52 protein-coding genes (1 of these 52 running past the window's edge) are annotated in these 56,501 nt (G+C 62.3%); 33 read left to right on the forward strand and 19 right to left on the reverse strand.

From position 1 onward, the window contains the following. Positions 1-18 precede the first annotated feature (18 nt). The 7 genes from nosR (at position 19) to F8N96_RS03350 (ending at position 8,682) form a co-directional block, all read left to right on the forward strand. Positions 19-2,268: a transcriptional regulator NosR gene (nosR, locus tag F8N96_RS03320; RefSeq protein WP_412071800.1), complete on the forward strand. Its 2,250-nt coding sequence runs from the start codon at positions 19-21 to the stop codon at positions 2,266-2,268. Next, complete coding sequence (nosZ, locus tag F8N96_RS03325; protein ID WP_150796553.1) at positions 2,265-4,184, forward strand: TAT-dependent nitrous-oxide reductase; 1,920 nt, start codon at positions 2,265-2,267, stop codon at positions 4,182-4,184. The genes nosR and nosZ overlap by 4 nt, the downstream gene beginning before the upstream one ends. 27 nt (positions 4,185-4,211) lie before the next feature. After that, positions 4,212-5,504, forward strand: coding sequence for a nitrous oxide reductase family maturation protein NosD (locus F8N96_RS03330; protein WP_412071798.1), 1,293 nt, complete (start codon positions 4,212-4,214; stop codon positions 5,502-5,504). After that, positions 5,501-6,424, forward strand: coding sequence for an ABC transporter ATP-binding protein (locus tag F8N96_RS03335; RefSeq protein WP_150796554.1), 924 nt, complete (start codon positions 5,501-5,503; stop codon positions 6,422-6,424). Before F8N96_RS03330 ends, F8N96_RS03335 begins: the two co-directional genes overlap by 4 nt. Beyond that, positions 6,421-7,251 (forward strand): ABC transporter permease, encoded by an 831-nt coding sequence (locus tag F8N96_RS03340; protein WP_150796555.1) that lies wholly within the window; start codon positions 6,421-6,423, stop codon positions 7,249-7,251. Before F8N96_RS03335 ends, F8N96_RS03340 begins: the two co-directional genes overlap by 4 nt. A gap of 31 nt (positions 7,252-7,282) precedes the next feature. After that, on the forward strand, positions 7,283-7,810 hold the full coding sequence (locus F8N96_RS03345; RefSeq protein ID WP_150796556.1) for a nitrous oxide reductase accessory protein NosL: 528 nt from the start codon (positions 7,283-7,285) through the stop codon (positions 7,808-7,810). 128 nt (positions 7,811-7,938) lie between these two features. After that, entirely contained in the window at positions 7,939-8,682 is a 744-nt protein-coding gene (locus F8N96_RS03350; RefSeq protein ID WP_150796557.1) for an SDR family NAD(P)-dependent oxidoreductase, read from the forward strand. A gap of 529 nt (positions 8,683-9,211) precedes the next feature. Here F8N96_RS03350 and F8N96_RS03355 read toward each other — a convergent pair. The 11 genes from F8N96_RS03355 to F8N96_RS03405 form a co-directional block, all read right to left on the reverse strand. Beyond that, the gene (locus tag F8N96_RS03355) at positions 9,212-10,705 is read right to left on the reverse strand and encodes a nitrite reductase (RefSeq protein WP_150796558.1); all 1,494 of its coding nucleotides are present in this window, start codon (positions 10,703-10,705) and stop codon (positions 9,212-9,214) included. Next, positions 10,702-11,541, reverse strand: coding sequence for a uroporphyrinogen-III C-methyltransferase (gene cobA, locus F8N96_RS03360; protein WP_150796559.1), 840 nt, complete (start codon positions 11,539-11,541; stop codon positions 10,702-10,704). The genes F8N96_RS03355 and cobA overlap by 4 nt, the downstream gene beginning before the upstream one ends. Positions 11,542-11,611: 70 nt before the next feature. After that, positions 11,612-12,790 (reverse strand): heme d1 biosynthesis radical SAM protein NirJ, encoded by a 1,179-nt coding sequence (gene nirJ, locus F8N96_RS03365; protein WP_150796560.1) that lies wholly within the window; start codon positions 12,788-12,790, stop codon positions 11,612-11,614. A gap of 26 nt (positions 12,791-12,816) precedes the next feature. Then, positions 12,817-13,320 carry an Lrp/AsnC family transcriptional regulator gene (locus F8N96_RS03370; RefSeq protein ID WP_150796561.1) on the reverse strand — a complete coding sequence of 168 codons (504 nt, stop codon included), beginning with the start codon at positions 13,318-13,320 and terminating at the stop codon, positions 12,817-12,819. Beyond that, entirely contained in the window at positions 13,295-13,738 is a 444-nt protein-coding gene (locus tag F8N96_RS03375; protein ID WP_150796562.1) for an Lrp/AsnC family transcriptional regulator, read from the reverse strand. The genes F8N96_RS03370 and F8N96_RS03375 overlap by 26 nt, the downstream gene beginning before the upstream one ends. Next, entirely contained in the window at positions 13,731-14,246 is a 516-nt protein-coding gene (locus F8N96_RS03380) for an Lrp/AsnC family transcriptional regulator (RefSeq protein WP_150796563.1), read from the reverse strand. The genes F8N96_RS03375 and F8N96_RS03380 overlap by 8 nt, the downstream gene beginning before the upstream one ends. After that, positions 14,243-14,701 (reverse strand): Lrp/AsnC family transcriptional regulator, encoded by a 459-nt coding sequence (locus F8N96_RS03385; RefSeq protein WP_150796564.1) that lies wholly within the window; start codon positions 14,699-14,701, stop codon positions 14,243-14,245. The genes F8N96_RS03380 and F8N96_RS03385 overlap by 4 nt, the downstream gene beginning before the upstream one ends. Before the next feature lies 1 nt (position 14,702). Beyond that, complete coding sequence (locus tag F8N96_RS03390) at positions 14,703-15,881, reverse strand: cytochrome D1 domain-containing protein (RefSeq protein WP_150796565.1); 1,179 nt, start codon at positions 15,879-15,881, stop codon at positions 14,703-14,705. Next, on the reverse strand, positions 15,878-16,204 hold the full coding sequence (locus F8N96_RS03395) for a c-type cytochrome (protein ID WP_150796566.1): 327 nt from the start codon (positions 16,202-16,204) through the stop codon (positions 15,878-15,880). Before F8N96_RS03395 ends, F8N96_RS03390 begins: the two co-directional genes overlap by 4 nt. A 16-nt stretch (positions 16,205-16,220) precedes the next feature. Then, positions 16,221-16,538, reverse strand: coding sequence for a c-type cytochrome (locus F8N96_RS03400; RefSeq protein WP_150796567.1), 318 nt, complete (start codon positions 16,536-16,538; stop codon positions 16,221-16,223). A 24-nt stretch (positions 16,539-16,562) separates the two neighbouring features. Beyond that, complete coding sequence (locus tag F8N96_RS03405; RefSeq protein ID WP_150796568.1) at positions 16,563-18,251, reverse strand: nitrite reductase; 1,689 nt, start codon at positions 18,249-18,251, stop codon at positions 16,563-16,565. A gap of 198 nt (positions 18,252-18,449) precedes the next feature. Here F8N96_RS03405 and F8N96_RS03410 point away from each other — a divergent pair, with 198 nt between their 5' ends. The 6 genes from F8N96_RS03410 to F8N96_RS03435 all read left to right on the forward strand — a co-directional run bounded on the left by F8N96_RS03410 (position 18,450) and on the right by F8N96_RS03435 (position 24,116). Beyond that, the gene (locus tag F8N96_RS03410) at positions 18,450-19,253 is read left to right on the forward strand and encodes a CbbQ/NirQ/NorQ/GpvN family protein (protein WP_150796569.1); all 804 of its coding nucleotides are present in this window, start codon (positions 18,450-18,452) and stop codon (positions 19,251-19,253) included. Then, positions 19,237-19,824, forward strand: a complete 588-nt coding sequence (locus F8N96_RS03415; RefSeq protein ID WP_150796570.1) for a cytochrome c oxidase subunit 3 — start codon at positions 19,237-19,239, stop codon at positions 19,822-19,824. Before F8N96_RS03410 ends, F8N96_RS03415 begins: the two co-directional genes overlap by 17 nt. 10 nt (positions 19,825-19,834) lie before the next feature. Then, positions 19,835-20,092: a cytochrome C oxidase subunit IV family protein gene (locus F8N96_RS03420; RefSeq protein WP_150796571.1), complete on the forward strand. Its 258-nt coding sequence runs from the start codon at positions 19,835-19,837 to the stop codon at positions 20,090-20,092. A 230-nt stretch (positions 20,093-20,322) separates the two neighbouring features. Next, positions 20,323-20,763 (forward strand): c-type cytochrome, encoded by a 441-nt coding sequence (locus F8N96_RS03425; protein ID WP_064678126.1) that lies wholly within the window; start codon positions 20,323-20,325, stop codon positions 20,761-20,763. Positions 20,764-20,766: 3 nt separating this feature from the next. Then, entirely contained in the window at positions 20,767-22,197 is a 1,431-nt protein-coding gene (locus F8N96_RS03430) for a cbb3-type cytochrome c oxidase subunit I (protein ID WP_150766210.1), read from the forward strand. A 77-nt stretch (positions 22,198-22,274) separates the two neighbouring features. Then, positions 22,275-24,116, forward strand: coding sequence for a nitric oxide reductase activation protein NorD (locus F8N96_RS03435; RefSeq protein ID WP_150796572.1), 1,842 nt, complete (start codon positions 22,275-22,277; stop codon positions 24,114-24,116). Positions 24,117-24,139: 23 nt separating this feature from the next. Here F8N96_RS03435 and F8N96_RS03440 read toward each other — a convergent pair whose 3' ends face one another. Together F8N96_RS03440 and F8N96_RS03445 are read right to left on the reverse strand one after the other, a co-directional pair. Then, positions 24,140-24,331, reverse strand: a complete 192-nt coding sequence (locus tag F8N96_RS03440; protein ID WP_150796869.1) for a protein DnrP — start codon at positions 24,329-24,331, stop codon at positions 24,140-24,142. A 5-nt stretch (positions 24,332-24,336) separates the two neighbouring features. After that, positions 24,337-25,020, reverse strand: a complete 684-nt coding sequence (locus tag F8N96_RS03445; protein ID WP_150796573.1) for a Crp/Fnr family transcriptional regulator — start codon at positions 25,018-25,020, stop codon at positions 24,337-24,339. A 467-nt stretch (positions 25,021-25,487) separates the two neighbouring features. Here F8N96_RS03445 and F8N96_RS03450 point away from each other — a divergent pair, with 467 nt between their 5' ends. Both F8N96_RS03450 and F8N96_RS03455 read left to right on the forward strand, forming a co-directional pair. Further along, positions 25,488-26,678: an NnrS family protein gene (locus F8N96_RS03450; protein WP_150796574.1), complete on the forward strand. Its 1,191-nt coding sequence runs from the start codon at positions 25,488-25,490 to the stop codon at positions 26,676-26,678. A gap of 28 nt (positions 26,679-26,706) precedes the next feature. Continuing rightward, complete coding sequence (locus F8N96_RS03455) at positions 26,707-27,144, forward strand: CopD family copper resistance protein (protein ID WP_150796575.1); 438 nt, start codon at positions 26,707-26,709, stop codon at positions 27,142-27,144. Between the two features lie 193 nt (positions 27,145-27,337). Here F8N96_RS03455 and ytfE read toward each other — a convergent pair whose 3' ends face one another. Then, positions 27,338-28,012 carry an iron-sulfur cluster repair protein YtfE gene (ytfE, locus tag F8N96_RS03460; RefSeq protein WP_150796576.1) on the reverse strand — a complete coding sequence of 225 codons (675 nt, stop codon included), beginning with the start codon at positions 28,010-28,012 and terminating at the stop codon, positions 27,338-27,340. Positions 28,013-28,167: 155 nt separating this feature from the next. Here ytfE and norR point away from each other — a divergent pair, with 155 nt between their 5' ends. The 7 genes from norR (at position 28,168) to ubiT (ending at position 34,929) form a co-directional block, all read left to right on the forward strand. Beyond that, on the forward strand, positions 28,168-29,697 hold the full coding sequence (norR, locus tag F8N96_RS03465; RefSeq protein ID WP_150796577.1) for a nitric oxide reductase transcriptional regulator NorR: 1,530 nt from the start codon (positions 28,168-28,170) through the stop codon (positions 29,695-29,697). 78 nt (positions 29,698-29,775) lie between these two features. Beyond that, entirely contained in the window at positions 29,776-30,423 is a 648-nt protein-coding gene (gene pdxH, locus F8N96_RS03470; protein WP_150796870.1) for a pyridoxamine 5'-phosphate oxidase, read from the forward strand. 236 nt (positions 30,424-30,659) lie between these two features. After that, positions 30,660-31,214 carry a molybdenum cofactor biosynthesis protein B gene (gene moaB / locus F8N96_RS03475; protein ID WP_150796578.1) on the forward strand — a complete coding sequence of 185 codons (555 nt, stop codon included), beginning with the start codon at positions 30,660-30,662 and terminating at the stop codon, positions 31,212-31,214. Next, the gene (glp, locus tag F8N96_RS03480; RefSeq protein ID WP_150796579.1) at positions 31,211-32,446 is read left to right on the forward strand and encodes a gephyrin-like molybdotransferase Glp; all 1,236 of its coding nucleotides are present in this window, start codon (positions 31,211-31,213) and stop codon (positions 32,444-32,446) included. Before moaB ends, glp begins: the two co-directional genes overlap by 4 nt. 122 nt (positions 32,447-32,568) lie before the next feature. Then, positions 32,569-33,564 carry a ubiquinone anaerobic biosynthesis protein UbiU gene (ubiU, locus tag F8N96_RS03485; RefSeq protein WP_150796580.1) on the forward strand — a complete coding sequence of 332 codons (996 nt, stop codon included), beginning with the start codon at positions 32,569-32,571 and terminating at the stop codon, positions 33,562-33,564. Positions 33,565-33,574: 10 nt separating this feature from the next. After that, positions 33,575-34,465, forward strand: coding sequence for a U32 family peptidase (locus F8N96_RS03490; RefSeq protein ID WP_150796581.1), 891 nt, complete (start codon positions 33,575-33,577; stop codon positions 34,463-34,465). After that, positions 34,459-34,929 carry a ubiquinone anaerobic biosynthesis accessory factor UbiT gene (gene ubiT / locus F8N96_RS03495; protein ID WP_150796582.1) on the forward strand — a complete coding sequence of 157 codons (471 nt, stop codon included), beginning with the start codon at positions 34,459-34,461 and terminating at the stop codon, positions 34,927-34,929. The genes F8N96_RS03490 and ubiT overlap by 7 nt, the downstream gene beginning before the upstream one ends. Positions 34,930-36,941: 2,012 nt before the next feature. On the opposite strand, the gene F8N96_RS03505 is transcribed toward ubiT, so the two are convergent. The 4 genes from F8N96_RS03505 to F8N96_RS03520 form a co-directional block, all read right to left on the reverse strand. Then, positions 36,942-37,340 (reverse strand): putative zinc-binding protein, encoded by a 399-nt coding sequence (locus tag F8N96_RS03505; RefSeq protein ID WP_150796583.1) that lies wholly within the window; start codon positions 37,338-37,340, stop codon positions 36,942-36,944. 75 nt (positions 37,341-37,415) lie between these two features. Next, positions 37,416-38,090, reverse strand: coding sequence for a Crp/Fnr family transcriptional regulator (locus F8N96_RS03510; protein ID WP_150796584.1), 675 nt, complete (start codon positions 38,088-38,090; stop codon positions 37,416-37,418). Positions 38,091-38,176: 86 nt separating this feature from the next. Then, positions 38,177-38,824 (reverse strand): two-component system response regulator NarL, encoded by a 648-nt coding sequence (gene narL / locus F8N96_RS03515; protein ID WP_150796585.1) that lies wholly within the window; start codon positions 38,822-38,824, stop codon positions 38,177-38,179. Beyond that, the gene (locus F8N96_RS03520; protein WP_150796586.1) at positions 38,821-40,623 is read right to left on the reverse strand and encodes a HAMP domain-containing protein; all 1,803 of its coding nucleotides are present in this window, start codon (positions 40,621-40,623) and stop codon (positions 38,821-38,823) included. The genes narL and F8N96_RS03520 overlap by 4 nt, the downstream gene beginning before the upstream one ends. 303 nt (positions 40,624-40,926) lie before the next feature. Between F8N96_RS03520 and F8N96_RS03525 the strand changes: the two genes are divergently transcribed. The 11 genes from F8N96_RS03525 (at position 40,927) to F8N96_RS03575 (ending at position 55,731) form a co-directional block, all read left to right on the forward strand. Further along, positions 40,927-42,231, forward strand: coding sequence for an MFS transporter (locus F8N96_RS03525; protein ID WP_150796587.1), 1,305 nt, complete (start codon positions 40,927-40,929; stop codon positions 42,229-42,231). Then, positions 42,209-43,606, forward strand: coding sequence for a NarK family nitrate/nitrite MFS transporter (locus F8N96_RS03530; RefSeq protein ID WP_150796588.1), 1,398 nt, complete (start codon positions 42,209-42,211; stop codon positions 43,604-43,606). Before F8N96_RS03525 ends, F8N96_RS03530 begins: the two co-directional genes overlap by 23 nt. Before the next feature lie 69 nt (positions 43,607-43,675). Next, positions 43,676-47,449 (forward strand): nitrate reductase subunit alpha, encoded by a 3,774-nt coding sequence (locus tag F8N96_RS03535; protein WP_150796589.1) that lies wholly within the window; start codon positions 43,676-43,678, stop codon positions 47,447-47,449. Between the two features lies 1 nt (position 47,450). After that, on the forward strand, positions 47,451-48,989 hold the full coding sequence (narH, locus tag F8N96_RS03540; RefSeq protein ID WP_150766228.1) for a nitrate reductase subunit beta: 1,539 nt from the start codon (positions 47,451-47,453) through the stop codon (positions 48,987-48,989). A 2-nt stretch (positions 48,990-48,991) separates the two neighbouring features. Continuing rightward, positions 48,992-49,747 carry a nitrate reductase molybdenum cofactor assembly chaperone gene (gene narJ, locus F8N96_RS03545; RefSeq protein WP_150796590.1) on the forward strand — a complete coding sequence of 252 codons (756 nt, stop codon included), beginning with the start codon at positions 48,992-48,994 and terminating at the stop codon, positions 49,745-49,747. After that, positions 49,740-50,420, forward strand: a complete 681-nt coding sequence (gene narI, locus F8N96_RS03550) for a respiratory nitrate reductase subunit gamma (protein ID WP_150796591.1) — start codon at positions 49,740-49,742, stop codon at positions 50,418-50,420. Before narJ ends, narI begins: the two co-directional genes overlap by 8 nt. A gap of 10 nt (positions 50,421-50,430) precedes the next feature. Further along, a complete protein-coding gene (locus F8N96_RS03555) occupies positions 50,431-51,390 on the forward strand; it encodes a peptidylprolyl isomerase (protein ID WP_150796592.1) in 960 nt (319 codons plus the stop codon). Between the two features lie 23 nt (positions 51,391-51,413). Beyond that, positions 51,414-52,406, forward strand: a complete 993-nt coding sequence (moaA, locus tag F8N96_RS03560) for a GTP 3',8-cyclase MoaA (protein WP_150796593.1) — start codon at positions 51,414-51,416, stop codon at positions 52,404-52,406. Between the two features lie 292 nt (positions 52,407-52,698). Then, positions 52,699-54,714: a ribonucleoside triphosphate reductase gene (locus F8N96_RS03565; protein ID WP_150796594.1), complete on the forward strand. Its 2,016-nt coding sequence runs from the start codon at positions 52,699-52,701 to the stop codon at positions 54,712-54,714. A 157-nt stretch (positions 54,715-54,871) separates the two neighbouring features. After that, positions 54,872-55,039, forward strand: a complete 168-nt coding sequence (gene nrdD, locus F8N96_RS03570; RefSeq protein WP_017338867.1) for an anaerobic ribonucleoside-triphosphate reductase — start codon at positions 54,872-54,874, stop codon at positions 55,037-55,039. Then, positions 55,036-55,731, forward strand: coding sequence for an anaerobic ribonucleoside-triphosphate reductase activating protein (locus F8N96_RS03575; RefSeq protein WP_191635326.1), 696 nt, complete (start codon positions 55,036-55,038; stop codon positions 55,729-55,731). The genes nrdD and F8N96_RS03575 overlap by 4 nt, the downstream gene beginning before the upstream one ends. A 17-nt stretch (positions 55,732-55,748) precedes the next feature. Here F8N96_RS03575 and F8N96_RS03580 read toward each other — a convergent pair whose 3' ends face one another. Further along, a protein-coding gene (locus F8N96_RS03580) for a 4Fe-4S binding protein (RefSeq protein ID WP_150796595.1) crosses the window boundary here: on the reverse strand, positions 55,749-56,501 show its 3' portion. The gene runs 627 nt beyond the window's last position; only the last 753 of its 1,380 coding nucleotides appear in the window; the start codon falls outside the window, past its right edge; its stop codon occupies positions 55,749-55,751.

Genomic DNA, 56,501 nt, shown 5'->3' on the forward strand with positions numbered 1-56,501 from the left:
CTTGATTTCGGCCAGACCATGACCCTCCATCAGCCATCGATCCATCGCCACCTGCGCAGCCTGCGCGAGTGGCGCGTCGGGCTGATGCTCGCCCTGATGCTCGTACTGCCAGGCGCCCCCTTCGGCGCGGTGCAGGCCAAAGAATACGGCGACATTGAGCAGCAGCGCATCGAAAAGACCTTCCCCCAGACCGACTCGGTGTCCGCCCCTGAAGGCAAATTCAAGGTGCGCACGCTGTCAACGGCCGGCAAAATCACCGGTTACGTGTTCCAAAGCCTGGACGTGGTCGATATTCCGGCCTACTCGGGCAAACCGATCAACACCCAGGTGATCCTCGACCCGGCGGGGGTGATCAAGGACGCCTATGTCCTCGAGCACCATGAACCGATCCTGCTGATCGGGATTCCCGAAGCAAAACTCCACGCCTTCAGCGCCAAGTACAAGGACATCAACGTCAGCCAGCGGGTGGTCGTCGGCCACTCCAGCGACCCGAACGCCGTCACCGTGGATGCCATCGCCGGCGCGACCGTCACGGCGATGGTGGTCAACGAGGTGATCATGCGCGCGGCCCACGAGGTGGCCGTATCGCTCAAACTGGTCGATGACAAGAGCGGCCAGGCGCAGAAACCCGCCACGGTACGCCAGGACTTCTACGAGCCCGCCACCTGGGAACAACTGACCGGCAACGGCGCGATCCGCCGCCTGAACCTGACCCGGGGCCAGGTTGATGCCGCCTTCAAGGGCACCGAAGCCGAAGGCATCGACAACGCCAGTGCCGAACAGGTCGATGACACTTTCATCGAACTCTACGTCGCCGACCTGAACGCGCCGACCATCGGCCGCAACCTGCTGGGCGACAATCAGTACCGTTTTCTCATGCAGGAACTCAAGCCGGGCGAGCAGGCCATCGCCGTGCTGGGCCGTGGGCTGTTCTCCTACAAGGGTTCGGGTTATGTGCGCGGCGGGATCTTCGACCGGGTGCAACTGCGCCAGTTCGGCAACGTCATCAGCTTTCGCGACATGGACCATCAACGGCTCGACGACGTCTTCGCCAAGGGCATCCCCGAGTTCGATGAAATGTCGATTTTCATTGTGCGTGAACCGGCCAGGTTTGACCCGGGAGCCGCCTGGACCTTGGAACTGCTGGTGCGCCGTCAGACCGGTCCGGTCAGCGGCACCTTCAGCAGCTTCGAACTGCCTTACCAGATGCCCGAGCCTTACCTGGAACGGCCATTGCCCAGCGCCGAAGAGTTGGCGGCCATCGAGGAAGCCGGCCGGCCGATGTGGGTGACCATCTGGTATCAGAAACAGTTCCAGATCATGGTCCTCGGCGCGGCGTTGCTGTTGCTCACGACGATTCTGTTCCTGCAGGACACCTTCACCCGCCGGCCGCACTTTCTTCATTGGCTGCGCCGCGGCTACCTGGTGTTCACCGTGGTGTTCATCGGCTGGTACGCCCTGGGGCAACTGTCGGTGGTCAACGTGCTGACCTTCGTCCATGCCCTGTTCGAAAACTTCCGCTGGGAACTGTTTCTCACCGATCCGCTGATCTTCATGCTCTGGGTGTTCACCGCCGCGAGCATCCTGTTGTGGGGCCGTGGCGTGTTCTGCGGCTGGCTGTGCCCGTTCGGCGCCTTGCAGGAGTTGATCAACGAAGCCGCCCGCAAGCTGAAGATTCCCCAATATGAACTGCCGTTCGCGGTCCATGAGCGGCTGTGGGCGATCAAGTACATCATCCTGCTGGCGCTGTTCGGCGTCTCCCTGGAGTCGATGACCACGGCCGAACTGTTCGCTGAAGTGGAACCCTTCAAGACCGCCATTACCTTAAGGTTCGACCGCCAGTGGTGGTTCGTGCTCTACGCGGTGGCGCTGCTGGTCATCAATATTTTCACGCGCAAGGTCTATTGCCGCTACATCTGCCCGTTGGGCGCTGCGCTGGCGATCCCCACCAAACTGCGGCTGTTCGACTGGCTCAAGCGCCGCAAGGACTGCGGCGACCCTTGCCAACTCTGCGCCAAGGAATGCGAGATCCAGGCAATCCATCCCGATGGCCGGATCAATGCCAACGAGTGCCACTACTGCCTCGATTGCCAGATGACCTGGAACAACGATCACAAATGCCCGCCGCTGATCAACAAGCGCAAGAAACAACGCGGCAAGGCCGCACCGGTGAACGCGCAACTCATACCTGTCGTGGAAGTGACGGCTGAACCCGGCGAGCTCACGTCCCCAGTGACTGTTTTTATTCCTTCAAGGAGCACCTCATGAACGACACAGAATCCACAAAACCAGCCGAGGTTACGGAACCGACCGGCCTGAGCCGGCGTGGTTTCCTCGGCACCAGCGCGGTGACCGGTGCGGTGCTGGCCGGTGCCACGGCCATCGGCGGCGCGGTATTCACCCGGGAATCCTTTGCCGCGGCGGCCAAGGAGTCGAAATCGAAGATCCACGTAGGGCCAGGGGATCTGGACGAATACTACGGTTTCTGGAGCGGCGGTCACCAGGGTGAAGTGCGGATCATGGGCATTCCATCGATGCGCGAGTTGTTGCGCATCCCGGTGTTCAACGTCGATTCCGCCACGGGCTGGGGCCTGACCAACGAAAGCAAGCGGATCATGGGCGACAGCGCCCACTTCCAGAATGGCGACTGCCACCACCCGCATTTGTCGATGACCGACGGCAAGTACGATGGCAAGTACCTGTTCATCAATGACAAGGCCAACAGCCGGGTCGCGCGCATCCGCCTGGATGTCATGAAGTGCGACAAGATGCTCACCGTACCGAACGTGCAGGCCGTGCACGGTCTGCGTCTGCAGAAAATGCCCCACACCAGGTACGTGTTCGCCAATGCCGAGTTCGTGATTCCGCATCCCAATGACGGCAGCACCTTCGACCTGCAGGACAAGAACAGCTACACGATGTTCAACGCCATCGATGCCGAGAAGATGGAGATGGCGTTCCAGGTGATCGTCGACGGCAACCTGGATAACACTGATGCCGACTACACCGGCAAGTACGCGGCCTCGACCTGCTACAACTCGGAGAAGGCCTACGACCTGGGCGGCATGATGCGCAACGAGCGCGACTGGGTGGTGGTGTTCAACATCCAGCGCATCGAGGCGGCGATCAAGGCCGGCAAGTTCATCACCCTGGGCGATTCGAAAGTGCCGGTGGTCGACGGTCGTAAAGCCGAGGGCAAGGACAGCGAATTCACCCGCTATATCCCGGTGCCGAAGAACCCGCATGGCATCAACATGACGCCCGACGGCAAGTATTTCATCGCTGCCGGCAAGCTTTCGCCGACCTGCACCATCATCGCCACCGCCAAGCTCGACGATCTGTTCAATGACAAGTTCAAGGACCCTCGCGAGGTGGTGGTCGGCGAGCCTGAACTGGGCCTGGGCCCGCTGCACACCACCTACGACGGTCGCGGTAATGCCTACACCACCCTGTTCATCGACAGCCAGGTGGTGAAGTGGAATGTGGAAGAAGCCGTTCGCGCCTACACCGGCGAGAAGGTCAACTACATCAAGCAGAAGCTCGATGTGCAGTACCAGCCGGGGCACAACCATGCGTCGCTGACCGAAACCAGCGAGGCCGACGGCAAATGGCTGATGGTCCTGAGCAAATTCTCCAAGGACCGCTTCCTGCCGACCGGCCCGCTGCACCCGGAAAACGATCAGTTGATCGATATCTCCGGCGACGAGATGAAACTGGTGCACGACGGTCCGGCGTTCGCCGAACCCCACGATTGCATCATGGCCCGACGCGACCAGATCAAGACCAAGAAGATCTGGGACCGCAACGACCCGTTTTTCGCCGAAACCGTGGCCATCGCCACCAAGGACGGGATCAAGCTGGAGACCGACAACAAGGTCATCCGCGACGGCAAGAAAGTCCGGGTCTACATGACCTCGATGGCCCCGGCCTACGGCTTGCCGGAGTTCACCGTCAAGCAGGGTGACGAGGTCACCGTGACCATCACCAACATCGACCAGATCGAAGACGTGACCCACGGTTTCGTCATGACCAACCATGGCGTGAGCATGGAGATCAGCCCGCAGCAGACGTCGTCCATCACCTTCACCGCCGACAAGCCCGGCCTGCACTGGTTCTACTGCAGCTGGTTCTGCCATGCGCTGCACATGGAAATGGTCGGCCGCATGCTGGTCGAGAAGGCCTGACGGTTGCCCATCGACAGGAGCGGGCCAATGACCGGTTTCAAGCAAAGATTCATGAAGGTCATTGCGCTGGCGCTCCTGTCGCTGGGCACCAGCGCCCTGGCGGCGGTGCAGCCCGTCACCCGCTTGCCGTTGACGCAGGACGCCGGGCAACGCTGGCACCTGCCGGCGGGGGAGTACCGCGGCTCGTTCAGCGTCGATCAATCGATGCAGATTGTCTGTGAGCCGGGCGCGGTGTTCCAGGGCGAGGGGCAGGGCAACGGCTTGATCATCAGCGCCCCGGATGTCGGGATCGAGGGCTGCACCTTTCTCGCCTGGGGGCACGACCTCACGGCCATGAACGCCGGGCTGTTCATCCAGCCCAAGGCCCGAGGCGCCGTGATCAAGGGCAATCGCCTGCAAGGCCGGGGTTTCGGTATCTGGGTCGATGGCACGGCGGATGTGAGCCTGGTCGACAACCGCATCCAGGGTGATCCGACGATGCGCTCCCAGGACCGCGGCAACGGCATCCATCTGTATGCGGTGCACGGGGCCAGGGTCATTGGTAACCAGGTGCGCGACACCCGCGACGGCATCTACATCGATACCTCCAACGGCAACCTCCTGCAGGGCAACACCCTGGAAGACCTGCGCTACGGCGTGCATTACATGTTCGCCAACGATAACCGGCTGATCGGCAACACCACCCGCCGCACCCGCACCGGCTACGCACTGATGCAAAGCCGCAAGCTGACGGTGATCGGCAATCGCTCCGAGCAGGATCAGAACTACGGCATCCTGATGAACTACATCACCTATTCAACCTTGCGCGACAACATTGTCACCGACGTGCGCGACGGGTCGACCGGCGACAGCATGATCAGCGGCGCCGAGGGCAAGGCGTTGTTCATCTACAACTCGCTGTTCAACAGCATCGAACACAATCGCTTCGAGCACAGCGCCGTGGGCATTCACCTCACCGCCGGTTCCGAAGACAACCGCATCGCCGACAACGCTTTTGTCGGCAACCAGCGCCAGGTCAAGTACGTGGCCACCCGCTTGCAGGAGTGGTCGGCGCAGGGCCGGGGCAACTTCTGGAGCGATTACCTGGGCTGGGACCGCAACAATGACGGCCTGGGCGATATCGCCTACGAACCCAACGACAACGTCGACCGCCTGCTGTGGCTGTACCCGCAAGTGCGGCTGCTGATGAACAGCCCGGGTATCGAATTGCTGCGTTGGGTACAACGGGCCTTTCCGGTGATGAAGTCGCCGGGTGTGCAGGACAGCCATCCGCTGATGAAGTCACCCATTCAATCCCTGACCCAGGAGCCTGCCGCATGAACGTCATCGACATCGAAGGTGTCAGCCAGCGCTACGGGCACAGCACCGTGCTGCATCAGCTGAACCTGAGCCTGGCCGAAGGGGAAGTGCTGGGCTTGTTCGGCCACAACGGCGCGGGCAAGACCACCTGCATGAAGCTGGTGCTGGGATTGCTCCAGGCCAGCGCAGGGCAGGTGAGGGTGTTCGGTCGATTGCCCAGTGATCCCCACGTTCGACGCCTGCTGGGCTATTTGCCGGAGAACGTGACCTTTTATCCGCAGCTCAGTGGGCTGGAGACCTTGCGGCATTTCGCCCGACTCAAAGGTGCAGCGTTCACCCAGGTGGACGGGCTGCTCGAGGAAGTCGGTTTGGCGGGCGTGGCGCATCGGCGGGTCAAGACGTATTCCAAGGGTATGCGTCAACGCCTGGGGCTGGCGCAAGCCTTGCTCGGGGCGCCGCGCTTGTTGCTGCTCGACGAGCCGACCGTAGGCCTCGATCCGATCGCCACCCGGGATCTGTATCGATTGCTCGATCGCCTGCGCAGCCAGGGCACCAGCGTCATTCTGTGTTCCCACGTGTTGCCCGGGGTCGAGGCGCATATCAACCGCGCGGCGATTCTGACCCAGGGCCGTCTGCTGGCCCTGGGCAGTCTGCACAGCCTGCGGGAGGAAGCCGGGCTGCCGACGCTGATTCGCGCCCACGGGCTCAAGCATGCCGGGCCCTTGCAGCAGCGTTGGAACAATGCCGGGCATGTCACCCAGCGCTGGGGCACGGAAGGTCTGGAAGTGGCCGCGCTCAATGGCAGCAAGCTCGGCCTGTTGCGCCAACTGCTCAATGACGATGAACCGGCTGACGTGGAAATCGCCCCGCCGTCGCTGGAAGATATCTACCGCTTCTACATGGGCCGCGCGGCTGCAACCGCAACCGGGGAGGCCGTATGAACCCGATCTGGAACATGGCTCGCAAGGAGTTCAACGACGGTTTGCGCAACCGCTGGCTGTTGGCGATCAGCCTGTTGTTCGCGGTGCTGGCGACCGGTATTGCCTGGTTGGGCGCTGCGGCGTCCGGGCAAGTGGGCTTTACCTCGGTGCCCGCCACCATCGCCAGCCTGGCCAGCCTGGCGACCTTCCTGATGCCGCTGATTGCCCTGCTGCTGGCCTATGACGCCATCGTCGGCGAGGACGAGAGCGGTACCTTGCTACTGCTACTGACGTATCCGCTGGGGCGTGGGCATATCCTGCTCGGCAAGTTCGTCGGCCACGGGCTGATCCTGGCGCTGGCGACGCTGATCGGCTTCGGCTGCGCGATGCTGGCGATTGCGCTGCTGGTCGAAGAGGTCGAACTGAGCCTGCTGCTCTGGGCCTTTGGCCGCTTCATGCTGTCGTCGACCTTGCTGGGCTGGGGCTTTCTCGGCCTGGCCTATGGGCTGAGCAGCGTGTCTGCGGAAAAATCCACCGCCGCCGGGCTGGCGCTGGGGGTGTGGTTTTTCTTCGTGCTGGTGTTCGACCTGGCCCTGCTGGCGCTGCTGGTGCTCAGCGAAGGGCAGTTCAACCCGAAGATCCTGCCCTGGTTGCTGTTGCTCAATCCCGCCGACATCTATCGCCTGATCAACCTCTCCGGTTTTGAACCCGGGGCCAATACCGCCGGGGTGCTGACCCTGGGCAGCGATTTGCCGATGCCGGGCGCGATGCTGTGGCTGTGTCTGTCGCTGTGGGTAGCGGCGCCCCTGGCCGGGGCCTGGCTGCTGTTCCGCCGGCGGGCGACTTGATTTTCACTTTGAAATTCTGGAGTAGTTGAAGATGAATGCGTTTTATCTGACGACGGTACGTGCCATGGCGGGCCTGATGGTCTGCCTGCTGCTGGCGGCCTGTGACATGCCCGCACAAGCGTCCTTGAATGATGCCGCTGTAGCCTTTCATCCCAGTGATGAATGCCATGTCTGCGGGATGATCATCAATGGCTTCCCCGGGCCCAAGGGTGAAGTGGTCGAACCCGGCGGGATCAGGAAATTCTGCTCCACGGCGGAAATGATCGGCTGGTGGTTGCAACCGGAAAACCAGCATCGCAATGCCCGTTTGTATGTCCACGATATGGGTCGCAGCCCGTGGAACGCGCCGGATGACGCCCACCTGATCGATGCCAGGGACGCCTTTTACGTGGCTGGCACCTCGCTCAAGGGCGCGATGGGCGTGGTGTTGGCGTCCTTCTCCAGCCGCCAGGCTGCTGACAAGTTGGTGGCGGAACAGGGCGGGCGTGTGCTGCGCTTCAGCGAGATCGATCAGGCGCTGCTGCAGCAACAGTCCCCATCGACGCACTCGAGCCATTGACCCGCTGCATCGCCTGGTTTCCCTCAAGGAAATCTGATCGCCGTCAAGTCGAAATTGCTGCGCTTGTTCAAAGATAGAGGCTGGCTACGTCCCCAGTGCTTGGCATCCGCGATGCCCAGGAGAACATGATGCAAACCGAGTTTCAGGATCGTCTGGCGGTGATCACCGGCGCCAGTTCCGGGATTGGCCTGGCGTTGTGCGGCGCGCTGTTGGCCCGTGGCGCCAAGGTACTGACGATGTCGCGTACCGCCGGTGAATTGCCGGCCTTGAAAGAGATATACGGTGAGCGATTGCAATGGTGCGCCGGGGACGTCACCTGCCAGGACGACCTGCAGCAGCTGGCCCGACGCGCCGCGATCCTGGGCCCGGTAGCCTATCTGGTGCCTTGCGCGGGTATTGCGGAAATGGCCGACAGCCTGGACATGCCGGCCTTCCAGCGCCAGTGGGCGGTCAACGGTGCCGGGGCGTTGAACACCCTGGCGGCGTTGCGCGGTGAACTGGCGAGCCCGGCTTCGGTGGTGTTTGTCGGCAGTTTCCTCACCGGCTCGAGCTTTCCCGGCCTGGCGGCCTACATTGCCGGCAAGGCCGCGCTGGCGGCGCATGCGCGCACCTTGGCGGTGGAGTTCGCTCGGTATGAGGTGCGCATCAACCTGGTCTCCCCGGGACCGACCGCAACCTCGATGTGGGACCACCTGGGCTTGAGTGAAAGGGAGCTCGACGACGTCGCCGACACCCTCGGCAAACGTCTGCTGCCCGGGCATTTTCTCGATGCGTCGGCGGTGGCCAATGTGATTATCTTCCAGCTGTCCCAAGGCGCCCGGGGTGTTTATGGTCAGGACTGGAAGGTCGACAATGGCTACACCTTGAGCTGAACGTCGCAGGCGGCGTGTCAGCCAACATCCATGCCGTATATCAGACCGTCTTCGCCGGCAAGCCGGCTCCTACAGTTAATCGGGGTGTACACGAATAGTGTGCTCGACCTGCAACCCTGTAGGAGCTGGCTTGCCAGCGAAGGCGGCGTGTCAGCCAACATCAATGCCGGATGTCAGACCGCCTTCGCCGGCAAGCCGGCTCCTACAGTTAATCGGGGTGTACACGAATAGTGTGCTCGACCTGCAACCCTGTAGGAGCTGGCTTGCCAGCGAAGGCGGCGTGTCAGCCAACATCAATGTCGACTATCAGACCGCCTTCGCCGGCAAGCCGGCTCCTACAGTTAATCGGGGTGTACACGAATAGTGTGCTCGACCTGCAACCCTGTAGGAGCTGGCTTGCCAGCGAAGGCGGCGTGTCAGCCAACATCAATGTCGACTATCAGACCGCCTTCGCCGGCAAGCCGGCTCCTACAGGTAATCGGGGTGTACGCGAATAGTGTGCCCGACACAGAACCCTGTAGGCGCTGGCTTAATGCGACGTCCCTTCCGCAAACTCGATCTTGTTGCCCACGTTGTACTTACCCGACGGCTTGTTCATCGGGATGCGTTTGATCTCCGCGAGGGTGTTGCTGTCATACACGATCAGCGCGCCGTCGGTGGCCCAGATGCTCAGCAACAGATAGCGGCCGTCGCGGGTGAACTCGACATGGGCGGCGGTCTTGCCGGGCATCGGGCGCAGGGTGCGGGCGATTTCCAGGGTCTGTTTGTCGATGAGGTGGATCGCATCGTTATCGGGACCGAAGAACACATCGCTCCAGGCATACCGTGAATTGACGTGGCTGCGCATGAAGAAACCCGGCCCCAGGGTCGGGATTTCCTTGATCAGTTTCCAGGTCTTGAAGTCGATGACCGAAATCAGCCCCTTACTGATGTTCGGCGTGGCGAACACCCATTCACCGTTGCGTTTCCAGTAGGTTCCCGACCCCAGGTGCGGCATTCCCGGCAGCGGTATGTCGGTGACCACCTTGCCGCTGTCGAGGTCGATCACCTGGCCGCCCCCGGCCTTGCGTGAAGTGGCCAGCAGCTGCTTGTAGTCCGGTGAAAAGGAAAAGTCGTCCAGCACATCCCCGGCCTGGATCCGTCGCGGCACGAAGTCCGGGGTGCCGGCCCAGGACAGCTCCCAGACTTCCTTCACGTCCTTGAGCGCCACGATGAAGCTGTCGCGGGGCGGGGCGGAGTAGACCGCACTGACCCGCGACGCGGTACTGTCCAGGCCGGTCGCCGGGATGGTTTTGACCAGTGACAGGTCGCGGGCATCGAGCACCACCAGGTTGCCGGGCAGATAGTTGCCGACCAGCACCCAACGGCCATCCTTGCTCACCGCGAGGTTGCGGGTATTGAGCCCGGCGCGGACTTCGGCGATCAGCTTCAGGTTGTGCAGGTCATACAGGCTGACCCAGCCATCGCGCGAGGCCACGTAGACGAAGCGTCCGTCCGGCGAGAACTTCGGCCCGCCATGCACCGCGAAGTGCGAAGCAAAGCGCGCCAGCACCTCGAACCGATCGCCGTCGAGGATGCTGATGTGATGATCGCCGGCCTCTACCACCACAAACAGGTTCAGGGGATCGGCACCATGCTGGGCCGTGCCCGGAAGCTTGCCGACATCGGCCAACAGCGAGTGACTGGCGCGGATGTCATCGTTACTCCAGGTCGGCACGGTGGCGGGGGGTTGCTGCAGGTAGTCCACCAAGCCGTCGATCTGCGCCGGGCTGAACACCTGGGCATACCCGGTCATCTGGCTCGCGGGGCGACCGTCGCGGATCACGCTGCGGATTTCGGCGGGCTTGATCCGGCTCAGGCTCTGCGGCAACAACGCCGGGCCCGCAGCGCCGAACCGGTTGGCCCCATGGCAACCCTGGCAATGCACCCGGTAGTCGATCGCGGCTTGTTCAAGTGGCGCCAGCGTGGTCCCGGCCTGGGCCGCACCGAGCCATAACAACGGGGCAAGCACCAGGCGCCTCATATCGCCACCTTGCCGCGACGCAACAGTGCCTGAGCGGGGTAGAAGCGCGCGGGGAAATCCAGCTGTTGCGTGGCGAACAGATCCACCACTTTGCCGATCACCGTCAGCGTCGGGATGCCCGGCGGACACTCCAGCACCAGGCTCGGCAGCTGGTGAAGCACGCCTCGGGCGACATGCTGGTCGGGGCGGGTGCCGTTGCTGATCAGCGCCGCCGGTGTATCGGCCGGCAGTCCGGCCTCGATCAGGCGCTGGGCGATGATCCTCAGGTTCGACAGGCCCATGTAGAACACCAGGGTCTGGCTACCGTCGGCGAGGCTGCTCCAGGGCAGCGACAACTCGCCGTCACGTTGCAAATGGCCGGTGATGAACCGACAGGAGTTGACCAGGTCGCGGTGGGTCAGCGGGATGCCCGCGTAAGCGCTGCAGCCGGAGGCGGCGGTGATGCCCGGGACCACCTGGCAGTCGATGCCGCGTTGCAGCAGGTACTCCAGCTCCTCGGCGCCACGGCCGAAAATGAACGGGTCGCCACCCTTGAGCCGGACCACGCGCTGCCCTTGATCGGCGAGGTCGGCCAGCAGCTCGTTGATCTGTTCCTGGGGCAGGCTGTGGCAGCCGCTGGCCTTGCCGACGTAATGCCGGGCGCAGGCGAGGGGGATCAGGATCAGCAATTCTGGGCTGATCAGCCGGTCGTACACCACGGCGTCGGCCTGCATCAACAGGCTCCAGGCGCGCAGGGTCAGCAGGCGTGGATCACCGGGGCCGGCGCCGACCAAGGCAACTTCGCCCGGCCTGAACGAAGACTCGAGTGTGGGCGGTAGGGCAATTGATGGAGGCATGGGACGTCCTTGGTGCTGCATCAGGTTGGCCGGCCCCGCCCTGTGTCAGGTGGTTGGCCGGACGGGCTAGTCAGTGGGTGATGCAAGAGATGAGCGTTGGCGGCGGTACACCGATTTCTTCATCGCTGAGGTGGCAACCGGGGTCCTGGCCCCAGAGGTCGCCCTCGGCCCAGGCGCGGGTGCGGGTATTGCCGTTGCAGATGGGCAGCCAGCGGCAATAGGCGCAGCGCCCGCCCACCACCCGGGGATGTTCACGCAGTCGCAGCAGCAGGGCATCCGGCCGTTCCAGCCACAAGGTGCGAAACGGCGTGCGTCGCACATTGCCCACCGAGTGCTGCCACCAATAGGTGTCCGGGTGCACTTCGCCGGTGTTGTCGATATTGGCGATGCCGCTGCCGGAGGCATTGCCGCCCCAGGCGCGGAGCATGTTTTCCAGGCGTGGGTAGTGCTCGGGCAGACGCAGGGCTGCCCATTGCAGCAGGAGAATGGCATCGGCATCGTTGTTGCCGCTGACAAAGTCGCTGTCGCGGCCCTGTTGGATGTCGGCCCAGGCGCGTTCGAAGATCAGCGTCATGGCCTCGCGGCTCATCTGCTGTTGCGCGTCGAGTTGGCGACTGCGTTTGCCGCGACCGCTGTAGTTGAGGTGCGACAGATAAAACTTCTGCACGTCGTACTCGCGCATCAGCGCCAGCAGAGCGGGTAGTTGCTGATGATTCTCCTGGGTCAGGGTGGTGCGCAGCCCCACGCGAATCCCCTGTTCGCGGCAGAGGCGGATCGCCTGCATGGAGCTGGCGAAGCTGCCCTTGAGTTGGCGGAAGGCGTCATGGGTAGCTTCCAGGCCATCGATACTGATCCCGACGTAGTCGAAATTTGCCGCACTGATCTGCGCGATGTTCTGCTGATCGATCAGTGTGCCGTTGGTGGACAGGGCGACAAAGAAACCCTTGGTCCGGGCGTAGGCACTGAGCACAAACAGATCCTCGCGCAACAGCGGTTCGCCACCGGACAGAATCAACACCTTGACGCCGGCATCGTGCAGATCGTCAATCACGGTCAGCGCCGCGGCCGTATCCAGTTCGTCGCGAAAGACACTGTCTGCCGAAGTGGCGTAGCAATGTTTGCACGTCAGGTTGCAACGCCTGAGCAGGTTCCAGATCACCACCGGCGGGCGGTTGCTGCCCGGTGGGCTGGTTCGGGGGGCAGGGGCCTGGCCGGCCAGCGCGCGCAGGTATTGGCTGATCCTCAACATGCTTCTCTCCTTGAGTCAGGGCGTGTTCAGCGTGAAGTGGGTGGCAGGCGCACACCGGTTTTCTTCAGGATGCGGCTGCTCACCAGCATGTCGTCGGCGGCACAGGCGTCGCCCAACAAATAGCGCAGGTGTTCGCGGTAGCTGTTGATCTCTTCACTGCTGCGCCCGTGGACCATGGCGAACAGGTTGTAGCGCCACGCGGTGCGGCGTGGCCGGCGATAGCAGTGGCTGACGAAGGGTTGCGCGCCGACCAGCGCACCGAGGCGCGGCATGTCGGTGTCGCGTATATCCCAGACCGTCATGCCGTTGTGGCGATAGCCCAGTCGGTAGTGATTGGGCACGGCGGCGATCCGCCGAATCGCGCCCTCGGTCTGCAAGCGCTTGAGCAGCTCCAGGGTGGCTTCTATGTTCAGTCCCAACTGTTCGGCGAGCCACGCCCATGGGTCTTCCAGCAACGGCAGACCGGCCTGGGTCAACACGATCAGACGCTGGATGAGGGTGTCTTCAGGCCGGGAAATACAGACCGACATGGTAGGTCTCCTCTTTGGGCAGGTTGAGCAGCGGCAGGCCGGTCAGGGTTTCGATGCGCTGCAGCGTCTCGGCGATGGCGTGTTCGGTCGAGCATCCGAGCACGAACCACATGTTCCAGCGGTGTTCGCGCCGATAGTTGTGCGCCACTTCAGGCAGGGCATGCAGTTGCTCGGCGACCGCTTCGAAACGCTCTTCCGGTACCGCCAGTGCAGCGAGGGTGAAGGCGCCGCCCAGGCGTTCGATGTCGAACATCGGGCCGAACCGGGTGAGCACGCCGTCCTCGAGCAATTCATGCAGGCGATCGAGCAGTTCGTGGCTGCTGCTATCGAGTTCGGCGGCCAGGGCCTGCCAGGGATGGCGGACCAGCGGCAGGCCCAGTTGCAAACGGTTGATCAGCCGCCGATCGAGATCATCCATGCAGGGATGCTCCTGTTGGCGAGGGGGCATAGCGTCCACCGCATTGTTTGAAGGCGTGGCTGCTGAACAGCAATTGGTGGGGCAGGTCGCTCAGCAGTTGTGCTTGCAGCAACGCTTGAACCTGCGCCTCGACCTGGTCCCGTTGCCGCCCGTGGATCATGCAGAACAGGTTGTAGCGCCACTGCGGCAACTGCCGTGGCCGTTGATAGCAGAGGTTGATCCCGGGGGCCCGGCCCAGGCGCTGGCCGACTTCATCGATCAACGCGTCCGGAACATCCAGCACCAGCATGGCGTTGGCGGTAAACCCCAGGGCGCGATGGTTGAGCACCAGGCCGACCCGACGGAACAGCCCTTGCGCCTGCCACCGGTGCATTTGCACGAGCACCTGGTGCTCGTTGCCCTTGATCCGTTCGGCGAGGGCCTGGTAGGGCCGCGATACGCGCGGCAATCCGGCTTCCAGGTGCCGGCGCAAGGCCAGTGCCTGTTTGGCGCTCAATCCGGGCATCATGGGGTTTCTCCCAGGGCGAAGCCGAGGTCGATGCGAAACGCGGTCACCATCGGCAGGTCCAGCGGCATCAGGCCGGTGTCGCGCTCGAGTTCCTTGAGCACCCGGTCGAGGTGTGGGCGATCAGGGCCGGTCAGCACAAACCACAGGTTGTAGAAATGGTCCCGGGCGTAGTTGTGATTGACCTCCGGGTATTGGCTCACGCGCTCGGCGACCTGTTGCAGGCGTTCGGCGGGCACGGCGAGGGCGGCGAGGGTGCTGGCCCCGGCGCGGCTGTGTTCGAACACCGGGCCGATCCGTGACAGGCTGCCGGCCTGATCCATTTCTTGCAGGCAGGCCAGTATTTGCGACTCGCGGCACCCGAGGATCCGCGCCATTTCCTTGTAGGGTTCCGGGCACAGCGGCATGCCGTGCTGGAAGCGGTCGATCAGTTGGTGGCTGAGCAGGTCCAGGTTCATTTCAATACCCCATTTTTTGCGCGCGGCTGCTAAAGAAAATGCCGCTCGGCGCGGTGGCCGGCAGGCTGCCCAGCAGCTTGAGCCGGTACGGATCCCAGACCTGAACCTGACCGCCGTCGCGTAGGGACAGCCACAGTTGGTCGCCACGGGCGGTGAATTCCATGTGCAACACGGCCGGTCCCGGTCGAAGGTCGGCGATGACTGCATGGGTTTCGCTGTCGATGACCTGGACCCGATCGTTGTCCGGGTAGGCGAAGTTGACCCATAGCTGGCGACCGTCCGGCCGCGACGTGACGAACACCGGTTGGCCGGCGACTGGGATGACTGCAGTCTGCTTCCACGTGCGCGAGTCCATCACCAGCACCTGGTGATGGCCAACGGCGGGCACGAAGGCCTGGTTGTCGGCGACGGCCCAGCCTTCCAGGTGCGGCATCTTGTAGACGGGCAGTTTCACTTGTCCGCGTCCGTAATCGCCGAGCACCCGCTGCACCCCGCGCTCCGGATGCCAGAGGTCGAGTTGCGCCATGCCATCCTCGCCGAACAGCCCGGCCATGTAGTAGCGGCCATCCGGGGTGATCAAGGCGTCGTAGGGCTGCTGGCCGATATCGGTGAAGCGGCTGATCCGGGGCGTGTTGCCCTGGCTGAAGTCGGCGGTCCAGATTTCACCGGTATCGAACAGGCTGAAGACAAAGCGTTGTCCCGGGGCGTCGACCAGGCCGACCACCCGCGAGCGTTTGCTGCCATCGGCCAGGGGCGTGGCCGGAATGTCGGCCACCAGCTGCAGGGTTTTGGCATCGAATACCTTGACCCCGCCGGGCACGTAGTTGGACACCGCGATCAACTTGCCGTCCTGACTGATGGCGCCGCCGATGCTGTTGCCGCCCTGGATGACTCGATGCTCGATGCGCCGGGTCAGCAGGTCGATTTTGCTCAAGCCGCCGTCGCGGCCGAACACATAGGCGTAGCGCTGGTCGCGGGAGAACACCGCCGAGGCATGGGACAGGTCACCGAAACCCTCGAGTCGGGCCAGGGCGGTGCGGGTGTCGCTTTCGATGATTTGCACGCTGCCCGTGGCGCGCTCCACCACCACGCCCAGATCGCCGGTACCGCGCAAGGGTGGCTGGACGCAAGCGGACAACAGCAGCCCGGTCGCCGCTGACAGCAGGAGTGATCGGATCATGGTGCGGGGTATCCCTGGAGAAGAAGATCGACCAGCCAACGGATGTCGTCCGGGCTGAGCAATGGCGCCCAACCGGGCATGGCGGTGCCGGGCCGGCCGTGGCTGACGGTGGCGATCAGGCTGTCCCTGGGCTTGCCGGCCAGTGCCGCGCGGGTCAGTTCGGGGCCCAGCCCGCCAGTCATGTGCAGCCCATGGCAGGCGCCACAGTCCTGGCTCAGCAGGTGTTCGAGTTGCGCCTGACGCGTGGCGTCCGGTGTCGCCACCGCGGTGGTGCAAATGAGGAGGAGGGCCGCCACAATCACAGCGTGTCGATAGACCTTCATGACGCCCTCCAGGCGGTTATTTGAGTGTCAGTACCCAGGTCGCGAGAATTTTCGCTTCTTCATCCGTCACGGGGTTGGCGGGCATTGGCATCGGCCCCCAGTTGCCTGAAGTGCCGTTCTTGATGTGGCCTGCCAGGGTGTCCGCGGCTCCGGCCACGCCCGCATTCTTGGCCGCGACATCCTTGAGCGCGGGGCCGACCAGCTTGGTGTCGATGGTATGGCAGGCGGCGCAGGGTTTGCTCTTGAACAGCGTCGGCCCGTCCTCGGCAGCCATGACCGGCTGCACGCTCAGCGCAGCGGTCAGGGCGAACAGTGAAAACAGTGTATTTTTCATGATGGTTCCTTGCATTGATGGAGCTCAATAGATGTCGTGTTGGGTGTTGTAGACGTTGAACTTCCCGGTGGGCGTGATCAGTCGTTTGTCCTTGATGACTGCTTTGAGCTTCAGTGTTTTGTCGTCGATCACCACCAGCGCCGATTCGTCTGCCTGGCCGCTCCACACGGAGAACCAGACTTCATCGCCGGCCTTGTTGTATTCCGGTTGCACGACCCGCATGGCGCCTTGCTTGATGCCTGCGTATTCGGCGATCGGCAGCACGGTGTAGCCGGCGTCGAGCTTGTCGAGGTTGAACACCGCCACCGACTGACTCAGCTTGGTGTCCGGGTTGAGGGTGGTGTCGACGTACAGGTGACGGGACTTGGGGTGGGTCTTGATGAACAGCGAACCGCCACCCTGGCCCTTGAGCGAGGCGACCTGTTTCCAGGCGTATTGCGGGTGTTTGGTCGGGTCGGTGCCGATCAGCGAGATGCCGTCGTCGCCGAGGTGGCTGGTGGCCCAGACCGGTCCGTAGGTCGGGTGGTTGAAGTTGGCGCCGCGACCCGGGTGCGGGGTTTTGCCGACGTCCACCAGCGCGGTCAACTTGCGCTCCTTGGAGTCGATCACGGCGACCTTGTTCGAGTTGTTGGCGGCGGTCATGAAGTAACGGTGCGTGCTGTCCCAGCCGCCGTCATGCAGGAAGGGCGCGGCATCGATGTAGGTGACGGTGAGGTTCTTGATGTCCTGGTAATTGACCAGCATGACCTTGCCGGTTTCCTTGACGTTGACGATGAACTCCGGCCATTCGTGGGAGGCGATGATCGCCGCGACCCGGGGTTCCGGGTGATACTCCTGCTTGTCGACGGTCATGCCGCGGGTCGAGACGATCTGTTTCGGCTCCAGGGTTTCGCCATCCATGATGGTGAACTGTGGCGGCCAGTAGGAGCCGGCGACCGTGTATTTGTCTTCGTAGCCCTTGAACTTGGAGGTCTCCACCGAACGCGCCTCGATGCCCACCTTGACTTCGGCGACCTTGGTCGGCTCCAGCGGCCACAGGTCGATCATGTCGATCCGCGCGTCGCGGCCGATCACCAGCAGGTAGCGACCCGAGGCGGAGATGCGCGAGATGTGCACCGCATAACCGGTCTCGATCAACTTGACGATTTTCTTGCTGTCGCCATCGATCAGGGCGATCTTGCCGTCATCGCGCAAGGTCACCGAAAACAGGTTGGGCAGGTTGAGTTTGCTCAGTTGCTTTTTCGGACGATCCTCGGGCTTGACCAGCACCTTCCAGGTCTTGAGCGTCTCGGCCATGCCCCATTCCGGCGGCGTCGGCGGCGTGTGCTGGATGAACTTGGCCATGACCGTGATCTGATCCTTGGTCAGCGCATTGGACGTCCCCCAGTTCGGCATGCCCGCCGGTGACCCGTAGGTAATCAAGGCCTCCAGAAACGGTTGGCCGCGGTTCTGGGTGATGTCCGGTGTCAGTGGCTTGCCGGTGGCCCCTTTGCGCAGGACACCGTGACAGCCGGCGCAACGCTGGAAATAAATTTCCTTGGACGCGTCGAACTCGGCCTGGCTCATGTCCGGCGCGCCGGCGGTCTTGACCATGGGTGGGTTGGCCGCGGCGGCGGGCTCTTCGGCGCTGGCGGCATGACTCACCGCCAGGGCCAGTGACGAACACAATGTGGCGAGGGTCAGGGCAAACGTTCTTCTGTTGCTGATCAGCATTCCATTTCTCCTCAGGCAAGACCTTTGCGATGTGCTGAAACGGCAGCGCAGAACGCAGGTTCTTAGTGCGTTGCAAGGCTATGCCCAAGGGGCGAATGCTCGCTTGACGGCGATCAAGTTTGCCGGCCACGCCCCTTGCCAGGTTGTCGCAGGGGCCCGTAGCGTGTGGCTTGAATCCGCTTTTGGAGCAGTCAGCCCATGGACCGAATCCCGTCTTGCGCTCACCCGATCGAACCCTTCTATCAACCGCTGAATAATGAGGAGGCGCTGTTCGAGCAAGCCTGGCATCACGGCATGCCGGTGCTGATCAAAGGGCCGACGGGGTGCGGCAAGACCCGCTTCGTCCAGCACATGGCCCATCGGCTGAAACTGCCGCTGTACACCGTGGCCTGCCACGACGATCTGAGCGCCGCCGACCTGATCGGCCGCCATTTGATCGGCGCCCAAGGCACCTGGTGGCAGGACGGACCCTTGACCCGCGCAGTGCGTGAAGGCGGCATTTGTTACCTGGACGAAGTGGTCGAGGCGCGCCAGGACACCGTGGTCGTCCTGCATCCCCTGGCCGACGATCGGCGCGAACTGTTCCTGGAACGCACCGGCGAAGTGCTCAAGGCCCCGCCTTCCTTCATGCTGGTGGTGTCGTACAACCCCGGTTACCAGAACCTGCTCAAAGGCATGAAACCCAGCACCCGGCAACGCTTCGTGGCGATGCGCTTCGGCTACCCGCCGGTGGCCGATGAAGAGCGCATCGTCGCCAGGGAGGCCAACGTGGATAACGCGCTGGCGGCGCAAGTGGTCAGGCTGGGACAGGCCCTGCGTCGACTCGACCAGCACGATCTGGAGGAAGTCGCCTCGACCCGCCTGCTGATTTTCACCGCGCGCATGATCGGCGCCGGCATGAGCCCGCGGGAAGCGTGCATGGCCTGCCTGGCCGAGCCGCTGAGCGATGATCCGCTGACCGTTGCGGCGCTTATGGATGTGGTCGATGTCCACTTCGGCTGAGTTCACAGGGGTTAAGCGGGGCCACTTGCCGGGCGATCTGGCGATGTGGTTTTTCATCCTGGCCGAGTTGTCGGTGTTCGCCATCCTGATCCTGGCGTTCGCCGTGACCCAGGCCCTCAAGCCGCAGATGTTCAGTGACAGCCGGCTATTGCTCGACACCTCTACCGGCCTGGCGATGACCCTGAGCCTGCTGACCGGCGGGCTGTTCGCCGCGCTGGCCCAGGAACAGGTCAGGCGCTCACGGCCACGCCGTGGCGCCGTCTACCTGCTGGCAGCGCTGCTCGCCGCCAGTGTCTATGTGCTGTTGAAGCTCACCGAGTACCACCACTTGCTCGGATCGGGGCTGGGCATGGAGCACAACACCTTTTTCACCCTCTACTGGATCCTCACCGGGTTCCACTTTCTCCATGTCGTGCTCGGCATGGTCATCCTCGGCTGGCTGGCCGAACGTTGCCGCCGTGGTTTGTACAACGCCGACAACCGCAGCGGCTTTGAATCCGGGGTGTTGTACTGGCACATGGTCGATCTGATCTGGGTCGTGCTGTTTCCGCTGGTCTATGTGCTGAGTTGACGAGGTGATCATGTCTGTATCCAGGGTTTTGCTCGTCTGCTGGGCGGCGTTGGCCGCGTTAAGCCTGTGCACCGTGCTGCTGGGGCGTGCCGAGGGCACCCGGCTGTTGACGATCGCCATCCTGCTGGTGGCCGTCGGCAAGGCCTGGCTGATCGCCGACGGCTTCATGGAAATGCGTCACGCCCCGCGGCTGTGGCGCCGGTTGATGCTGAGCTGGGCGGTGGTCCTGGCGGCACTGATCGGGCTGACGCTGGTGTCGTTGCGCTGAAGAAATACATCTCCAATGTGGGAGCGAGCCTGCTCGCGAAGGGGCCGTCACATTAAACATCCATGTTGACTGACACACCGCTTTCGCGAGCAGGCTCGCTCCCACATTGGATCTCCATCAGGCATACGATCTATACCCGACCAAAACCATCTGCCTTTCTTGATCGCCATCAAGCAGCTTTCAACCCCCCGCTTCCTATCATGGACACGCCAAGCAAAGAGGAAGCGACCATGTCAGAGACCTTCACCAAAGGCATGGCCAGGAACATCTATTTTGGGGGAAGCGTGTTCTTCTTCCTGATATTCCTGGCCTTGACCTATCACACGGAACAGACCTTTCCAGAGCGCAGCAATGAGGCGCTATTAACCGAATCAGTGGAACGCGGCAAGTTGGTCTGGGAGCAAAACAATTGCATCGGCTGCCACACGCTGCTGGGCGAGGGCGCTTACTTCGCGCCTGAGCTGGGCAACGTGTTCCAGCGGCGCGGCGGCGAGGAGAGCTTCAAGCCCTTCCTGCAGGCCTGGATGAAAATGCAGCCACTGGGCGTACCTGGCCGGCGCGCGATGCCGCAGTTCAAGTTGAGTGACCAGGAGGTGGATGACATCGCCGAGTTCCTCAAGTGGACCTCGAAAATCAACACCAATGGCTGGCCGCCAAACAAGGAGGGCTAAGCGATGAGCATTGCTAATCCGCATCTGAAATTCGCCTCGCAAGCCGTGGCCAAACCGTACTTCGTGTTTGCCCTGATGCTGTTTCTCGGTCAGATACTGTTCGGTTTGATCATGGGCCTGCAGTACGTGATAGGGGACTTTCTGTTCCCGATCATCCCGTTCAACGTGGCGCGGATGGTTCACACCAACCTGCTGATCGTCTGGATTTTGTTCGGCTTCATGGGGGCTGCCTACTACCTGATTCCGGAAGAGGCCGACCGCGAACTGCACAGTCCGAAACTGGCGATCATTCTGTTCTGGGTATTCGCCGCTGCTGGCGTGCTGACGATCCTCGGCTATCTGCTGGTGCCTTATGCCGGCCTGGCCAAACTGACCCACAATGAACTGCTGCCGACCATGGGACGGGAGTTCCTGGAGCAGCCGACCATCAGCAAGATGGGGATTGTGGTGGTGTGCCTGGGCTTCCTCTACAACATCGGCATGACCCTGCTCAAAGGTCGCAAGACCACCGTCAGCATGGTGATGATGACCGGGCTGATCGGGCTCGCGGTGTTCTTCCTGTTCTCCTTCTACAACCCGGGCAACCTGGCACGCGACAAGTTCTACTGGTGGTGGGTGGTGCATCTTTGGGTAGAAGGCGTGTGGGAATTGATCATGGGGTCGATGCTGGCCTTCGTGCTGATCAAGATCACCGGCGTGGACCGCGAGGTCGTGGAGAAATGGCTGTACGTGATCATCGCCATGGCGCTGATAACGGGGATCATCGGTACCGGTCACCACTTCTTCTGGATCGGTGCGCCCGAGGTCTGGCTGTGGGTCGGCTCGATCTTCTCCGCGCTCGAACCGCTACCGTTCCTGGCGATGGTGGTATTCGCCTTCACCATGGTCAAGAACCGGCGCCGGGACCACCCGAACCGCGCTGCCACGTTGTGGGCCAAGGGCACCACGGTCACCGCGTTCTTCGGTGCTGGCGTCTGGGGCTTCCTGCATACCCTGGCACCGGTCAACTTCTACACCCATGGTTCGCAGTTGACGGCCGCTCACGGTCACCTGGCCTTCTACGGTGCCTACGCGATGATCGTGATGACCTTGATCAGCTACGCCATGCCGAAACTGCGCGGGCTGGGCGAGGCAGCGGACGAGCGCTCGCAGCAACTGGAGATCTGGGGCTTCTGGCTGATGACCCTGTCGATGGTGATGATCACGCTGTTGCTGACCGCCGCCGGTGCCGTGCAGATCTACCTGCAGCGCTGGCCGGTCGATGGGGTCGCGTTGCCGTTCATGGCCACTGTCGATCATCTGCAAGTGCTGTTCTGGGCCCGTCTGGGCGCCGGTCTCGGTTTCTTCGCAGGGCTGATCTGCTACCTGTTCAGCTTCAAGCGGCGAGTGCCTTTGACGATCGCCGATGCGGCCGCTTGCGTCGTTCGATCGTGAGTCGGGTAACACTTTAGAGGAGGGCGGCCCGGCTGGTACAGCGGGCCGTTTTACCTTGGTTTTCAGAGGAAAAAACCATGGCCTTTACCGTTGAACTGGAAGAGTGGGTCGGCAGTGTCTGGCATCGCTTCATCACCCGGCGCGCCAGCCCGGATTTCCCCGAAGCACGGGTCGAACTGGCCAGCCAGCAACGTCCGCTGGCACTGTTGTTCCGCGCCATGGGCGGTGCCAATGGCATCGGCGTCGAAGCCGCCAGCGACCGCGACCTGCTGCTGCGGCGCAATGTGCTGCAGCAGATCGCCGGCACCTGCAAGCAGGTACCGCTGGCGTGGTGCGACGCGGCCAACCTGCGGCTGCCGTCGAGTCTCGCGGTGTTTCCCGAAGCGGCACTGAACCAGGAGCTCTATCGCTGGCTTGCGTTGCTGGCGGCACAAGCCGGCCAGATGCGCCATTGGGGGCGGGACAATCAACGCTGGACGCAACAGTTGCTGCGGCGCTATCCCGCATTGCGTGCGCGGTACACACGCCTGGTCGATGCCCACCTGCAACTTCGACCGGATCCGGCGACCTTGAATGCCGGCGAAGCAGCCCTGGAGCGAGCGTTATGCCAGGCGTTGCGCGAGCCCGGCAGTGTCGAACACTTTCCCCGCAGCGAACGGGCGGCCTGGCCGCTGCCGCTGTGGTTATACCCGCCGCAAAACCTCGCCAGCCCCCAGGCTGCCGACCTCGGCGACGAGTCCGAAGAATCGCTGACGACCCCTCCCGGTGAGCACAAAGGCGCAAGTAAACGCGCCAAACGCGTCGATGAAGGCACCCGCGACGGCGGGTTATTGATCGTGCGCCTGGAGAACCTGTTCAGCTGGACCGAACACGTGGACCTGGATCGCTGGTCGGACGACAGCGACAACCCGGACGCCGCCAGGGTCGCCGAAGACCTGGATGAGTTGAGCCTGTCGCGCACCCGCTTGCGCAAGGGCGGCGGCCTCAAGCTGCACCTGGATCTGCCCCCGGCGGATGTCGACGACATTCCCCTGGGCGAGGGCATCAAGTTGCCTGAATGGGACTATCGCAAACAGCAGATGCAGGAGGCCTTCGTCAATCTGCAAATGATGGTGCCCCGCGACTGTGAGGCGCAGCCATTGCCGTCGCGGCTCAAGGCTTCGGCGCATCGTTTGCGGCGCCAGTTCGAGCATCTGCGCAATGACCGCCAGTGGTTACGCCAGCAACCCCAGGGCTCGGAACTGGACATGCAGGCCTGGCTGGATTTCCACGTCGAGCGCGAGCATGGCCAGTGTGCCGAACGCGGTCTGTTCATGGAGCAACGCCAGACCCGCCGCGACCTGGCGTGCCTATTGCTGGCCGACGTGTCGATGTCGACCGACGCGCACCTGAACGATGAGCATCGGGTGATCGATGTGATCCGCGACACGCTGCTGCTGTTCGGTGAAACCCTGTCGGTGCTGGGTGATGATTTCGCCCTGTACGGATTTTCCTCGTTGCGCCGCCACCAGGTGCGGATGCAGGAACTCAAGTCCTTCACCCAGCGTTACGACGACAACACCCGCGGTCGCATCCAGGGGCTCAAGCCGGGTTACTACACGCGCATGGGCGCGGCCATACGCCAGGCCACGCAACTGCTGGGCAAGAGCAAGCGCCGCAGCAAACTGTTGCTGCTGCTCACCGATGGCAAACCGAACGATCTGGATTTATACGAGGGGCGCTACGGTGTCGAGGACACCCGCGAGGCGGTGCTGGAAGCGCGGCGCCAGGGGTTGACGCCGTTCTGTATCACGATTGATCGCGAAGCCGGGGATTACCTGCCGTACATGTTCGGTGCCAATGGCTACACCTTGATCCGCCAGCCAGAACAGCTACCCCTGCGCTTGCCGCAGTTGTACCGCCAGCTGACCCAGCCTTGAGCCCCGGCTTGAGCAACGCAGCATCAGCCGATGCTGCGCGGCAGCCAGAAAAACATGATCACGCAGAAAATCGTCAGGCCCACGCAAAACCACATGAACCGGCGCTGCCGGCGTTGCCCGGCGCGTTCGGCCAAGGCCGGCAGGGGCATACCGCATTGGCGGCATTCGTCTTCTCCAGCGGGGTTGGCGTGTTGGCAATACAGGCAGACGGGCATGTCACTCACTCGAACTGTTCCAGGCGCAGGCGGTCGAGAATGGCGATCTGGCGGCCGTCCTGGGTGATGATGTTTTCATCGATCAGGCGGCGGATGATCCGCGAAAAGGTTTCCGGCTGGATCGACAAATGCCCGGCAATCAGCTGCTTGGCCATCGGCAGTTCGAACTGGTTGTTAAGGGTTTGCTGGCGCACCAGCTGCGTCAGCAGGTAACGCACCACCCGGTGGGTGGCGTTTTTCAGCGACAGGGTTTCGATTTCGTTGACCCGTTGATGCAGGCGCACACACAGCTTGCCCAGCAGCGCAAACGTCAGTCGGCTGTTGCTTTGCAGCAGGCGCATGTAGGTGTTGTTGGATAACCGGTACAACTGGGTGGGGCAGATCGCTTCGGCCGAGGCGACATAATTGGGAGTGTCCATCAGCATCATCGCCTCGGCAAAGGTTTGCCGATCGCCGATGACCTCGAACACCTTTTCCTGCCCATCGGGTGTCAGGCGGTAGATCTTCACCGCGCCGGCGATCACGAAGTAGAACGAGTCTGCCGGCTCACCCTGGCGGAACAGAGGTTCGCCCTTGTCGATGCTCAGCAAGTGGCTGGTACTCATCAATTCATCCAGCTGTTCTTCGTTCAACGGCTCGAATAGATGATGACTGCGCAAAATCTGATGATGGACGCGGTGAAGCACCATGGGAATTCATCCTGAGAAATGAAGGGGGAGGGCAATCAAGTCAGACGAGGCCAAGGGAAACGCCGCTGGCCAGGGCCAGGACCGAGGTCAACACCACAAACCAGGCCAAGGGCTGGATGACTTTTTTCATGACGACTCCTGGGGAGGATTCTTTGATTTGCAAAAGCTTGAGCAAGACGCGGGCCATGCGCGCAAGCCTTTGTTTATTGAGGCGACCAAGGCAAAGGGTCAAAAAGACCCTAAGCTTTAGGGTAATTAAAACCCTTTAATGGTTATTTATACCCTGGTTCGAATCACTGCTGTGGTCAATGGGCCCGGCCTGGCAAGGATCGGTGCGGGGGCACGCCCCTTGCACACTTGATCTGCGACAACTGCAATTGATCGGCAATACCCGATAATTGCAGCCTGATTGACCTCGGCGCGCGAAGGTCGGCGCCAGGTAGGCAACAAGGCAGAGGAGAGGTTTTATGCAGGTGCTTGACCGCCGCAAAGCGATGGCTATTGCGCCCTTGTTACGACTGGCCTTTCGGCCATTTTTTCTCGCCGGCTGCCTGTTGGCCGTGCTGGCCATTCCGCTGTGGCTGGCCGCTTTCAGCGGTTCGATCGCCGACTGGCAACCGGCCGGGGGGTGGCTGGGCTGGCATCGACATGAACTGCTGTTCGGTTTCGGCCTGGCGATTATTGCCGGCTTTCTGCTGACGGCCGTGCAGACCTGGACCGGTCGCCCCGGCATCAGCGGCACACCGCTGGCGGCGCTGGCGCTGCTGTGGTTGTCGGGGCGAGTGGCGTGGCTGGTCAATGCACCGTTGCCGTTGCTGGCGTTGCTGGAATTGGCATTCCCGCTGGCGGTGGCCGTGCTCATGGGGTTCACCCTGTGGAAGGTGCGGCAGAAACGTAACTACCCGATAGCGGTGGTGTTGCTGTTATTGGCGGCGGCCGACGCCTTGTCCCTGTACGGCCTGCTCGAAGGTCATGAAGGCTGGCAGCGCCAAGGCGTGCTGACCGGTCTTTGGCTGGTGGCGGCGATGATGGGCTTGATTGGCGGGCGCGTGATTCCGTTCTTCATTCAGCGCGGCCTCGGCAAGGTTGAAGGCGTTACCCCCTGGCCGTGGCTGGATTGGCTGCTGCTGATCGGTTCGCCCCTGGTGGCGTTGTCGTATGCCGCGGGCTCGGCGCTCGAGCCCAATCTGTGGGTAGGCCTGTTATTCGCCGCGTTGGCCGCCGGGCATCTGGTGCGCCTGGTGCGCTGGCATGATCGCGCACTCTGGCGCGTGCCGCTGCTGTGGTCGTTGTACCTGGCTTATGGCTGGTTGGCGGTGGCTTGTCTGGGGATGGCGCTGTGGCATTTTGGCGTACCGATCAATGCGAGCCTGGCGGTGCATTGCCTGACCATCGGCGCCATGGGCGGCCTGGTGCTGGCGATGATCGCACGAGTCAGTCTCGGGCATACCGGCCGGCCTCTTGAACCGCCGTCGGGCATGACCCTGGCGTTTATCCTGCTCAACCTGGCGTGTCTGAGCCGGGTGGTATTGGTCCTGTTCCTGCCATTGCCCGCGTTGTGGCTGGCCGGCCTGTGCTGGGCGCTGGCGTTCGGGCTGTACGCCTGGGGTTATGGGCCGATGCTGTTGCGGGGCCGGGTCGATGGGCATCCGGGATGAGCCTGCACGTGAATGGAGGCGGCTGCTGATGTATCCCTTTTTACTGGTCACGCATTTGCTGGCAGCCATCGCCTTCATCGGCACGCTGTTTTTCGAGGTGGTGATCTGGCATCGAGCCCGCGAGCAGTTGGCCGATACCGCGCAATCGACGGCGGACCAGGCGATTGCAGTGCGCTCGCGCAAGGTGCTGCATGGCGTGGTGGTCCTGTTGTATGGCGCCGGCATTGCGCTGGCCTGGCAACATCGCGGTGTATTGAGCCAGCCGCTGGCCAGCAGTTTTGGCACCTTGCTGAGCCTGAAGATCGTGTTGGCCTTGAGCATCATCGGCCATTACCTGTTGCTGGCGTACTGGCTGAAAAGCGCGCGGCTGACCGTTAGCCGCGCGAGCTGGATTCGCCGCAGCATCCTTGGGCACATGGTGCTGATCGTGATCCTGGCCAAGACCATGTTCTATTGGCAGGGTTGATCGCGCTGGAAGATGTGTGGGTCAGTTCATACTGTAGGAGCGAGCTTGCTCGCGATGGTCGTTAACGATAACGCGTGTTTACTGGTTAAACGCGGCGCTCTTGAGTCCATCGCGAGCAAGCTCGCTCCTACAGGGGACGGTATTCCAATGTGGGAGCGAGCTTGCTCGCGAATGCGGCGTTACGGGTTGACGATCAGTGAAGGGGTTTGAGGGCGTTGATGAACAGCACGTTGTTTTCCAGATGGATGTGTTGCATCAGGTCGTCCTTGAACTCCAGCAACCCGCGATAGAGCGCGCGCCAGGTGTTGCAGGCATCGGCCGGTGGAATGATGTGGTTGGTCAGCAGCAGCAGCTGGTCCAGCGCCTGGCCATGTTGATCATGTTCGAAGCGCAGCACCTGGATCGGAGGCGCGGCCTGAAGGCCGATGCCCTGTTGCAGCATCGGGAACAGCACTTGTTCCTCCTTGAGCATGTGCCCTTCGAGTTCCTGTTGCATGTCGGTCAGCAGATCGGCCAGGCCATTGGGGCAGCTGCTGCGGGCGCCATGCACCTGCTCGACACGGCGAGCCAGGCGGATCAGTTCCGGCAGTTGCTCGCGGTGGCGGGCGTGATAGCGCGCCAGGAGGTGGGCGATCAACGTCTCCGACGGTTCGTTGCGCCAGTCGTGCTGGGTGTCGCCGGCGTCTTGCAGGTCGTGCAGGGCATCGGCGATCAGCAGCGGATCGAGATCCTTGCCAAGGGCCGCTTCGCGCAGGCTTTTATGCCCGCCGCAACAGAAGTCCAGTTTGAAGCTGTGAAAGATCCGGGTGGCGCCGGGAATGTCGCAGGCCAGTTGGCCGAGGCTTTGTTCGAGCAGGGTCTGGCTCATCAGGGGTTCCTTGTATGGATTTCAACGGTTCCCCAGGCTCGTTGCACCCGGCATGCCATAGTCAACTGATTGAAAAGCATCGATGTTTTTTTAATTGTGGTGATAGTCACCCTGACGCTTTAGGGTGAATCCAACCAAAGAGGGTACTTACTACCATGTTGCGTGAAAGCCTGGCGGCCGACCTGATTGTCGAGTTGCCCAATGCCGTACGGTTGCAACGACTGGTCCAGACCCTGCGCGAATACTTCAACAGTGGCGCTGTGGGATTGTTGCGCCTGGATGACGACAGCCTCAGGCCGGTGGCGACCGTGGGGCTGGTGCATGAAGCCCTGGGGCGGCGCTTCGTCATCGCCCAGCATCCGCGACTGGCGGCGATCATGGCGTTCCGCGAGCCGGTCTGGTTCGAGCCCGACAGTCGCCTGCCGGATCCTTACGACGGCTTGCTCGACGGCCACGTCGGCGAACCGTTGCCGGTGCATGACTGCATGGGCGTGAGCCTGTACGTGGAAGGGCGGATCTGGGGCGCGATCACCCTCGATGCGCTGCACGCCGGAACCTTCGACAGCCAGGCCCGGGAGGAACTCAAGCGCTGCACGCTGCAGATCGAGGCCGCCGTGCGGGTGACCCGGCTCGAGCAGGAAAACCGCAGCTTGCGACTGTCCCGCAGCGATACCCTGGACCTGCGCATGCCCGTCGAGGAGGGCGAGATCCTCGGCCAGAGCGAGGTCTTGCATCAGCTGCTCAATGAGCTGGATGTGCTGGCCGACTCCGAACTGCCGGTGTTGCTGTTGGGCGAGACCGGCGTCGGCAAAGAGCTGTTCGCCCGGCGCTTGCACCGGCTTTCACGGCGCAACCACAAGCCGCTGATCCAGGTCAACTGCGCCGCCTTGCCGGAGTCGTTGGCGGAGAGTGAATTGTTCGGCCATGTCAAAGGCGCCTTTTCCGGCGCCACCAGTGACCGAGCCGGACGCTTCGATGCGGCCAACGGCGGCACGCTGTTTCTCGACGAAGTCGGAGAGTTGCCCTTGGCGGTGCAGGCGAAGCTGTTGCGTACCTTGCAAAATGGCGAGATCCAGCGCCTGGGCGCCGACAAGCCGTTGCACGTCGATGTGCGCATCATCGCCGCCACCAACCGGCACCTGCCGGACAGCATTCGCGAGGGCCTGTTCCGGGCCGACTTGTATCACCGGCTCTCGGTGTACCCGGTGCCGATTCCGCCCCTGCGCGAGCGGGGTAACGATGTGTTGATGCTGGCCGGGCATTTCCTTGAGCTCAACCGGGCGCGGCTCGGCCTGCGCGGCTTGCGCCTGTCGCCGCCGGCCGAGCGCGCGCTGCTGGCGTACACCTGGCCAGGCAACGTGCGGGAACTGGAGCATGTGATCAGTCGAGCCGCATTGAAGCAGCTGAGCCGAGGCAGCAGTCGCACCTTGATCATGACGCTGGAACCGGAAATTCTCGATCTCGACAGTGCAATGGGGGCGCCGGGGGCGATGGTCGAGCCGCTTGAGGAGTTGATAGCCGATGCGCCGTTCCAGCCCTTGGGGGAAGCCGTGAACGATTACCAGCGCAAGAAAATCCTCCAGGCCCTGGCCCTGTCCGGGGAAAACTGGGCCAGCGCCGCGCGGATCCTGGAAGTCGATCCGAGCAATCTGCACAAACTGGCGCGGCGCCTGCGGCTCAAGTAATCGACAGTGTTGATGGCGGTCAAGGTGGTTTTGCGCAGTGCCTCGCACACTGCGCAGAACCCTTCGGAGATCGATGTCATGCCCCTGTCCCTGGCTCAATTGCGTCGTAACTACACCCTTCATGGCCTGCAAGACGAAGCGGCGCCGGAGGATCCGCTGGCGATGTTCCGGCAATGGCTGCAACAGGCCCGCGACACCGAGTGCGCGCCGGTCGAGGCCAATAGCATGGTGCTGGCGACGGTCGACAGCGACGGACGACCGCACTGCCGGGTGCTGCTGCTCAAGGGGCTGAGCGATGAAGGCTTTACTTTTTTCGGCAATTACCAGAGCGACAAGGGCCAGCAACTGGCCGCAAATCCCCATGCCGCGATGACTTTCTTCTGGCCGGGACTGGAACGGCAGGTGCGCATCGAAGGCCAGGTGTCCAGGCTCGACCCGCAGCTCTCTGACGCGTACTTCGATTCCCGCCCGGTGGCCAGCCGCCTCGGCGCCTGGGCTTCACCGCAAAGCCGACCGCTGGCCAGTCGCGCAGCCCTTGAATCCATGCTGGCGCACACCATCAAACGCTTCGTCGGCCACAGCGTCTCGCGGCCTGAGCATTGGGGCGGCTACTGCCTGCACCCGAACCGGCTCGAGTTTTGGCAGGGCCGTGCCGATCGGTTGCATGACCGGCTCGATTACCGGTTGCGCGATGGCGTGTGGCAGCGGACTCGCCTGGCGCCTTGAGCAGATCGGCTAGCAATAGAGAACACTGTGGGAGCGAGCCTGCTCGCGAATGCGGTGTGTCAGTCCCATCAGTTTCGACTGACACACCGCATTCGCGAGCAGGCTCGCTCCCACAGGTTTTGTGCCTGACGCATTATCCGTATTGCCCTGTGGAGGTACCTCCAACGAGGAATAGGCCCGCGCGCCATTCCGGTTCAGGCTTCGGGCCATACCCTCATCTACGGGAAGACCTGGACATGGCCCATCTGGCGCAACGTACTTTCGAACCCCTGAACATCGCCGTGCTGACCATCAGCGATACGCGCACCTTCGACACCGACAGCTCGGGACAGACCCTGACCGATTTGCTGCAGACCGCCGGGCACGTACTGATCGATCGCGACCTGGTCAAGGACGACGTTTATCAGATCCGCGCCAAGGTCTCCCAGTGGATCGCCGACCCCCGGGTGCAAGTGATCCTGATGACCGGCGGCACCGGTTTCACCGCTCGCGACAACACGCCGCAAGCGGTGTTGCCGTTACTGGACAAACACGTGGACGGCTTCGGTGAACTGTTCCGCCAGGTGTCGCTGGCGGAGATCGGCATGTCCAGCCTGCAGTCCCGGGCGCTGGCCGGGATGAGCAACGGCGTGCTGGTGTGCTGTGTGCCGGGTTCGCCGGGGGCCTGCCGCACCGCCTGGAACCAGATCCTGCTCGAACAGCTGGACAGCCGCACCGGCCCGTGCAACTTCGCTCCACATCTGAAGCCGCAGGCACAACAACTGATCGACGCCTGCGAGACACGCCCATGAGCGCCCGGGTGTGCGACCTCGGCAGTCTGATGCCGGTGGACGAGGCCATCCGCCGTCTGCTGGATCAGGCACCGCCGCCGCCCCCGGGGCAGATGATCGATCTGGATCAGGCCCTGGGCCGGGTACTGGCGTGCGATATTCATTCCCCGGTGAACCTGCCGGCCTGGGACAACAGCGCCATGGACGGATACGCCCTCAGGGCCGCCGACCTGCCGGCGGAGGGTGGCTGGCTGGCGCTTGGCGGGCGAATTGCCGCGGGCGACCAAGCCTGTTCACCCTTGCTCGCGCAACAGACGGTGCAGATCTTCACCGGAGCGCCATTGCCCTCGGGTGCCGATACGGTGGTGCCGCAAGAGCGCTGCCGGGTAGAAGGCGAGCGCGTGCGTTTCCCGGCGGTGGGCCTTGGCGATCACGTGCGCAGGCTGGGCGAGGAAGTCCGCCGCGGCGACCTGTTGCTCCAGGCCGGCAAACGCCTGCGCGCCCAGGAAGTGGGCTTGCTGGCCGGCGCCGGTATCGCCCGGGTCGAGGTCTACCGGCCGCTGCAGGTGTGCCTGCTCAGCAGTGGCAATGAGCTGCGCGAGCCGGGCGAGGCCTTGGCACCGGGGCAGATCTACAACAGCAATCGCCATTGCCTGGCCGCGTTATTGCGCGGCTGGGGTGTCGAGGTGCACGACTATGGCGTCATGGCCGATGAGTTGGCGGCCAGTCGACACGCGTTGAGCCTGGCCTCTTCGGAATGTGACCTGCTGCTCAGCTCCGGGGGCGTCTCGGTCGGTGAGGAGGATCATCTCAAACAGGCGATCGAGGAACTGGGTCGCATCGATTTCTGGCGCCTGGCCATCCAGCCGGGCAAACCGCTGGCCTTCGGTGAAGTGGCCGGCAAACCCTGGATCGGCATGCCGGGCAATCCTTCGGCGGCGCTGATTACCGCGTTGGTGGTGGTGCGTCCGTTGCTGCTTCGGGCCCAGGGGGTGACTGATGTGTTGCCGCTGCCATTGAGCGTACCGGCCGGGTTCGACTGGCTGCTGCGCAACAAGCGTCGGCAGTATTTGCGGGCACGGCTGACCCCCGGCGCTGACGGCCAGTTGCGCGTGGAGCTGCACCCGCAGCAAAGCTCGGCGATGTTGACGGCCGCCTGTTGGGCCGACGGCCTGGCGGTGATCGAGTGCGAACAGCAAGTGCTAAAGCACGACAACGTGATGTTCCTGTCCTTCGCCGACCTGATGCATTGAGGGCAATTGATTGCCGTCAAGGCCATGGCTGCCGGTCTCGCTAGACTGGCAGCGCCTTTTTCGCCCGGTGCGCCACAGGCGTCGATGGACGGGCGAGACGCGATTTCCCATGAGGATTACCCATGCAACTGGTCTGCCCGGCAGGGAACCTGCCTGCGCTTAAAGCGGCGGTGCGCCAAGGCGCGGATGCCGTCTATGTCGGCTTTCGCGATGACACCAATGCCCGGCATTTCGCCGGGCTGAACATGGACGACAAGCAGTTCGACGCCGCGGTCGCCCACATCCGCCAGCATCAGCGCAAACTCTACGTCGCGGTCAACACCTACCCGCAACCCAAGGGCTGGGAGCGTTGGCAGCGGGCGGTGGATCGCGCCGCCGATTTCGGTGTGGATGCCTTGATCGCCGCCGACCCCGGGGTGCTCAACTATGCCAGCCAGCGCCATCCGCAACTGGCGTTGCACCTGTCGGTCCAGGGCTCGGCGACCCATGCCGCGGCGCTGCAATTCTATGCGCAGCGCTACGGCATCCGGCGCGCGGTGCTGCCACGGGTGTTGTCCCTGGCGCAGGTTCGCCAGGTCGCCGCCAGCAGCCCGGTACCCATCGAAGTCTTTGGTTTCGGCAGCCTGTGCATCATGGCCGAAGGGCGTTGCCATCTGTCTTCCTACATTACCGGCGAGTCGCCGAACCTGTGCGGGGTCTGTTCGCCGGCCAAGGCGGTGCGCTGGAGCGAAGACGCCGAAGGCTTGAGCGCACGCCTCAGTGAAGTGTTGATCGACCGCTATACCCCCGACGAACCGGCCGGTTACCCGACCCTGTGCAAAGGCCGCTTCCTGGTCGGCGGCAAACGCTTCCATGCCCTGGAGGAACCCACCAGCCTCGACACCCTGGACCTGCTGCCGGAGTTGACGGCCATCGGCGTCGAAGCGGTCAAAATCGAGGGCCGCCAACGCAGCCCGGCCTATGTCGAACAAGTCACCCGCGTCTGGCGTGCGGCACTCGATGCCCACCGTGGCGCGCCGGCCAGTTTTCGGGTCAAGGACGAATGGCGCCGGGTGCTGGCCGGTCTTTCCGAAGGCAGCCAGACCACCCTGGGTGCTTATCATCGATCATGGCAATGAGGGACGGCACATGAAGCTCAGCCTTGGACCTGTCCTGTTTTACTGGGACAAACAGCAACTCAGTCAGTTTTACGCCGAGATGTCGGCCTTGCCCCTGGACGTGATTTACCTGGGGGAAACCGTGTGCTCCAAACGCCGGTCCTTTTCCCTGGATCAATGGCTGGGATTGGGGCGCGAACTACAGGAATGCAGCCAGGCACAGTTGGTGATCTCCAGCCTGACCCTGATCGAGGCGGCGTCCGAACTCTCCAGCCTGCGCCGGCTCTGCGACAACGGTCAGTTGCTGGTGGAGGCCAACGACATGGGCGCGGTGCAGTTGCTGGCCGAGCGCAAGCTGCCGTTCGTGGGCGGCCCGGCGCTGAATCTGTACAACGGTCATGCACTGGCGCAACTGTTGGACAGCGGCATGATCCGTTGGGTACCGCCGGTGGAATGCTCGGCGGCGCTGATCGGCGATGTGCTTGGCCAGGTGCGGGAACTGGGGCGTGCGGTGCCGCAAGTTGAAATTTTCGCTTATGGGCATTTGCCCTTGGCCTATTCCGCACGCTGCTTCACGGCTCGGGCGGAAAACAAGCCCAAGGACGACTGCCAGTTTTGCTGCATCAACTACCCCGATGGCCTGGCGTTGACCAGTCAGGAAGGGCAGGCGTTGTTCACCATCAACGGCATTCAAACGATGTCGGCCGAGGTGACCAATCTGCTGGCGGATTACGCCGGGCTGGTGGCCTGCGGTGCCGATCTGTTGCGCCTGAGCCCGCGGGCTGAAGGCATGGCCGAGGTGGTTGCCGCCTATCAGCGGGTTCGTCTGGGCGAGATGCCGCCGTTGTTCGTCGAAGGTTGCAATGGTTATTGGCATGGCCAGGCCGGCATGTTGCGCGTCGAGGAGGTCGGCCTGTGTTGAATCGTAAAAAGTGGTTGTTGAAAGGTGCCGACCGGTTATTGCCGCTGGTGCGTCGAGTGCCCTTTGCGGTGCAGCGCCTGGCGTTGCAGCAGGCGCTCAATCGCTGTCTGGCCGAGCCGTTGCGCGAGGGCGAATTTGAAGTGTTGCGCGGGCGCTGGCTGTGCCTGCGGATTCCGGATCTGGGTTTGTCCTGGTACTTGACGCTCAGCCGGGAAGGCTTGCGGATTGCCGGGCATGCCCCGGCGGATGTGACCATCAGCGGCAATTGGCGCGAGTTTCTGCTGCTGGCCAGCCGTCAGGAAGACCCGGACACGCTGTTCTTTCGCCGGCGCCTGGTGATCGAGGGTGATACCGAGCTGGGGCTGGCGTTGAAGAACCTGATCGACAGCCTGGATCCTGATGTGTTGCCTGTGTGGTTGTGGCGCAATCTGGAGCGGGCGGGGAAGGGCTTGGCGGCAGGTTGACCAACACATAACCCTGTAGGAGCTGGCTTGTCGGATCGCCGCACCGCAGCGAAGGCGGCCTCAAGCCTTGCAGCGCCCATGAAGTCGCCTTCGCCGGCAAGCCGGCTCCTACAGGGTTTGGCGTGTCCACAATCCAGCGGTTCGCAACTGATCATATAGGAGCTGGCTTGCCAGCGAAGGCGGCCTCAAGCCTTGCAGCGCCCATGAAGACGCCTTCGCCGGCAAGCCGGCTCCTACAGGGTTTGGCGTGTCCACAATCCAGCGGTTCGCAACTGATCATATAGGAGCTGGCTTGCCAGCGAAGGCGGCCTCAAGCCTTGCAGCGCCCATGAAGACGCCTTCGCCGGCAAGCCGGCTCCTACAGGGTTTGGCGTGTCCACAATCCAGCGGTTCGCAACTGATCATATAGGAGCTGGCTTGCCAGCGAAGGCGGCCTCAAGCCTTGCAGCGCCCATGAAGACGCCTTCGCCGGCAAGCCGGCTCCTACAGGGTTTGGCGTGTCCACAATCCAGCGGTTCGCAACTGATCATATAGGAGCTGGCTTGCCAGCGAAGGCGGCCTCAAGCCTTGCAGCGCCCATGAAGACGCCTTCGCCGGCAAGCCGGCTCCTACAGGGTTTGGCGTGTCCACAATCCAGCGGTTCGCAACTGATCATATAGGAGCTGGCTTGCCAGCGAAGGCGGCCTCAAGCCTTGCAGCGCCCATGAAGACGCCTTCGCCGGCAAGCCGGCTCCTACAGGGTTTGGCGTGTCCACAATCCAGCGGTTCGCAACTGATCATATAGGAGCTGGCTTGCCAGCGAAGGCGGCCTCAAGCCTTGCAGCGCCCATGAAGACGCCTTCGCCGGCAAGCCGGCTCCTACAGGGTTTGGCGTGTCCACAATCCAGCGGTTCGCAACCGATCATGTAGGAGCTGGCTTGCCAGCGAAGGCGGCCTCAAGCCTTGCAGCGTCCATGAAGTCGCCTTCGCCGGCAAGCCGGCTCCTACAGGGTTTGGCGTGTCCACAATCCAGCGGTTCGCAACCGATCATGTAGGAGCTGGCTTGCCAGCGAAGGCGGCCTCAAGCCTTGCAGCGTCCATGAAGTCGCCTTCGCCGGCAAGCCGGCTCCTACAGGGTTTGGCGTGTCCACAATCCAGCGGTTCGCAACTGATCATGTAGGAGCTGGCTTGCCAGCGAAGGCGGCCTCAAGCCTTGCAGCGCCCATGAAGACGCCTTCGCCGGCAAGCCGGCTCCTACAGGGTTTGGCGTGTCCACAATCCAGCGGTTCGCAACTGATCATGTAGGAGCTGGCTTGCCAGCGAAGGCGGCCTCAAGCCTTGCAGCGCCCATGAAGACGCCTTCGCCGGCAAGCCGGCTCCTACAGGGTTTGGCGTGTCCACAATCCAGCGGTTCGCAACTGATCATGTAGGAGCTGGCTTGCCAGCGAAGGCGGCCTCAAGCCTTGCAGCGCCCATGAAGACGCCTTCGCCGGCAAGCCGGCTCCTACAGGGTTTGGCGTGTCCACAATCCAGCGGTTCGCAACTGATCATGTAGGAGCTGGCTTGCCAGCGAAGGCGGCCTCAAGCCTTGCAGCGCCCATGAAGACGCCTTCGCCGGCAAGCCGGCTCCTACAGGGTTTGGCGTGTCCACAATCCAGCGGTTCGCAACTGATCATGTAGGAGCTGGCTTGCCAGCGAAGGCGGCCTCAAGCCTTGCAGCGCCCATGAAGACGCCTTCGCCGGCAAGCCGGCTCCTACAGGGTTTGGCGTGTCCACAATCCAGCGGTTCGCAACTGATCATGTAGGAGCTGGCTTGCCAGCGAAGGCGGCCTCAAGCCTTGCAGCGCCCATGAAGACGCCTTCGCCGGCAAGCCGGCTCCTACAGGGTTTGGCGTGTCCACAATCCAGCGGTTCGCAACCGATCATGTAGGAGCTGGCTTGCCAGCGAAGGCGGTACAACAGTCGACATCAATGTTGAATGTGCCACCGCCTTCGCCGGCAAGCCGGCTCCTACAGGGGTTCTTCGTTGGCTGTCAGGCCATTGTTTCCTGTTGGCTTTCATGCCGCAGGGCATCAGTGGCAATCAACTGCCTGATCACTTCAAACAACTCCTCGCCCTGCGCCTGCGTGCATTCCTCGCCATTGCGTTTGCGCAGGCCGTGCTGGTTGAGGATCAGGTGCACATCTGCGTGCAGGTCATGCTGCTTCAAGCAGTTCGCCACACATTCCAGCGCACAACCGTCCAACGCAAAGATCCGCCTACCCGAGGCCGCCTTGTTGACCAGCGCCGCCACGTGCCCGCCGACCCCGACGATGCAGGACATTTCCGCCAGGCCGCTGCGATCGAGGCGCACGGCCAGGGTGTTGGCCAGCTGGGCCACATTGCTGCAGCCTGAGCAGGCGTAAACCAAAGGCAAGGTTGAACGGGGCATGGGCACTCTCCATGGGATGGACTGGTCCAGTGTGCAACGCCGGCGGCATTGCGCAATGACTGTGGTCAATTGCATCTATTGAAATGCTGCCAGGTCCTCTTCGGCGAGGATGCTGATATTGCGCCGCTCCATGGCGATCAGGCCGCTTTCGACCAGCCGATGCAGGATCCGCGAAAAGGTTTCCGGCTGAATCCCGAGTTTGGACGCCACCAGGCGTTTGGAGACCTGCAGGACGATCCGGTTGGTGAGCGGGTTGCGCTCCTGGAACAGGAAATGGATCACCCGCCGGCTCGCGCTGGTCATGGTCAATGTATCGATGTCGCGCAAGCGCAGGTGCAGGTGCACACTCATGCTCGCGAGGATGGCCAGGCACACCTTCGGCTGCTCCTCCAGGGCGCTGCGGTAATGGCTGCCCTCGATACTCACCAGCACGCTGTCCTTCAGCGCCGTGGCGCTCACCGGGTACAACCGGGCCTGGCTGAACAGCAAGGCTTCGGCAAAGGTCTGGCCGGGCTGGATGATTTCCACCAGGTTTTCCTGGCCTTCGCCGGTAAGCCGGTACAGCTTGATCTGGCCGCTGACCAGCAGGAAAAAGCGCTTGGCAGGATCCCCCTGGTGCATGAGCGTGCTATGACAACTCAGGCGCTTGAGCATGGCCAGGGCGCAGACTTCCTCGAAGATTTTCTCCGGCAGTTGGCTGAACAGGTGGTGCCGGCGCAACGTTAAAACGATGGAAGGGTGGGTCAGCATGGCGTACCTCCGCTGACGGTCATAGTAAAGAACACGAGGCAATTGCCCTATGCCTCTGCAGGATTACCTCGAAAGAGGCATGTCCCTCAGCCCGCACTGCGCAAGTGCTCCATGGCCCACACCGCCGCCTCGACCCGCGAGCGCAAGCCGAGTTTGTGCAGCAGGTTCTTGACGTGAACCTTGACCGTGCCTTCGGTGATGCCCAGCTTGTGCCCGATGACCTTGTTGCTGAAGCCGCTGGCGATGGTTTTCAGGACCTGGCGTTCACGCTCGGTCAGCTCCACCACGGCCTGGCGCGGCGGCGAACGCAGCGCCTGGGCCATGACTTGGGTCAGGCCCGGGCTGATCACCAGCGCACCGTGCAAGGCATCGCGGATGTACTGCACCAACAGTTCGGGCTCCATGTCCTTGAGCAGATAGCCGTCGGCGTCCAGGCGCAGTGCGTCGCGAATATCGTCTTCGGCGTCCGAGACCGTGAACAACAGCACCTTGCCGCTGTAGTGCGTCGCCCGTAATTGACGCAGGGTTTCGAGGCCGTTCATTTGCGGCATGTTGTTGTCGAGCAGCACCAGGTCCGGTCGCAGCGGCTCGATCAAGGTGAGGGCTTCTTCGCCGTGGCTGGCTTCGCCGACGATCTCGAAATCATCTTCAAGCTCGAGCATCTGGCGGATGCCGTGACGCATCATCGGATGGTCGTCGACCAGCAGGATTCGGTGTCGCGGGGACGGGGTCATGTGACGCTACCTTCTGTTTGCTGCCCAAGAAACTCCGGGCGGAATTCCAGCTGGACGCGGGTGCCCTGGGGCGCCCTGGAAATAATCTGCAATTGGCCGCGCAAGCTGCGCGCCCGCTCATCCATGATGTTCAGGCCGTGGTGTTCGCGCTGATCGACCTTGCCGCTGAACCCGCGCCCGTCGTCTTCGACGCTGAGCCTGACGGTTTCACCGTCCTGACGCAGTTCGAGCCAGGCGCTTTGCGCATGGGCGTGGCGCAGGCAGTTGGAGAGCGCCTCGCGGGTGATCTGCAAAATATGGATTTGCTCGCTGGCCGATAGCTGAAAAGCCAATGCGTCGACGTGCAGGTGCACCTGGAAATCCCCGCGCCGGGAAAACTCCTCGGCGGTGTCCTGGAGTTCCTGGACCAGCCCCGCATCGTGGATCTGCAAGCGAAAGGTGGTCAGCAGCTCGCGCAGTTGGCGGTAGGCGTTGTTCAGCCCCTCGCGCAGTTCCGCCGTGACGTTTTCCAGGGTCTCCACCGGCTCGCCACGGCGCATCAGGGTCTGCAGGCGACTGACCTGCAGCTTCATGTAGGACAGGGCCTGGGCCAGTGAGTCATGCAGCTCGCGGGCGATGATCGTACGCTCGTCGAGCAGCAGCAGGCGGTGATCCTGTTCCCGCTGGCGCTTGAGCGAGAGCGAGGTGCCGATCAGGTTGGCCAGGGCCTGGATCAGCTGGGTTTCCCAGGCTTGCGTGGGATGGCCGTCGACAAAATGCGCCTTGAGTTCCCCCAGTTCGTTGCCCTGGTTGCTGATGCTGAAGGTTTGCGGGCTGGCTGTATGGTGCTTCTGGCAGGTGGCGCAATCGCTGCTGGCGCACACTTCGCGGATGTTCGCGCCATGCAGGGCGAGCAACTGCTGGGCCGGCGCCTGGGATTGCCCTTGCAGGCACAGCGACAGGCGCAACCCCGGCAGGCGTTGCTGGAAGCGCCGGATCAACTCATCCAGGCCTTCGGCATTGGCCAGGCGTGTGGCCAGGCTGCGGCTGCTCTGATACAGCAGCTCGAGGGCGGCATTGGCTTGCTGCAGGTTCAGGGTTTTTTGCCGCACCTGACTTTCCAGGGTGCGGTGCGACTCTTCGATCGTCTCGGCCATGGCGTTGAAACTCATGGCCAACTGGCCCAGTTCGTCCTGGGATCGATGATTGACCCGCACCTTGAAATCACCGCGACGAAAGCGCTGGGTGGCCAGCACCAGCTCCTGCAGGGGCGTGATCACGCTGTACTGCAGTTCATACAAGCCGATCAGCAGGACGATCAGGGTGGTGAACAGGGCCAGACCCTGGATCACCTGTTGCCAGCCCTGCTTTTGTTCACTGCGGCGTTGCAACAGGCTGACGAACCGGTTCAGTTGTTCGACGAAGGGCAGGGCGTTGGCCTGGAAGGCCGCACCATCGCCCCGTTCCAGTGCCGGGCGCAAATGCTCCATCCAGTACTGCTGGAGTTGCCCGTAGCTGATTTGCAAAGCGGTGTTCGGCCCATCTTCCAGCACCGCCTTGAGTGAATGGCTGTTGAGGCGATTCTGCAGGCTGTCGGCAACGATGGCGATGTCTTCGCTGGAGGCGCCTGCCGCCAGTTTCCAGCTCAGGTGGTAGGTCTCCATGCGCACGGAACCGGCGGTGTTGATCGCCGCCGCATCGCCCTGGCTGAACCAGGCGATCAGCCCGGCGCTCAATGAGCTGGCGAGGGCGAGCACGGCGATCAGGATCACCGCCAGCCCGGCGCGAGCGGGCAGGGAGCTGCGCAACCAGCGAATCATCAACGCCGACTCGGGAAAAAATCAGGAATACAGAGCATATGGCGCACCAGAACAGGTTTTGCCGCCGATCCCGGGCGCGCTACCTCTAAAGAGTTGTCGACTGATCCCTGTCAGCAAAAACCGTGGAAGAAAAGCCCAAGCCCCTGATAAACCAAAGGTTTCAAGCCTTTGCAGGACTACCTCCTTGGAGGTAGACCGCACAAGCATAGGCCTGTGCCCCCATGGACTACGTTGACATGGATCAAGTTTTTGCGGGGTCGGCCTCTCTAGTCTGCAGCCGTGGCTAACTGACTGGAGAGCATCGTGACCCAACCCCGTGTACGACAAGGCCTGGTGCTGGGCATGAGCACATTGGCCTTCACTGTCTGTTTCATGGTCTGGATGATGTTCGCCGTGCTCGGGGTGCCGATCAAGGAACTGCTCCAGCTCAATGAAACCCAGTTCGGCCTGCTGGCCGCGACCCCGGTGTTGACCGGCTCGCTGGTGCGTTTGCCCCTGGGCCTGCTGACCGACCGCTTTGGCGGGCGCAGCGTGTTCTTCCTGCTGATGCTGTCCTGCGTCGCTCCGCTGTACCTGACCAGCCACGCCACCGCCTACTGGCAGTTCCTTGTGCTGGGCTTGTTCGTCGGCCTGGCCGGCGGCTCGTTCTCGGTGGGGATTGCCTACGTCGCCAAATGGTTCGACAAGGAGAACCAGGGCTTCGCCATGGGCATCTTCGGCGCCGGGAATGCCGGGGCCGCGGTGACCAAGTTTCTCGCCCCGGCGCTGATCGCTGCCGGCAGTTGGCAGCTGGTGCCAAAGGTCTTCAGCGCGATCCTCTTTATTACTGCGTTGTTGTTCTGGTTCCTCAGTGCCGAAAACAAGGACCACCGCAGTGCCACCGGCGCGACGTTGCGCGAGCAACTGAGCTCGCTGAAAGACCCTGCGGTGTGGCGCTACTGCCAGTACTACTCGATCGTTTTCGGTGGTTATGTCGCCCTCGCGCTGTGGATGACCAAGTACTACGTGCAGGAATACGGTTTCAGCCTGCAAAGCGCGGCGCTGCTGGCGGCCTGTTTTTCCCTGCCCGGCGGCGTGCTGCGTGCGGTCGGCGGCTGGATGTCGGATCGCTGGGGTGCGCAAAGCGTGACCTGGTGGGTGTTGTGGGTCAGCTGGATCTGCCTGTTCCTGCTCTCGTATCCCCAGACCCAGCTGCAAGTGCAAACGATCAACGGCCCGGTGGATTTCCACATCGGCCTCAATCCCGCGCTGTTCACCGTGCTGCTGTTCGTCATGGGCATCGCCTTCGCGTTCGGCAAGGCCTCGGTCTTCAAGTACATCGCCAACGACTACCCGAAAAACATGGGCGCGGTGTCCGGCATCGTCGGCCTCGCCGGTGGCCTGGGCGGCTTCGTGTTGCCAATCCTGTTCGGCGCCCTGGTGGACCTCACCGGCGTGCGCTCTTCCTGCTTCATGTTGATGTACGGCGTGGTCTGGGTCTCCCTTACCTGGATGTACTTCAGCGAGATACGCAAAAGCCCGGTGCTGGGTAAAGCGCCGCTGCTGACCCCGTCCCCGATTTCCAGCATTGCCCTAGGAGAAGAACATGTCCGTTCTGCAAAAGCCTGACAAAGGCCCGGTCATTCATGACTGGCGCCCCGAGGACCCAGCATTCTGGGGGCGTAGCGGCAAACAGACCGCCACGCGCAACTTGTGGATTTCCATTCCTGCGCTGCTGTTGGCCTTTGCGGTGTGGATGGTCTGGAGCACGGTGATCGTGCGTTTGAACGCCATCGGCTTCAGCTTCACCACCGACCAGCTGTTCTGGCTGGCGGCATTGCCGGGGCTGTCCGGGGCGACCTTGCGCGTCTTCTATTCCTTTATGGTGCCGATCTTCGGTGGCCGTCGCTGGACGGCCCTGAGCACCGCATCGCTGCTGTTGCCCTCGATCTGGATGGGCTTCGCCGTGCAGGACCCGAGCACCTCCTACAGCGTGTTCGTGTTGATTGCCTTGCTCTGCGGTTTTGGTGGCGGCAACTTTGCATCGAGCATGTCCAACATCAGCTTCTTCTATCCCAAGTCGCAGCAGGGCACGGCGCTTGGCCTGAATGCCGGGCTGGGTAACCTGGGCGTCTCGGTGATGCAGTTCTGCGTGCCGCTGGTGATTACCTTCGGTGTGTTCGGTTTCATGGGCGGCTCGCCGCAAGCCCTGCCGGACGATGGCCAGCTGTGGTTGCAGAACGCCGGCTTCATCTGGGTACCGTTTATTGTCCTGGTGACGGTGCTGGCCTGGTTCGGCATGAATGACCTGTCCAGCGCCCGCGCTTCCTTCAGCGAGCAGGCGGTCATCTTCAAACGCAAACACAACTGGCTGATGTGCTGGTTGTACCTGGCAACCTTCGGTTCGTTCATCGGTTTCTCCGCCGCGTTTCCGCTGCTGATCAAGACCTCGTTCCCTGATGTCATCGCGTTGAAGTTCGCCTTCCTCGGCCCGTTGGTCGGTGCGCTGGTACGCCCATTGGGCGGCTGGCTGGCGGACAAGCTCGGCGGCGCGAAAGTGACCTTGTGGAACTTCGTGGCGATGATCGTGATGGTCTTCGGCGTCATGCACTTCCTGCCGCAGAACGGTGAGCCCGGCAACTTCTACGGCTATCTGGGCATGTTCATGCTGCTGTTCATTACCACGGGCATCGGCAACGGTTCCACCTTCCGCATGATCCCGGTGATCTTCCGCACCCAGCATGAAAAAGCCTCGGCCGGAAAACCACCGGCAGTACGCGAACAAGCCTTGAAAAACGCGGGCAAGGAATCCGCTGCGGTCCTGGGCTTCAGTTCGGCCATGGGCGCCTTCGGTGCGTTCTTCATTCCCAAATCCTTCGGCACTTCGATGGCCCAGACCGGCGGCCCGGAGATGGCCTTCTACATGTTCGTCGGCTTTTACCTGAGCTGCATCGTGGTGACCTGGTGGTGGTACGCGCGCAAAGGCGCAGCGACTCCCTGCTAAGACGACCCGAATCCAACCATTGCGTGGGCGGGGCACAGAACCCCGCAGCAAGCCTGAGAGGACTACACCGTGAGTCATTTACTGGATCAACTGAAGTTTTTCAATCGCAAGCAAAACGAGTTTTCCGAAGGTCATGGCGAGACCCGCAAAGAGTCTCGCGACTGGGAGAACGTCTACCGCTCGCGCTGGCAGTACGACAAGATCGTGCGGTCCACCCACGGGGTGAACTGCACCGGCTCTTGCTCGTGGAAAATCTACGTGAAGAACGGCCTGATCACCTGGGAAACCCAGCAGACCGACTACCCGCGTACCCGTAACGACTTGCCGAACCATGAGCCCCGTGGCTGCCCCCGTGGCGCCAGCTACAGCTGGTACATCTACAGCGCCAACCGGCTCAAGTACCCGAAAATCCGCAAGCCGTTGCTCAAGCTCTGGCGCGATGCGCGGCTAACCATGGCGCCGGTGGAAGCCTGGGCCAGCATCGTCGAGGACAAGGTCAAGGCCGACTCCTATAAAAGCAAACGCGGCATGGGTGGCTTCATTCGTTCCAACTGGGAGGAAGTCAACGAGATCATCGCTGCCGCCAACGTCTATACGATCAAGCAATACGGCCCTGACCGGATCGTCGGGTTCTCGCCGATCCCGGCCATGTCGATGGTCAGCTATGCCGCAGGTTCGCGTTACCTGTCGCTGATCGGTGGCGCCTGCCTGAGTTTCTACGACTGGTACTGCGACTTGCCACCGGCCTCGCCGATGGTCTGGGGCGAGCAGACCGACGTGCCGGAATCGGCCGACTGGTACAACTCCAACTACATCATTGCCTGGGGCTCCAACGTCCCGCAGACCCGTACTCCCGACGCGCACTTCTTTACCGAAGTCCGTTACAAGGGCACCAAAACCGTCGCGATCACCCCGGACTACTCGGAAGTCGCCAAGCTCACCGACCTGTGGCTGAACCCCAAGCAAGGCACCGATGCGGCGCTGGCCCAGGCGTTCAACCATGTGATCTTCAAAGAATTCCACCTGGACAAACCGAGCGCCTATTTCACCGACTACGCCAAGCGCTTCACCGATTTGCCAGTGCTGGTGCTGCTCAAGCAAATGGTCGACAAGGCACCGGGCGCCGGTTACCAGCCGGACCGCTTCCTGCGCGCCAGTGACCTGACCGACAACCTCGGCCAGGAAAACAACCCGGAATGGAAAACCATCGCCCTCGATGCCAGCGGCGAACTGGTGTCCCCTCAGGGCTCCATCGGTTATCGCTGGGGCGAGAAGGGCAAGTGGAACATCCTGCCCCGTGAAGGCGGCGAAGGCCGTGAGATCGATCTGAAACTGAGCCTGATCGGCGATGACGTGGCCGAAGTGGCGTTCCCGTATTTTGCCGGCGAGTCCCACGAGCACTTCCAGCACGTGGCCGGCGATGCCGTGCAATACCGCCGCGTGCCGGTGCATAACGTGGTGCTGGCGGACGGCAGCGTGGCCAAAGTCGCCACCGTGTTCGACCTGTCGGCTGCCAACCTGGCCATCGACCGCGGCCTCGGCGGCGACAACGTCGCCAAGGATTACGACGACGCCTCGGTGCCCGGCACCCCGGCGTGGCAGGAACAGATCACCGGCGTCAGCCGTGAGAAAGCCATCCAGATTGCCCGTGAGTTCGCCGACAACGCCGACAAGACCAAGGGCCGCTCGATGATCATCGTCGGCGCGGCGATGAACCACTGGTACCACATGGACATGAACTACCGCGGGCTGATCAACATGCTCATGCTCTGCGGGTGTGTCGGCCAGACCGGTGGCGGTTGGGCGCACTACGTCGGTCAGGAAAAACTCCGTCCGCAATGCGGCTGGCTGCCCCTGGCGTTCGGCCTGGACTGGAACCGTCCGCCTCGCCAGATGAACGGCACCAGCTTCTTCTACGCCCACAGTTCGCAGTGGCGCCACGAGAAAATGAGCATGCACGACGTGCTCTCGCCACTGGCCGACAAATCGCAATTCCCCGAGCATGCGCTGGACTACAACATCCGCGCCGAACGCGCCGGCTGGTTGCCCAGCGCACCGCAACTCAACACTAACCCTTTGCACATTTGCCGCGACGCGGCTGCGGCCGGCATGGACCCGAAAGACTACGTGGTCAAGTCGCTGCAGGACGGTTCGCTGCGCTTCTCCTGCGAACAGCCGGACAGCCCGGTCAACTTCCCGCGCAACATGTTCATCTGGCGTTCCAACCTGCTGGGCTCCTCGGGCAAGGGCCACGAGTACATGCTCAAGTACCTGCTGGGCACGAAGAACGGGGTGATGAACGAAGACATCGGCCAGGTCGGCGACTGCAAACCCGAAGAAGCCGAATGGGTGGACGAGGGCGCCATCGGCAAGCTCGACCTGGTCACCACGCTGGACTTTCGCATGTCCTCGACCTGCGTCTATTCCGACATCGTGTTGCCGACCGCGACCTGGTACGAAAAAGACGACATGAACACCTCGGACATGCACCCGTTCATTCACCCGTTGTCGGCGGCGATCGACCCGGCATGGGAATCGCGTTCCGACTGGGAAATCTACAAAGGCATCGCCAAGGCGTTTTCCAGCATGTCCGAAGGGCACCTGGGCGTTGAGAAGGACCTGGTGACCATCCCGCTGATGCACGACAGCGTCGGCGAACTGGCCCAACCGTTTGGCGGCACCGACTGGAAAAGCGACGGCGTGGCACCGGTGCCAGGCAAGAACGCACCGAACCTGCATGTGGTGGAGCGTGACTACCCGAACATCTACAAGCAGTTCTCGTCTCTCGGGCCATTGCTGGAAAAACACGGCAACGGCGGCAAAGGCATCAACTGGAACACCGAAGACGAAGTGAAATTCCTCGGTGAACTCAATCACAAAGAAGGCGATGCCGGTATCAGCCAGGGTCGGCCGAAAATCGACACGGCCATCGACGCCGCTGAAGTGATTCTGTCGCTGGCGCCGGAAACCAACGGCCAGGTGGCGGTCAAGGCCTGGGCCGCGCTGTCGGAATTCACCGGCATCGACCACAGCCATCTGGCGCTGTCCAAGGCCCATGAGGCGATTCGTTTTCGCGACATTCAGGCACAGCCACGCAAGATCATTTCCAGCCCGACCTGGTCGGGTCTCGAAGACGATCACGTCAGCTACAACGCCGGCTACACCAACGTTCACGAAGGGATCCCATGGCGCACCATCACCGGTCGCCAGCAGTTCTACCAGGATCACCCGTGGATGCAGGCGTTCGGCGAGCAATTGATGAGTTATCGGCCGCCGGTCAACACCCGCACCATCGAAGGGGTGAAAGGCAAGCGCAGTAACGGCCACAAGGAAATCGTCCTGAACTGGATCACCCCGCACCAGAAGTGGGGCATCCACAGCACCTACAGCGACAACCTGCTGATGCTCACCCTCAGCCGTGGCGGGCCGATTGTCTGGCTCTCGGAGAACGACGCGAAAAGCGCCGGCATCGAGGACAACGACTGGATCGAGTGCTTCAACATCAATGGTGCACTGACCGCCCGTGCGGTGGTCAGCCAACGCGTCAAGGACGGCATGGTGATGATGTATCACGCCCAGGAACGGATCGTGAACGTGCCCGGTTCGGAAACCACCAAGACCCGTGGCGGCCACCACAACTCGGTCACCCGCGTTGTGCTCAAACCGACCCACATGATCGGCGGCTATGCCCAGCAGGCCTACGGTTTCAACTATTACGGCACGGTCGGTTGCAACCGCGATGAATTCGTCGTGGTTCGCAAAATGTCCAAAGTCGACTGGCTCGATGGTTCAAGTGGCGATGACCTGCCACGTCCGCTGCCAACCGATATCGAGGAGAACTGAGATGAAGATTCGCTCACAAATCGGCATGGTTCTGAACCTGGACAAATGCATCGGTTGCCACACCTGTTCCATCACCTGCAAAAACGTCTGGACCAGCCGCGAAGGCATGGAATACGCCTGGTTCAACAACGTCGAATCGAAACCCGGGATCGGCTACCCGAAAGAATGGGAAAACCAGGACAAGTGGAAAGGTGGCTGGATCCGCAATGCCAACGGCACGATCAACCCGCGCATCGGCGGTAAATTCCGTGTATTGGCGAACATTTTCGCCAACCCGGACCTGCCGAGCCTCGACGATTACTATGAGCCCTTCGACTTCGATTACCAGCACCTGCACACCGCGCCGCTGGGCGAGCATCAGCCCACCGCACGTCCGCGTTCGCTGATCTCCGGCAAGCGCATGGAAAAAATCGAGTGGGGCCCGAACTGGGAAGAAATCCTCGGCACCGAATTCGCCAAGCGTCGCAAGGACAAGAACTTCGACAAGATCCAGGCGGACATTTACGGCGAGTACGAAAACACCTTCATGATGTATTTGCCGCGCCTGTGCGAGCACTGCCTCAACCCGACGTGCGCCGCGGCTTGCCCGAGCGGGGCGATCTACAAGCGTGAAGAAGACGGCATCGTCCTGATCGACCAGGAAAAATGCCGTGGCTGGCGCATGTGCATCAGCGGCTGCCCGTACAAGAAGATCTATTTCAACTGGAAAAGCGGCAAGTCCGAGAAGTGCATCTTCTGCTACCCGCGGATCGAAGCCGGGATGCCGACCGTTTGCGCGGAAACCTGCGTCGGGCGCATCCGTTACCTCGGTGTGCTGCTGTATGACGCCGACCGCATCAGCGAAGTGGCGAGCACCGCCAATGAGCAGGACCTGTACGAGAAGCAACTGGAGATTTTCCTCGATCCGAATGATCCGGCGGTAATCCGTCAGGCTCTGGAAGACGGTGTGCCGCAGTCGGTGATCGACTCGGCCCAACGTTCGCCGGTCTACAAAATGGCCGTGGACTGGAAACTCGCGCTGCCGCTGCACCCGGAATACCGCACCTTGCCGATGGTCTGGTACGTACCGCCACTGTCGCCGATCCAGAACGCCGCCACGGCCGGCACCGTCGGCATGAACGGGGTGATCCCGGATGTCGACAGCCTGCGCATTCCACTGAAGTACCTGGCCAACCTGCTGACGGCGGGCGATGAAAAACCGGTCAAGCGTGCTCTGAAACGCTTGCTGGCGATGCGTGCCTACAAACGTTCCGAGCAGGTCGACGGTGTTCAGGACCTGCAAGTACTTGAGGATGTCGGCCTGAGCGTGGCCCAGGTCGAGGAGATGTACCGCTACCTGGCGATCGCCAACTATGAAGACCGCTTTGTGGTGCCGAGTGCCCACCGCGAGGACGCCATGAGCGACGCCTTCGCCGAGCGTTCCGGTTGCGGCTTCAGTTTCGGCAGCGGCTGCAGCGGCAGTTCCGACACCAACATGTTCGGCGCCAAGAAGGCCAACCGTCGCGACATCCTGAAAACCGTGCAGTTGTGGGAGGAGTGAGCATGCAAATTCTCAAAGTGATTTCGCTGCTGCTCGATTACCCGACCGAGACACTGATTGGCGGTCGCGACGAACTGGAGCAAGCGATCATTCAATGCCGGGAAATCAGCCCGACACAGCGCGCGGCGTTGTTCGAATTGCTCGAGCTGATCTGCGCCAATGACCTGATGGACGGGCAGGAGCACTACGGTGCGCTGTTCGGTCGGGGGCGCTCGTTGTCGCTGCTGTTGTTCGAGCATGTGCACGGCGAGTCCCGGGACCGTGGCCAGGCCATGGTCGACATGATGGCGCAATACGAAGCCGCCGGTTTTGCCATCGGTGTCAAGGAGCTGCCGGACTATATCCCGCTGTACCTGGAGTTCCTGTCCACCCGCGAAGACATCGAGGCCCGCGAGGGCCTGGCGGATGTTTCGCACTTGCTGGCCTTGCTCGCGGCACGTCTGGAAGAGCGCGAAAGCGCCTATGCCAGTTGCTTCCGGGCGCTGCTACAAATTGCCGGGGCCGAGCCGCATCAGGCGGTCGCCGACCTGCGGGAGCAGGTCGCGGCGGAACCTCGCGACGACTCCCTCGAAGCCCTCGACAAGATCTGGGAAGAGGAGGCCGTGGATTTCCTCAAGGCTGAACAGCAGGACCGTTGCAGTTCGCTGCCAAGCGCGCCGGGCAAGGCCCGTGAGGAAAGCGCGGTACCGTTGCACTGGGTGGATTTTCAGCATGAAGGGCTGGCCGCCGTGCCAGCCAAGGAGGTAGGCAATGTCTAAATGGAACCTGTTGTTGTTCGGGGTCTATCCCTACGTCGCCCTGGCGATTTGCCTGATCGGAAGTTGGGCCCGCTTCGACCTGTCGCAATACAGCTGGAAAGCAGGTTCGAGCCAGATGCTCAACCAACGCGGTATGCGCGTGGCGAGCAACTTCTTTCACATCGGTGTGTTGTTCGTGCTGGCCGGACACTTTGTCGGCCTGCTGACCCCGGCGTCGATTTATCACCACGTGATCAGCACCGAGAACAAGCAGTTGCTGGCAATGGTTTCGGGCGGGTTCTTCGGCCTGTTGTGCCTGATCGGCCTGCTGATGCTGGTTAACCGGCGGCTCAGCGACCCTCGGGTCCGCGCCACCTCCAGTCCTTCGGACATCCTGATTCTGCTGGTGCTGCTGGCGCAATTGCTGCTCGGTCTGCTGACCATCGTCGCGTCTACCGGGCACATGGACGGCTCGGTCATGGTGATGCTCGCCGATTGGGCGCAGAACACCGTGCTGTTGCGTCCGGTGGAAGCGGCGGCGGCCATCGCGCCGGTCGGGCTGATCTACAAGTTGCACGTGTTTCTCGGTTTGACCCTGTTTGTGCTGTTCCCCTTCACCCGTCTCGTACACATGATCAGCGCACCGATCTGGTACCTGGGGCGTCGTTATCAAATCGTTCGTCAGAAGTACTGAGGAGACAATCATGTCAGGTGGATGTGGATGTGGTGGCGGTAAAGGGGGCAGCGGTGGCTGCGGTTCTTCCAAAAAAGCCGAGGAAGTCCTCGACATCGGGGCGGTCGCGCAGGCGCAGTTCGAAGCGCTGCCGGTGGAGCCTGCGGCGGCCGATGACGCCCCGGCCCAGTTGATCGCCAGCAGTGAGCAGGAGTGGCCGATCATCAGCGTCAACGAGGTGGCGATCACCCCGGAGGCGATGGCCCAGGAGCTGCAATACCACCCGGCCGAAAGCCGCGAGGAGGCGGTCTATCTGGCCGCCCGGGCGCTGGTGATCCGCGAACTGTTGCAGCAGCGCATCGCCGAGCTCGGTGTGTCGCTGGAAATCGGCGCCGGTGAGAACGAAGAAGAAGCGGCCACGCGCTTGCTCCTCGAGCGTGAGGTGACCGTGCCTCAGTGTGACGAGGAAACCAGCCTGCGCTACTACGAAAACAATCGCGGGCGCTTCCACAGCGCACCGTTGCTGGCGGTGCGGCACATCCTGCTCGAGTGCGCGCCGGACGATGCCGAGGCGCGCTCCCTGGCGCAGGTCCAGGCGCAAATCCTGCTGGAGCGCCTGGCAGAGTTTCCCGGCAGTTTTGCCGAGTTGGCCGTGAAATATTCGGCTTGCCCGTCGAAGGCCCAAGGCGGTTCCCTGGGCCAGATCAGCAAGGGCCAGACCGTGCCCGAACTTGAGCGTCAGCTGTTCACCCTGGCCCCGGGTCTGGCCGGCAAACCGCTGGAAAGTCGCTACGGCTGGCATGTGATCAGTGTCGACCAGCGCATCGAAGGCAAGCCATTGCCCTATGAAGTGGTTTCGACCGCGATTCGCACGCAGTTGCAGCAGGGCGTCTGGCAAAAAGCCCTGGTGCAGTACCTGCAAACCCTGATCGGTGCGGCGGATATTCGCGGCATCCACTTACAGGGCGCCGACTCACCGCTGGTGCAGTGAAATCGGGCCAACCGGGAGATGTGATGAACGCTGTGATGCAGGATGGTTTTGGACGCCAGATCGACTATCTGCGGATGTCGGTGACGGACCGTTGTGATTTTCGCTGTGTGTATTGCATGGCGAAAAACATGACCTTCCTGCCGCGTCAGCAGGTGCTCACCCTGGAGGAGTTGCAGCGTTTGGCGACGCTGTTCGTCGGCCTGGGCGTGCGCAAGATCCGTCTCACCGGCGGCGAGCCGCTGATTCGCCCGGGCATTGTCGGATTGTGCCGCAACATTGCCGCCTTGCCCGGTTTGCGCGAACTGGTGATGACCAGCAACGGCTCGCAACTGGGGCGGCTGGCCGGGCCATTGGTGGAGGCCGGGGTCAAACGGATGAACATCAGCCTCGATAGCCTGGACGGGCAGAAGTTTCGGGCGATCACCCGCAACGGCGATCTCGACCAGGTGCTGGGCGGCATTGAAGCGGCGCGCGGCGCGGGGTTCGAGCGCGTCAAACTCAACTGCGTGGTGATGAAGGGGCGTAATTTCGATGAGGTCCCGGCACTGGTGCAATACGCCATCGACCAGCGCATCGATATCAGCTTTATCGAGGAGATGCCCCTGGGCGATGTCGGGCGTTCCCGGGGCGAGTCGTTTTGTTCCAGCGACGAAGTGCGCACACTGATCGCTGGGCGGCATCGCTTGCTCGACAGCACGGAAAACAGTGGTGGACCGGCACGTTATGTGCGCCTGGAGCGCCACCCCGAGACCCGCATCGGCTTCATTTCACCCAACAGCCACAACTTCTGTGGCAGCTGCAATCGGGTGCGGATGACCGTGGAGGGGAAGTTGTTGCTGTGTCTGGGGCAGGAAGATGCCCTGGATTTACGCGGCTTTCTGCGGCGTTATCCGCTGGATGACCAGCCGGTGATCAATGCCATCCACAAAGCCCTGCGCGGCAAGCCCCTGCGCCACGATTTCAGCCCGGAGGGGGAGGTGCAGATCGTGCGGTTCATGAACATGAGTGGCGGGTGAACTGTCTTGTACGATTAAAAAAACACAACCAATCCCCTGTGGGAGCGAGCCTGCTCGCGAAGATGGCAGCCCATTCAACATCAATGTCGAATGTCCTACCGCTTTCGCGAGCAGGCTCGCTCCCACATTTGGTTCCTTGCTGGCTTGAGTATTTTCACTTCGACTTCGCGCGCTTTTTTCACCGCCAAATCTTGATATCGATCAATTGCAGATCAGCCCTTAGTCCGTACCCTTCACTGCATGTTGTGTTTATTCAAACTTAAACATCTATATGTAGTGTCTGGAGCCCCGAATGCAGAGCACGCTGATCGCAACAGGATTCAACCGCTTGCACAAACGCGATGGCAGCCTGGTCGCCTTCGATGCGGACAAAATCCGCCAGGCGTTGATCGCCGCCGGCAAGGCGACCGGGGAATACACCGCAGATGAAGTCGACGGCTTGCTCGAGGCCGTACTGGCCCGTCTGGAAGGATTGCCAAGACTGCACGTCGAGCAGGTCCAGGACCGTGTCGAGCGCGTCTTGATGGATGCCGGGTTTTTCTTTGCCATGCGCGCCTACATCGTTTACCGCGAACAACACGGACGCCTGCGCCGCGACCGCCGGACCCTGGTCGAAGTGGCGACCTCGATGAACGAATACCTGGACCGCGATGACTGGCGAGTCCAGGCCAACGCCAATCAAGGCTATTCCCTGGGCGGGCTGGTACTGAACGTATCGGGCAAGGTCACCGCCAACTATTGGCTGGACGAGGTGTACAGCGAGGCCATCGGCCAGGCCCACCGCGAGGCGGACCTGCATGTGCACGATCTCGACATGCTCGCCGGCTACTGCGCCGGCTGGTCGCTGCGCGTCCTGCTGCACGAGGGCCTCAACGGTGTTCCCGGGCGGGTCGAAGCCGGTCCGCCCAAGCACTTGAGCAGTGCCCTGGGGCAGATGGTGAACTTTCTCGGCACCCTGCAAAACGAATGGGCCGGCGCCCAGGCGTTCAGCTCGTTCGACACCTATCTGGCACCCTACGTGCGCAAGGACCGGCTGAGTTTCCAGGAGGTGCGCCAGGCGATCCAGGAGTTCATCTACAACCTCAACGTGCCTTCGCGCTGGGGCACCCAGACGCCGTTTACCAACCTGACCTTCGACTGGGTCTGCCCGCAGGATTTGCGTGAGCAGATCCCCGTCATCGGCGGTGAGGAAATGCCGTTTGCCTATGGGGACCTGCAGGTGGAAATGGACCTGCTCAACCGCGCCTACATCGAGGTGATGCAGGCCGGCGATGCGAAAGGGCGGGTGTTCACCTTTCCGATCCCGACCTACAACATCACCCACGATTTTCCCTGGGACAGTGAAAACGCCGCCCGCCTGTTCGAAATGACCGCGCGGTACGGCCTGCCGTATTTCCAGAACTTTCTCAATTCGGACCTGCAGCCCAATCAGGTGCGCTCGATGTGCTGCCGCTTGCAGCTGGATGTCCGTGAGTTGCTCAAGCGGGGCGGCGGCCTGTTCGGCTCGGCGGAACAGACCGGATCGCTCGGTGTGGTGACGATCAACTGTGCGCGCCTGGGGCATGTATTCAAGGGCGATGTCAGTGGTTTGCTGCAGCGCCTGGACACGCTGATGGAGCTGGCGATGGAGAGCCTGGAGGTCAAGCGCAAGGTGATCCAGCACCACATGGATGCCGGTTTGTACCCCTACACCAAGCGTTACCTCGGGACCCTGCGCAACCATTTCTCCACCATCGGTCTCAACGGCATGCATGAAATGCTGCGCAATTTCACCGGCGACGAGGAGGGTATGCACACCGAATACGGCCGCCAGTTCGCCCTGAACATGCTGGACCATGTGCGCGCCACCTTGCTGCGCTTCCAGGAGGAAACCGGGCATATGTACAACCTCGAAGCGACCCCGGCGGAAGGCACCACCTATCGCTTCGCCAAGGAGGACATCAAGCGTTACCCCGACATCCTCCAGGCCGGCAGCATTCAGGCGCCGTACTACACCAACTCGTCGCAATTGCCGGTGGGCTACACCGCCGACCCCTTCGAAGCCCTGGAGCTGCAGGACGAATTGCAATGTAAATACACCGGCGGCACGGTCCTGCACCTGTACATGGCCGAGCGGATTTCCTCTACCGAAGCCTGCAAACAGCTGGTGCGCAAGGCCCTTGGCCGCTTCCGCCTGCCGTACCTGACCGTGACCCCGACATTCTCCATCTGCCCGGTGCACGGCTACCTCGATGGCGAACACGAGTTCTGCCCCAAATGCGACGAGGTCCTGCTGCTCAAAGAACAGCAGACCGGCACCCTTCACTGATGCCGATCACATCCCCCTGTAGGAGCTGGCTTGCCAGCGAAGGCGGCATACCTGACACACCGCGCAGTCCGCTTCGCCAGCAAGCCGGCTCCTACAGGAAGATGGGTATCGGCACCGCTCATTGATTTCAATCCACTCAACCGCAAGGAGCTTCACCATGACTGCATCGCAAACACTGCCCCAGGCTCAACGTCAACGCTGCGAAGTCTGGACCCGGGTGATGGGCTACCACCGTCCCGTGTCGGCGTTCAATCCAGGCAAACAGTCCGAGCACCGTGAGCGGGTGCACTTCACTGAAAGCGCGGCACTGGCCGGGCGCCAATGAGTCGAATGCTACGGGTCGGGGGCATGGTGCCCCTGACCACTATCGACTACCCGGGACAGCTCGCCTGCGTGCTGTTCTGCCAGGGTTGCGCCTGGCGCTGTCGCTACTGCCATAACCCGCAGTTGATCCCGCCCCGTGGCACCGAGGAGGTGGATTGGCGGCGGGTGATGGCGTTTCTGCAACGGCGCCAGGACCTCCTCGATGCGGTGGTGTTCAGCGGCGGAGAACCGACCCTGCAGGATGCCTTGCCCGACGCCATGGATGAAGTGCGGGCGCTGGGCTTTCGCATCGGTTTGCACAGCGCCGGGATCAAGCCCGCAGCCTTTGCCAAGGTCCTGGCCGGGGCCGATTGGGTCGGTTTCGATGTCAAGGCGTTGCCCGAGGACTGCCAGGCCATCACCCGGGTCGAGGGCAGCGGCACCGCCAACTGGCGCAGCCTCGAGCATCTGCTGGCCAGTGGTGTCGACTATGAATGTCGCACCACCGTGCATTGGCATTTGTTCGAGCCGGCGCGTCTATTGGTCTTGGCGCAGCGTTTGAGCCAGCTCGGGGTCAAGCGCTTCGCCGTGCAACTGGTGCGTACCGAGCGGATGTTCGATCCGCTGTTGTCGAGCGTTTCGGCGCAAGCCTTGTTGCCGGAGTTGTGGGAGGCCATGCGCGAGTTGTTCCCGGCCTTCGTGTTACGGGGGTGACGGAGACTGCGCAGATCTCAAACCCAGCCCCAGAATTGCAACCACCAGCCAAATCCCACCATGCCTTCAGCCAGTAGCAGACAAGCGATGGCTGAGCCGCGACGCACCAGGGGCGGATCTTCGCGGCCCAGCCGTTGCCAACCCAGCAGCAGGCCCCAACCCATCGCGGCCACTAACAGGCAGGCCCTGGCCGGTTGTACCCATTCCATTGGCAGACCCTCATAGCGGAGCAATTTGACCGTGGTCGCCGATAACCCCAGAAACAGTCCGGCACCACCCAGGGGTGTCAGTGTCAGCGCCAGGGGCCGATACAATGCGCGTTCACCCGCGAGTCGGGCCGTCAGCCGCAGCAGGATCAGCAACGCCATGCCGAGCAGCATTGCGCTTGAACCCAGGTAAGCGAGGATGCTGAACCCATCGAGCCAACTGAAGCTGTCATTGAGCTGAGGGTAGTGGGTGAGGATCCACCAGGGTGCGTTGTCCTGCAGGGCCCAGAGCTGGTCATGTTCGACCAGCCACTGGGCCAGCGTCTGTTTGAGGGCAATAAACCATGGGCTGACCGTCCACTGAAACGCTCCCATCGCCAGGCCGATCACACCGAACAGTAGCAAGCGGACGTCCCAGGGAGACAGGGTCTGCGCCGTCGCCTGAAGAATCTCCCGGTTGCTGGAGCGGGCAATCAACTGAACGGCGCCCCGTTGCCCGCTGCAGCGTCCACAGGCATGACAGTCGCTGGCGCCTCGCAGTCGGCGGATATCGAGCAACGGTGC

This window comes from Pseudomonas fluorescens (assembly GCF_902497855.1).
GTDB lineage: Bacteria > Pseudomonadota > Gammaproteobacteria > Pseudomonadales > Pseudomonadaceae > Aquipseudomonas > Aquipseudomonas fluorescens_BI.

Excerpts from the sequence above, each read along its gene's own strand:
- nosR (WP_412071800.1), top strand. The coding sequence starts at position 19 with ATGACCCTCCATCAGCCATCGATCCATCGCCACCTGCGCAGCCTGCGC.
- nosZ (WP_150796553.1), top strand. The coding sequence starts at position 2,265 with ATGAACGACACAGAATCCACAAAACCAGCCGAGGTTACGGAACCGACC.
- F8N96_RS03330 (WP_412071798.1), top strand. The coding sequence starts at position 4,212 with ATGACCGGTTTCAAGCAAAGATTCATGAAGGTCATTGCGCTGGCGCTC.
- F8N96_RS03335 (WP_150796554.1), top strand. The coding sequence starts at position 5,501 with ATGAACGTCATCGACATCGAAGGTGTCAGCCAGCGCTACGGGCACAGC.
- F8N96_RS03340 (WP_150796555.1), top strand. The coding sequence starts at position 6,421 with ATGAACCCGATCTGGAACATGGCTCGCAAGGAGTTCAACGACGGTTTG.
- F8N96_RS03345 (WP_150796556.1), top strand. The coding sequence starts at position 7,283 with ATGAATGCGTTTTATCTGACGACGGTACGTGCCATGGCGGGCCTGATG.
- F8N96_RS03350 (WP_150796557.1), top strand. The coding sequence starts at position 7,939 with ATGCAAACCGAGTTTCAGGATCGTCTGGCGGTGATCACCGGCGCCAGT.
- F8N96_RS03355 (WP_150796558.1), bottom strand. The coding sequence starts at position 10,705 with ATGAGGCGCCTGGTGCTTGCCCCGTTGTTATGGCTCGGTGCGGCCCAG.
- cobA (WP_150796559.1), bottom strand. The coding sequence starts at position 11,541 with ATGCCTCCATCAATTGCCCTACCGCCCACACTCGAGTCTTCGTTCAGG.
- nirJ (WP_150796560.1), bottom strand. The coding sequence starts at position 12,790 with ATGTTGAGGATCAGCCAATACCTGCGCGCGCTGGCCGGCCAGGCCCCT.
- F8N96_RS03370 (WP_150796561.1), bottom strand. The coding sequence starts at position 13,320 with ATGTCGGTCTGTATTTCCCGGCCTGAAGACACCCTCATCCAGCGTCTG.
- F8N96_RS03375 (WP_150796562.1), bottom strand. The coding sequence starts at position 13,738 with ATGGATGATCTCGATCGGCGGCTGATCAACCGTTTGCAACTGGGCCTG.
- F8N96_RS03380 (WP_150796563.1), bottom strand. The coding sequence starts at position 14,246 with ATGATGCCCGGATTGAGCGCCAAACAGGCACTGGCCTTGCGCCGGCAC.
- F8N96_RS03385 (WP_150796564.1), bottom strand. The coding sequence starts at position 14,701 with ATGAACCTGGACCTGCTCAGCCACCAACTGATCGACCGCTTCCAGCAC.
- F8N96_RS03390 (WP_150796565.1), bottom strand. The coding sequence starts at position 15,881 with ATGATCCGATCACTCCTGCTGTCAGCGGCGACCGGGCTGCTGTTGTCC.
- F8N96_RS03395 (WP_150796566.1), bottom strand. The coding sequence starts at position 16,204 with ATGAAGGTCTATCGACACGCTGTGATTGTGGCGGCCCTCCTCCTCATT.
- F8N96_RS03400 (WP_150796567.1), bottom strand. The coding sequence starts at position 16,538 with ATGAAAAATACACTGTTTTCACTGTTCGCCCTGACCGCTGCGCTGAGC.
- F8N96_RS03405 (WP_150796568.1), bottom strand. The coding sequence starts at position 18,251 with ATGCTGATCAGCAACAGAAGAACGTTTGCCCTGACCCTCGCCACATTG.
- F8N96_RS03410 (WP_150796569.1), top strand. The coding sequence starts at position 18,450 with ATGGACCGAATCCCGTCTTGCGCTCACCCGATCGAACCCTTCTATCAA.
- F8N96_RS03415 (WP_150796570.1), top strand. The coding sequence starts at position 19,237 with ATGTCCACTTCGGCTGAGTTCACAGGGGTTAAGCGGGGCCACTTGCCG.
- F8N96_RS03420 (WP_150796571.1), top strand. The coding sequence starts at position 19,835 with ATGTCTGTATCCAGGGTTTTGCTCGTCTGCTGGGCGGCGTTGGCCGCG.
- F8N96_RS03425 (WP_064678126.1), top strand. The coding sequence starts at position 20,323 with ATGTCAGAGACCTTCACCAAAGGCATGGCCAGGAACATCTATTTTGGG.
- F8N96_RS03430 (WP_150766210.1), top strand. The coding sequence starts at position 20,767 with ATGAGCATTGCTAATCCGCATCTGAAATTCGCCTCGCAAGCCGTGGCC.
- F8N96_RS03435 (WP_150796572.1), top strand. The coding sequence starts at position 22,275 with ATGGCCTTTACCGTTGAACTGGAAGAGTGGGTCGGCAGTGTCTGGCAT.
- F8N96_RS03440 (WP_150796869.1), bottom strand. The coding sequence starts at position 24,331 with ATGCCCGTCTGCCTGTATTGCCAACACGCCAACCCCGCTGGAGAAGAC.
- F8N96_RS03445 (WP_150796573.1), bottom strand. The coding sequence starts at position 25,020 with ATGGTGCTTCACCGCGTCCATCATCAGATTTTGCGCAGTCATCATCTA.
- F8N96_RS03450 (WP_150796574.1), top strand. The coding sequence starts at position 25,488 with ATGCAGGTGCTTGACCGCCGCAAAGCGATGGCTATTGCGCCCTTGTTA.
- F8N96_RS03455 (WP_150796575.1), top strand. The coding sequence starts at position 26,707 with ATGTATCCCTTTTTACTGGTCACGCATTTGCTGGCAGCCATCGCCTTC.
- ytfE (WP_150796576.1), bottom strand. The coding sequence starts at position 28,012 with ATGAGCCAGACCCTGCTCGAACAAAGCCTCGGCCAACTGGCCTGCGAC.
- norR (WP_150796577.1), top strand. The coding sequence starts at position 28,168 with ATGTTGCGTGAAAGCCTGGCGGCCGACCTGATTGTCGAGTTGCCCAAT.
- pdxH (WP_150796870.1), top strand. The coding sequence starts at position 29,776 with ATGCCCCTGTCCCTGGCTCAATTGCGTCGTAACTACACCCTTCATGGC.
- moaB (WP_150796578.1), top strand. The coding sequence starts at position 30,660 with ATGGCCCATCTGGCGCAACGTACTTTCGAACCCCTGAACATCGCCGTG.
- glp (WP_150796579.1), top strand. The coding sequence starts at position 31,211 with ATGAGCGCCCGGGTGTGCGACCTCGGCAGTCTGATGCCGGTGGACGAG.
- ubiU (WP_150796580.1), top strand. The coding sequence starts at position 32,569 with ATGCAACTGGTCTGCCCGGCAGGGAACCTGCCTGCGCTTAAAGCGGCG.
- F8N96_RS03490 (WP_150796581.1), top strand. The coding sequence starts at position 33,575 with ATGAAGCTCAGCCTTGGACCTGTCCTGTTTTACTGGGACAAACAGCAA.
- F8N96_RS03505 (WP_150796583.1), bottom strand. The coding sequence starts at position 37,340 with ATGCCCCGTTCAACCTTGCCTTTGGTTTACGCCTGCTCAGGCTGCAGC.
- F8N96_RS03510 (WP_150796584.1), bottom strand. The coding sequence starts at position 38,090 with ATGCTGACCCACCCTTCCATCGTTTTAACGTTGCGCCGGCACCACCTG.
- narL (WP_150796585.1), bottom strand. The coding sequence starts at position 38,824 with ATGACCCCGTCCCCGCGACACCGAATCCTGCTGGTCGACGACCATCCG.
- F8N96_RS03520 (WP_150796586.1), bottom strand. The coding sequence starts at position 40,623 with ATGATTCGCTGGTTGCGCAGCTCCCTGCCCGCTCGCGCCGGGCTGGCG.
- F8N96_RS03530 (WP_150796588.1), top strand. The coding sequence starts at position 42,209 with ATGTCCGTTCTGCAAAAGCCTGACAAAGGCCCGGTCATTCATGACTGG.
- narH (WP_150766228.1), top strand. The coding sequence starts at position 47,451 with ATGAAGATTCGCTCACAAATCGGCATGGTTCTGAACCTGGACAAATGC.
- narJ (WP_150796590.1), top strand. The coding sequence starts at position 48,992 with ATGCAAATTCTCAAAGTGATTTCGCTGCTGCTCGATTACCCGACCGAG.
- narI (WP_150796591.1), top strand. The coding sequence starts at position 49,740 with ATGTCTAAATGGAACCTGTTGTTGTTCGGGGTCTATCCCTACGTCGCC.
- F8N96_RS03555 (WP_150796592.1), top strand. The coding sequence starts at position 50,431 with ATGTCAGGTGGATGTGGATGTGGTGGCGGTAAAGGGGGCAGCGGTGGC.
- moaA (WP_150796593.1), top strand. The coding sequence starts at position 51,414 with ATGAACGCTGTGATGCAGGATGGTTTTGGACGCCAGATCGACTATCTG.
- F8N96_RS03565 (WP_150796594.1), top strand. The coding sequence starts at position 52,699 with ATGCAGAGCACGCTGATCGCAACAGGATTCAACCGCTTGCACAAACGC.
- nrdD (WP_017338867.1), top strand. The coding sequence starts at position 54,872 with ATGACTGCATCGCAAACACTGCCCCAGGCTCAACGTCAACGCTGCGAA.
- F8N96_RS03575 (WP_191635326.1), top strand. The coding sequence starts at position 55,036 with ATGAGTCGAATGCTACGGGTCGGGGGCATGGTGCCCCTGACCACTATC.